This is a genomic window from Allobosea sp. 05T433 (genome assembly GCF_056396065.1).
The window spans coordinates 57,672-114,220 of record NZ_JBFTKS010000006.1 but is presented as its reverse complement, the minus strand read 5'-3'; the positions used below and the strand labels follow the sequence as shown (position 1 = coordinate 114,220).

Below are 56,549 nucleotides of genomic sequence, written 5' to 3'. Positions count from 1 at the left end.
CCTTGGGATCGAGCTGGTGGCAGGCGAAGCAGTTGCCGCCGGCAATAGTGTCCGGTGGATCGGAGAACTGACCGCCGCGGCCGTTATTGGCGACCTTGTAGCCTTCCTTCCAGTTGCCGAGGAATTTGTCGTCGGCGGGATAGCTGACCCTGGCGAGTTCGCGCTTGGTGATGGCCTCCGCATCCGCGGACGAAACCTGATTGCGATGGACGTTGCACGCCGCCAGCGATTCATCCGGCGTGATGCGCGCCTGCCATTCCGCCGGCGCCTTGCCGAAAGTGGACTTCACATAGGCCTCGATCGTCGCCTGGCTGGGCTTGGCCGGCTTGTCCTGCGCAAGGGCTGGCGCACAGAGCACGAAGCTGCCCAGGGCGAGGGAGGCGAAAGCTGATCTGATCATCGGTTCAGTCCCCTCAGCGCTTGATCGAAGGCACATTGAGTTCACCGCCGGCCGCCTGCTTGTTCAGGAAGACGGTGAGCGCGGTCAGACTATCCGAGCCAAAATCCGGCACCGGCCAGCGCTGCTGCCGATAACAGTCCCAAAGGCGGTGCTGCATCGTGCGAAGCGCGCTCTGGGAGACCCGATAGGTCGGCCAGGTCGCCATCGTCGCCTGGGCAGCGGCCCCCGGCACGGACAGGTTGGGCAGGCCCTGAAGGCGGATGCGCTTGCCTTCCTCGGCGTGGCAGGTGGCGCAGGAGAAGTCCATCACGCCGCCGCGGCGATAGAACAGCTCCTCGCCGACAGCCGCCATTTCAAGTTCCTTGGCGTGCTTGAGCTGCGGCTCGAGCTTCATGCCGTTCGACTTGTTGGCGATGAAAGCCGTCAGGTCCTCGAGATCGGATGCCTTTCCCGGAGAGGAGAAGCGTCGCGACAGCACGTCCTTGGTGTCGAGCCCCTGGACCTTGTCCATGCACCAGAGCAGGCGCTGCTCCAGATCCATGACCTTGTCGGCATCCGCGAAATGGCGCGGCAGCCGCGCATAGGCTCCCTCCAGCTTGCCGGCGCCCTCGCCGAGATCGCAACCTTCCAGCGAGACATTCTTGGGGCCGCGCTTCGTCGTCCAGATCTCTTCGCCGCGATCGACTGCGAGATAACCCGGGTTGGAGAATGGGTCCGAGAGCATCTGGCGATAGCGCTCGATCTCCTTCTCGCTATCGTCCTGCGGCGGCGATTGTGCGGTCAGATGCCCGGCCGCGAGCGTCATGGCCGCGGCAAGAACTGCCGCGCCGATCACAGTGAGCTTCATGCCCTGCCCTTTCGTTTCCCCAGCCGGCCGCTTCATGCGACCTTCATTCCCGGCTTTCTTGATTTGAAAGCCTTTACATTCACAAAAAACAATATCACGATATGTCGAAATGATGTGCGACGGACGGTCGCGTCGTCAAGAGCTAACCAGAATAATTCCAGGGAGGATGTCCGAATGGATTTTCAGCAAGCGGGGCTGTCGCGCCGTCACGCTCTCAAGGCGGGTGCCTTCGCCGCCGTGGCCAGCCTTCTCGGCGCCAAGCTCGCCTTCGCGGATGAAAAGACGGTCGCGGACGAACTGAAGAAGCTCTATGGCGACAAGCCCTTCGCCACGGGCAAGATCAAGCTCGATGTTCCCGAAATCGCCGAGAACGGCCTGGTCGTCCCGATCAATATCGAGATCGAAAGCCCGATGACGGACGCCGACTACGTCAAGGCCGTGCATGTCTATGCCGACGGCAACCCGCTTCCCGGCATCGTCAGCTACAGCTTCACGCCAGCCTGCGGCAAGGCCTCGGCCGCGACCCGCATGCGCCTCGCCCAGACCCAGAACATCGTCTGCGTCGCCGAGATGTCGAACGGCGCGCTGCATATGGCCAAGGCCAATGTGAAGGTCACGATCGGCGGTTGCGGCGGCTGAGACCTGCGCGTTCCAGCCCCGACAACGACAAGATCACGGTGAGGATACCCCATGAGCACCAAGCCCACCCCGCGGGTCCGCGTTCCCGCCAAGGCCGCCGCAGGCGAGATGATCGAGATCAAGACGCTGATCTCGCACGAGATGGAATCCGGCCAGCGCAAGGACGCCAAGGGCGAGACGATTCCGCGTAAGATCATCAACAAGTTCAGCGCGAGCTTCAACGGCAAGCCGGTTTTCTCCGCCGATTGGCATCCCGCGATTTCGGCCAACCCGTACCAGTCCTTCTTCTTCAAGGCGACGGAATCGGGTGAATTCACCTTCACCTGGAAGGATGATGACGGTTCCGAATACACCGCCAAGAACAAGCTGACGGTCGGCTGATGTCTCGCCGGCCGCGACCCGGCCGGTTGCTCGCATCGAACGGACAAGCGGGGCGAAACGTCCCCGCATGAGGGCGGCTGCGCGCCGCCCAAGGGTGGATCATGATCTCACGGCGCGATTTTCTTCAGGCAACATCGGCTGCTGCGGCCATCACGCTGGCTTCCGGATTGGGCCCGCTCGGCCGCGCAGCCGCGCAGCAGCGCCTGTCCCAGGCCGACATCCTGCGCTTCGACCCGCTCGGCACCGTGACGCTTCTCTACGTCACCGATATCCACGCCCAGCTCGTGCCGCTGCATTTCCGCGAACCCTCGATCAATCTCGGCGTCGGCGAGGCCAAGGGTCAGCCGCCGCACCTGACCGACGCGGAGTTCCGGGAGCATTTCAAGATCGCCACGGGCTCGGCCGACGCCTTTGCCCTGACCTCCGACGACTTCACCTCGCTTGCCCGTCAGTACGGCCGGATGGGCGGGCTCGACCGCATCGCGACGCTGGTCAAGGCGATCCGCGCCGAACGCGGAGACGATAAGGTTCTGCTGCTCGATGGCGGCGACACCTGGCAGGGCAGCTGGAGTTCGCTCCAGACCAGGGGCCAGGACATGGTCGACGTCATGTCGGCCCTGAAGACCGATGCCATGGTCGGCCATTGGGAGTTCACGCTCGGCGCCGAGCGCGTCAAGGAGATCGCGGAGAGCGCATCCTTTGCATTCCTCGCCCAGAACATTCGCGACAAGGAGTGGAACGAACCCGTCTTCAAGCCGCGCAAGGTCTTCGAAAAGGGCGGCGTCAAGGTTGCGGTGATTGGCCAGGCGCTGCCGCGTACCGCCATCGCCAATCCGCGCTGGATGTTCCCTGACTGGGAGTTCGGCATCCGCGAGGAGGAGATCCAGAAACAGGTCGAGGAGGCCCGTGCCGAGGGCGCAGCCATCGTCGTGCTGCTCTCGCATGACGGTTTCGACGTCGATAGGAAACTGGCCGCGCGGGTCAAGGGCCTCGACATCATCCTGACCGCCCACACCCATGACGCGATGCCCGGTGTGGTGCGCGTCGGCAATACCGCCCTCGTCGCCAGCGGCTCGCATGGCAAGTTCCTGTCGCGGCTCGACATCGCGGTGAAGGACGGCAAGGTCGCCGATATCCGCTTCAAGCTGATGCCGGTCTTCTCCGAAGCGATCACCCCCGATACCGAAATGGCGGCGCTGGTCAGGAAGCTCCGCGAGCCCTTCGCCGCCGACCTCGCCCGCGAGATCGGACGGACCGAGTCGCTGCTCTACCGGCGCGGCAACTTCAACGGCACCTTCGACGACCTGATCTGCGACGCCATGATGAGCCAGCGCGACGCCGAGATCGCACTCTCCCCCGGCTTCCGCTGGGGCGGGACGCTGCTTCCCGGCGAGCCGATCACCTGGGAGGCGATCACCAACGCGACCGCGATCACCTATCCCAACTGCTACCGCATGGAGATGACCGGCGCCCAGCTCAAGGAGATCCTCGAGGACGTCGCCGACAATATCTTCCACCCCGATCCCTATTTCCAGGGCGGCGGCGACATGGTCCGCATCGGCGGCATGGGCTACGCCATCGATATCGGCAAGCCGATGGGCAGCCGCATCTCCGGGCTGACGCATCTGAAATCCGGCAAGCCGATCGATGCGTCCCGGAAATACGTCGTCGCCGGCTGGGCCAGCGTCAACGAGGGCACGCAAGGGCCGCCGATCTGGGACGTGGTCCGCGACCATGTCGCCCGCACCAAGACCGTTTCGATCACGCCAAACGACGCCGTCAAGGTGACCGGCGCCTGACCCGCGCCATCCTCCCTGAACCCTCCCAATCCAGAGGAATCTGCCGCCATGACCTCCCCCCGCAACCGCGAAAGCCTGAGCAGGCGCCGCTTCCTCGGCGCGGCCGGAATGGCTGGCGCGGGGCTGGCCGCCTCGGCTACCGGTGCCCGCGCCGGGGCTCCCGACCCGCTGATCACCGACGTCCAGGACTGGAACCGCTATCTCGGCGAAGGCGTCGACAAGCGGCCCTACGGAATGCCCTCGCGCCATGAGAAACATGTCATGCGCCGGGACGTCTCCTGGCTGACGGCATCCCCGGAATCCTCGGTCAACTTCACGCCACTCCATGAACTCGACGGCATCATCACGCCGTCCGGCCTGTGCTTCGAGCGCCATCACGGCGGCATCGCCGATATCGAGCCGGCCAATCACCGCCTGATGATCCACGGCCTGGTCGAAAAGCCGCTGGTCTTCACCATGGAGGACATCCGGCGTATGCCGCGGCAGAACCGCGTTTACTTCCTCGAATGCGCCGCCAATTCCGGCATGGAATGGCGCGGCGCGCAGCTCAATGGCTGCCAGTTCACCCACGGCATGGTCCATAACGTCATGTATACGGGCGTGCCGCTGAAGGCCCTGCTCGAAGAAGCGGGTGTGAAGTCGACCGCCAAATGGCTGATGCTGGAAGGTGCGGATTCCTCCGGCATGAACCGTTCGCTCCCGCTCGAGAAGGCGCTGGGTGACGTGCTCATCGCCTTCGCCATGAACGGCGAGGCGCTGCGGCCCGAGCAGGGCTATCCGCTGCGCGCCGTCATCCCCGGCTGGGAAGGCAATCTCTGGGTCAAGTGGCTGCGCCGCATCGAAGTCGGCGACAAACCCTGGATGGCGCGCGAGGAAACCTCGAAATATACCGACCTTCTTGCGGATGGCCGCTCGCGCCGCTTCACCTTCATCATGGACGCCAAATCCGTGGTGACCAATCCCTCGCCGCAGGCGCCGCTGAAGCACAAGGGGCGCAATGTGCTGTCCGGGCTGGCCTGGTCGGGACGCGGCACGATCAAGCGTGTCGACGTCACGCTCGACGGCGGCAAGAACTGGCAGAGTGCCCGCATCGACGGCCCCGTTCTCGATAAGTCGCTGACCCGCTTCTATGTCGATTTCGACTGGGCCGGCCAGGAACTGCTGATCCAGTCCCGCGCCATGGATTCCACCGGCTATGTCCAGCCGACCAAGGACGAGCTGCGCAAGGTGCGCGGCGTCAATTCCATCTACCACAATAACGGCATTCAGACCTGGCTCGTCCGGGCGAATGGGGAGACCGAGAATGTCGAGATCGCCTAAGCTCGCCCTGCTTGCGGGTTTCGCGGCGCTCGCCGTCGTCGCAGCCGGCCCGTTGATCGCGCAACCTCAGAAGCAGGCCCAGCCCAAGCCCGTGCCGCATGCCGCCGGCCAGCCCGCGCACGCGAAACTCAATCTCGGCCGCCTGGCGCTGCCGGAAGAGATCAAGGCCTGGGACATCGACGTGCGGCCCGACGGCATGGGCCTGCCGCCCGGCAAGGGCACGGTGAAGCAGGGCGACGAGATCTTCCAGACGCAATGCGCGAGCTGCCATGGCGAGTTCGGGCAGGGCAATGGCCGCTGGCCCGTGCTGGCAGGCGGCCAGGGCAGCCTGACCTCGGACCGTCCGGAGAAGACGATCGGCTCGTTCTGGCCCGATCTCTCCACCGTCTACGACTACATCCGCCGCGCCATGCCCTATGGCAATGCGCAGTCGCTCTCACCGGACGAGATCTACGCCCTGACAGCCTATCTGCTCTACCTCAACGACATCGTGAAGGACGAGGAGTTCGAGCTGTCCGATAAGAATTTCACCAGCGTCAAACTTCCGAACGCGTCGACCTTCTATGACGATGACCGCGAAACCACCGAGAAGGCGTTCTGGGGCAAGGAGCCTTGCATGAAGGACTGCAAGGCCGAGGTAAAGATCACCGGGCGGGCCGCCGTGCTGGATGTGACGCCCGATTCCAAGACCGCCCCCAAGGTGGATTGATGGGGACAGGCTGCGCCACCGCAAAGTGCGCATCCCGGGTGGCCCTGGCCGCCCTGGTCGGTTTTGCGGCGCTGATCCCCGTGATGTCCTGCGCACAGGCGGCCGGCGATCGCGCGCTCGGCGAGTATCTTTCGTCGGAATGCACCGCCTGCCACCAGACCAGCGGGCGCCATGATGGAGGAATTCCTGCCATCGTCGGCGTCCCCGTCGACCAGTTCATCGCACTGATGAACAGCTACAGGGACCGGCAGCGAGAGAACCAGGTGATGCGCACCATCGCCGGGCGCCTGAGCCAGGAAGAGGTCGAGGCGCTGGCAAGCTATTACGGCAGCCTCAAACCAGCTCCATAGACCGGAAGCCGGCGAAACCCGAGGGAGGGCCAAATGTCACATTCATTAGCGGACGCCACTCGTCGCAGCATGCTTCTCGCAGCGGCCTCCGGCCTTGCCGCAGCAGCAACACCAGCAGGGGCAGCGCCGCGTGACCTCAAGCTGACCGACCTTCAGAAGGAAGCCGATGTCGCCTGTGTCTATCATTGTGATTTCGGCGATCCGCAGCGCTTCGTTCAGATGCTGACCAACATCGCAAACCATTACTCTGCCTATGGTGCCGATCCGTTCGCCCTGCAGTTGGTCGTCGTCGCGCATGGACAGGGCGTGAAGTTCTTCCTGAACGACCTTACCGACACCAGCTGGCGCGACGAGGCCATGGTGCCCAAGATTTTCGAGCGGATCGAGGATGTCGCAAAGAACGGTCTCAAGGTTCATCTCTGCGAGATCACCTTCGATCGGCTGAAGCTCGACAAGGCCAAGGCGCGCGATGCCGCGTTTATCAGCTTCGTGCCGTCGGGCGTGGCAGCCGTGGCTGCGCTGCAGGCCAAGGGCTTTGGCTACATGAAGGTTGGATAGGCCCGCAGAAGGCCTGCCGGGATCAGGGATCACCGGGTTCACTGACGATAATGGGGAGAGAGAGATGCTGATCGATCGCCGTTCACTGGTTCTGTCCGGGCTGGCGCTCTCCGGAGCGACGACCCTTGGCGCCCCCGCAGTGCTTGGCCAGGCGAAGCCGCGCGTCGTCGTGGTCGGTGGCGGCGCGGGCGGTGCGACTGCAGCCCGCTACATCGCCAAGGACAGCAATGGCGCCATTGCGGTGACGCTGGTCGAGGAGAATGAGCGCTACCAGACCTGCTTTCACTCCAACCTCTTTATCGGCGGGTTCAAGAGCTATGACGAGCTCGTCCATGGCTATGACGCGCTGACGAAGAACAACGGCATCACGCTTGCGCGCGCCCGCGCCACCGCGATCGACCGCGACAAGAAAGAGGTCGTGCTCTCCACCGGCGAGCGCCTGCCCTATGATCGGCTCGTGCTCTCCCCTGGCATCGACCTCAAATATGATTCCGTCCCGGGCTGGTCGAAGGAGGCCGAGGAAGCGATGCCGCATGGCTGGAAGCCCGGCCGCCAGACCCGGCTGATCAAGGAGCGGCTCGATGCGGTGCCGGATGGCGGCCTGATCGTGATGATCACCCCGCCCAATCCCTATCGCTGCCCGCCAGGTCCCTATGAGCGTGCCTCGATGTTCGCCCATGTCCTGATGCAGACCGGGCGCAAGCAGGCGAAGATCGTCATCCTCGATCCGAAGGAGAGCTTCTCCAAGCAGGGCGTCTTCCAACCCGACTGGGAGAAACGCTACGGCACGATGATCGAGTGGCTCGGCCCCAAGGTGCATGACGGCATCAAGTCGGTCGATCCCAAGACCAACACCGTGGTGACCGGCTTCGAAACCTACAAGAACTGTGCCTTCGTCAATGTCATCCCGGCCCAGATGGCGGGCGCGATCGCGCGCGAGGCTGGACTTGCGCCCGCCGGCGGCTATTGCGCCATCGATCCCGCGACGATGAAGTCGGCAGCCGATCCCGCCATCTTCGTCCTCGGCGATGCCTGCATCGCTGGCGACATGCCGAAATCCGCCTTCTCGGCCAACAGCCAGGCCAAGGTCGCGGCCATGGTCATCCGCGGCGAATTGTCCGGGTCGCGCACCTTCCCGCCGCGCTACGTCAACACCTGCTGGAGCCTGGTCGACACCGACGACGCCATCAAGGTTGGCGGTCGATATGAGCCGAAAGACGGCAAAATCGCCGCTGTCGAGACCTTTGTCTCGCAGCCCGACGAGAGCGACGAGCTGCGCAAGCAGACCCAGGCCGAGAACATCGGCTGGTATGCCGGCATCACCGCCGACATGTTCACGTGATTGGCCCAGGCGCCGATTAGAAGCATTCTGAATTTCCCGCCGCGCGATTCCGTGCGGCCCGCTGCCGATGAAGGAACCATGATGAAAGCGATTGCCTGCGCCACGATCCTGATCGCTGCCGCGATCTTCGGGAATTCAGCCCAAGCCCAGGACGTCGCCGCCGGCGAGCGCTCCTGGAACAAGTGCCGCGCCTGCCACCAGCTTGGCGAAAGTGCCAAGAATACGGTGGGGCCCATCCTGAACGGTCTCTTCGGTCGGCATTCCGGCTCCGTCGAGGGCTACAGCTACTCCAACGCCAACAAGAACTCCGGCATCACCTGGGACGAGACCGTCTTCGCCGAGTACATCAAGGATCCGCGGGCCAAGATCCCCGGCACCAAGATGGTCTTCGCCGGCATCAAGAACGAACAGGAGATCAAGGATCTCACCGCCTTCCTCAAGCAGTACGACAAGGACGGCAAGAAGATGTGAGCTGAGGCCAGCCTCGATCAGGCCGGCCCACGCCTGCGCGACGACGGGATCAGCCCTGTCGTCGCGTTGCTTGTTCCGTCAGGCGTATTTTGGCATGAGCGCTCGCAAGCGTTCCGAGCCCGGAACGGATTCTCTGCTCGCAAGCCAAGGCTCCCGCCATGTCGGACACGAAGCGCCCCCGCATTGCCATCACCTACTGCACACAGTGCAACTGGCTGCTGCGATCGGCCTGGATGGCCCAGGAACTGCTCTCGACCTTCGGCCCCGATCTTGGCGAAGTCGCGCTCCTGCCGGGTACAGGCGGGACCTTCCAGATCCATTATGACGACGTGCTGATCTGGGACCGCAAGAATGATGGCGGCTTCCCCGACGTGAAGGCGCTGAAGCAGCGCGTGCGGGATCGCCTCGACCCCGGCCGCGACCTCGGCCATCTCGACCAGAGCCACGGCTGAGCGATCCTGCTCGAGCGAGCCTCACGATCCCGGCGCCCGGCCGGGTATCACCTGTCGGGCGCGCTCTTCCTCTGCCCCGCCCTACCGACCGGAGCCTGGCAAGTTGAAGCTCAGGACCGCGAGCTCTGTCCTGTTATGCGCACCGAGCTTGCGCATGACATTGCGGACATGAACCTTGACGGTGCTTTCCTTCAGGTCGAGCTCATAGGCGATCACCTTGTTCGCCTTTCCATGCTGCACGGCCTCGAGCACTGCCGCCTGCCTGGGTGTGAACATCTGCCGGGGCCCGACCGGGTCTCCCGGCTTGCCGGCGCGACGCGACAACAGACTCCCCGACGGAATGAACACTCCGCCCGAACGCACCAGGCTCATCGCGCCGCGTGCCACGTCGAGGCTAAGCGTTGTCGGGATATAGCCTTTCGCGCCGGTCGCGATGGCCTCCAGCATCTCGTCGACGTCCTCGGTATCCGAAAGCAGAACCAGCGAGACATCGCCATCCGCGGCAAGCTCCTCGATCTCCCGCTCGATCTCCTTGCGGCAGCGCGGACCGCTCACATAGCGCAAAACCACCGTTCCCGGTCTCGGCGGGCTCGACCGCTCGCGACGCCATTCCGCCAGCGACGAAAACGTCTCGACCTCGTAATCACGACTTTGAGAGAGCAGGGATGAAGCCAGGCAATCACGGATCAATTGCCTGGCTTCGATGATGACGATGGCGGCAGGCTGCTCTCGGAGACGCGAAATCTCTTCGGCTCCCGAGCGAGTCAAGGATGGCCGCCGATCGGCCATGAGCGGCAGATTCTCATGTATATTTTCGAATATCATAACAATATCCTCGAATTAAAAGCGCATCGCCCCATAATTTTGCCAGAAATAAGTCTAAAAGGAGAACTGCCGCCGCTTTCTCCATGTATTAAATTTTACATCAATTCTAAGCCGGCCAAAGAAAATTATTCGGCGAACCAAACAAATGTTACCTTTTCAGCTCACCCTCTAGGACAAAAAATCGTGAAGACCTCATCAGAGGACTGTCTCTGCCTCTGCACCATTGACGGAGAGACCAGCCATACGGCGTAGCCGCTCCATGTCGTAAATGCTGAACTGGCCGGTCGCGAAGGACATCACCCGCTCAGCCTGCAGGAATTGCATGACGCGATGCAGGTGAACCCCGGTGACTCCGCAAGCCTCCGCCAGGTGGCGTTTCCCGAGCGGCGTCTTGAAGCCCCCGTCATGCATCAGCCCCCGGATCTGCAGGCGATCGTGCAACGTCACGACGAAATGGGCGAGCGCACGAGACGTCCGCCCCGCACCGAGCGCGGTCAGCGAATCCACGAGGCGGCGGCGCCCGGCAACCGCAGCACGCGTGATACTCCGCATGAAGCTCTCGTGCCGGAACATCTCGTCGACTCTCGCAGCAGCGAAACTGCACAGCATGACGGGGGTCAGGGCAATGATGGTGCTCTCTGAGGGGCCCGCCATCACCGTATCGAGACCGATCAGATCCCCGGGGAGGAGGATGGCGACGAGCTGACGCTCGCCGGACCCCAGAGCCCGGTACTCTGCAGCCCAACCGGAGAACAGCGTGAACAGGCCCGGCCGCGCGCCTCGTTCCAGGATCACGCTACCGGCTTCCGCAAACCTTTGCCCCTGCTTGAACTCTTCCAGGGTCGTAGCATCCGCATCCGACACGCCATGGAGCGCGGGGATCTGCCGCAACGGGCATGTCAGGCACCACACGCGTTCCCGCGCGACGCCCGCATGGTTCGATGCCACGGCCGACTGGATGCGATGCATAACCCCCCTCCGCCAAGGCCGCGCGATGGCCCGAAGGGTTAACTTATGTTAACCGCCAATCCCCGATAAGCTGCATTTGTCGGACCCAGTTTCAAACGTTTCATTGTACTTTGGCGCCCCAAAGGACTCCCCCACCGGGAAACTGCGCGTGGTGACGATCAATGGCTTCACGCATCGGCCGCGTGGACGTGCCGCTCCTCGCAGCACCGGATAAGAGCGGAAGCGACCCGCGCCAGCTGGGGTGCGACAAGTTCCGGGAAGATCGGCAGCGAGAGAAAACGCCGCGCCAGCCGCTCCGAGACTGGAAAGTCGCCGGGCACGTAACCCAACCCGGCATAGGCCGGCTGCAGATGAACCGGGCGGGGATAGTGGATGCCGGTCGAAACCCCCGCCTTGGCGAGTCCCGTCCGCAGCCTGTCCCGCTCTTCGCTCTGGATCGCGTAGACATGAAAGACGTGTTCCGCACGCCGGGCCGGAGCCGGAAGCTGCAGCTCAGTGTCGCCCAGCAGCCGCTCATAGGCCGAAGCGATCCGTCTGCGCTTCTGTGTCCAGCCATCGAGATAGGGCAGCTTGACCTGCAGCGCCACGGCCTGGATCGCGTCGAGGCGCAGATTGAAGCCGGGCCTGACGTGATTGGATCGTCCCTCCTGCCCCCAGTCGCGCAAGCTGCGCAGCAGCTGAGCGGCCTTGGAATCGTGAGTGACCACCGCGCCCCCCTCGCCGCAGGCCCCGAGATTCTTGCCGGGATAGAAGCTGAAGCAGCCATATGAGCCGAAGGCGCCTGCCCGCATGCCATCGCGCTCCGCGCCATGGGCCTGGGAAGCATCCTCGATCACGGTGATGCCGTAGCGATTGGCGATGGCGCCGATCGCCGCCATATCGGCAAGCCTGCCATGGAGATGGACGGGCACGACGGCACGGGTCGCCGGCGTGATGGCAGCCTCGAAGGCTTCCGGCGACATCGTGAAGCTGGTGGGATCGACATCGACCAGAACCGCCTTCGCTCCCGCATAGTGGATCGCGGCCACCGTTGCGACGAAGGTCATTGGTACCGTGATCACCTCGTCCCCGGGCTCGACACCGGCCGCGAGCAGGGCCAGGTGCAGGGCTGCTGTGCCGCTGCTCACGGCCACGGCTTCCCCGACACCGCAATATTCAGCGAACGCGCGCTCGAAGGCCGCGACCGGTTCGCCCAGGACATAGTTGCCGCTGCGCAGGACGGAGAGGACGGCCGCCTCAAGCGGCTCCTGCACCGTCTTGAACTGAGCCTTGAGATCGAGAAATGGGATCATGAGGTTTCCCCCAGTACGGTTTCAAACAACCTGGGCGCAGTGGCGTTGGCTCCGGCATGGCCGATGACGCTGGCCGGGACCCCGGCGACCACCGCGCGGGCCGGCACATCACGCATCACGACTGCGCCGCAGCTGACCACGGCGTAGCTTCCAATCTCGACCCCACAGCCAATGGTGGCATTCGAGCCGATCGACGCCCCTCGGCGCACGACCGTGGCGTCCTGGGCCCATGCCTGCGCCTCTCGCGATCCCCCCGGCCTGACCGCGCGCGGCATGCGGTCATTGGTGAACATCACGCCATGGGCGATCATGACCTCATCCTCGAGCACCACCCCCTCACAGATGAAGGAATGCGAGGATATCTTGCAGCGCCGGCCGATGCGGCTGCCGCGCTGGATCTCGACGAAGGGGCCGATCCGTGTGCCCGAGCCGATCGCACAGCCATAGAGATTGACGAGATCGGGGTGGCTGACGACGACATCATCACCGAAGTCCACATCGATGATGGGCATGGCGCTCCCCTTCCCTGCTCCGGCAGAACGCTAGCGTGCAAAAGCGGAACCGGAACGATGGGAATAGGGCGCGCCTCGTTCGGATGAAGCCTATAGGCGGATCGCCCGGAGCAGTAGGCTCCCTACACCTTCCGACGAATTGCTTCTCCTCCCGTGGCAGCAGGACCTTGCAGGCCGCGCCACCAAGGTCTGCCGCACCCCCGCCCGACGCAGCGCCTGACAATCGCCGGGGAAGACCGGAGGCGCGGCCTTGCGCACTGCCGCGGGCAGGATCCTCTCGATTTTTATTCGTGAATGAGCGGCCCGGCTGGCCGTCGCAGGGCAGATGCGCGCTCTCGCTCAGTGGACCGTTATCGCCAGCGCTCGACCCTGTTGGACAGAGGGGCCTCCGCTTCGGCAGATCGGCCCTTCCGGTTCAGTGAACGTATAGGTGACGGCGACGCATGATCCGGTCGAAGGCAGCGGCGCTCCGACGCGACCGGGTCGCCGCTCTCATGGTCGCCCGGCATCCAGGAAGCTGCGGACCAGAGCGACGGTCGCCGCAGGATTCTCCTCCATGATCCAATGTCCGCTACCGGGCACAACCGCGCCCTGGACGTTCTCGCCTGCGAACTTCATGACCGCAGCCATGCCCAGTCCGAAGGATTTCTCCCCCCCGATCGCCAGCACAGGGATCGTCAGCTTGCCCTTTGCCAGGAAGGCCTTGTTGTCGACAGCATCCTGATCGAAGGCGGCGAACTGGGCAAAGCCCGCGCGCATCGCCCCCGGCCTGGCGTAGAGCGCCGCATAATGCTCTCGCGCAGCTTCGCTGAACCGGCTGGGGGTCGCCGAGAATTCATTCCAGAAGCGATCGAGATAGATGCGCTCGCGGCCGGCGACGAGCCGCTCCATGTCGGGGCCGCCGAAGCGAAAGTGCCAGAGCAGCGGATTCTTCAGGATCTCCTCCCAGGGGCCGACGCCCGGCAAGGGGGCATCGATCAGCACGAACTTCGTCACGCGATCGCGATACCCGGCGGCAAGCGCAAATCCGACCATGTTGCCGATGTCATGGGTCACCAGCTCCGCCCGGTCCACCTTCAGGGCATCGAGGACGCCGGCAATGTCGGCGGCCTGGTTCTTCTTGTCGAAGCCCTTTTCGGGGATGGCCGAAAGGCCCATGCCACGCAGGTCGGGAACGATCACGGTCCGGTCCCGCGCGAGATCGGCCGCCATCTCGCCCCACATGTCGCCGGTTTCACCATAGCCGTGCAGCAGGACGACCGCCGGCCCCTGTCCGCCGACCCGTACGTGCAACGTCGTACCGTTGGTCGGGATCTCCTGCGTGCGGAAACCCGCCGGAAACGGAACAATCTGAGCCAACGCGGGGGCAGCGAAAAGAAGGGCGCCGGTAGCGGCGGCCAGGAAGCGAAGCATCGCGATCTCTCCTCATGTCCGGCCGGGCACTCCAGGGCACGGCCTTGCTCTCGACGAGATGATGGCGCTGCGCCATTGTCTGGAGTAGCCGCCAGAAAGCGAAACTGGTTTCCGGAAATAGCGAACAATGATGAAGCTCGACGGAGTCGCGGCATTCGTGATGGTCGCGGAAGCCGGATCGATCACCGCTGCGGCCCAGCGCATGGGACTGGCCAAATCCGTGGTCAGCGAACGGCTGGCGGAGCTGGAACGGCTGGTGGGCACGCGACTTGTGCAGCGAACCACCCGCAAGCTGTCGCTGACCGAAGGCGGCACCGCCTTCCTGGAGCGCGGCAGGCGCTTGTTGCGCGAGGCCGAGGAGGCCGTGGCAGAACTCGCCGAACGGCGAAGCGAGCTGGTCGGACCACTGCGGATCTCCGGACCCGTCAGCTTCGGGGTCCTGCATCTCGGCCCGGCGATCTTTTCCTTCCTGGCGACCAACCCCAAGATCGAGCTGGCACTGGAGCTGGAGGATCGCTTCGTCGATGCGGCGGCGGATGGCTACGATGCCGTCATCCGCCATGGCCCAATCCATGACACGCGACTTGTCGCGCGGCACATTGCGAGCAGCCGCCGCGTCCTCGTCGCCTCGCCTGCCTATCTGGATGCCTGTGGCAGACCGGGGACGCTGATCGAACTCAGGCAGCATCGCGCGATCCTCTACATGAACCGGGACTCGGACTGGCGGTTTCACAGCGAGAGCGGCGCAGTCGTGGTGCGAGCGCAGCCGGCCGTGCGCGTCAATAACGGGCTGATGATGCGCGACGCCGCCCTGGCAGGGCTTGGCATCACCTTGCTGCCGACCTTTGTCGTCCATGAGCAGGTCGCCCGCGGCGACCTGCAGATCGTCGATGTCGGGATCGAGGCCGAAGGCGCTGAAGTCCACGTCGCCCATCCCCGCGACCGCGCAGCCTCCGTCAAGGTACGCGCCTTGACGGAACATCTGCGCCAGAGTTTCGGGAATCCGCCCTATTGGGAGACAGCGGTCGCCCAGGCCTCGCCGATGTCGTGAACACGACACATTCTCGGCACCGCACTGCGCCGCCGAGGCATTGGATGCATCTGCGCTCAGACCGAGCGGCTGTAGCTGCGCCCCGGCTGAGCGAGATAGGCATCGAAGACCGAGGCCACCTTGCGGACAAGCAGGCGCGAATCCTCCGGCATCAGCACGCGACTGCCGTCGAAGTGAATGACCCCGTCCTGCGCCAGCGCCTTCAGTCGCGGGAAGGATGGCGCCAGATCCTCCGGGTTCGCCTTGTGCTTGGCGCAGACGGCGCCGATATCGACCGTGAGATCGCACATCAGGCGTTCGATCAGCTCGGCACGCAGCCGGTCGTCAGTACTGAGCCGGAAGCCTTTCGCCGTGGCCAACGCCCCGCTCAGCACACGCTCGGCATAGCGGCCGATGACGACCTCGTTCTGGACATATCCGCCGGGAAGGCGGCCGATCGCCGAGGCGCCGAAGCCGATCAGCGCCTCGGCGCCGTCAGTGGTGTAGCCTTGGAAATTGCGACGCAGCACGCCCTCTGCCCCTGCCTGCCCCATGCTATCGTCCGGCAGGGCAAAATGATCGAGGCCGATGCGGACATAGCCGGCGGCGACCAGCGCCTCGGCCATTGCCTCAGCCTGTTCGTGACGTTCCAACCCGTCAGGCAAATCCGCCTCGTCGATCCTGCGCTGATGTTTCTTGAAGCCGGGCACATGAGCATAGCCGAAGACCGAGAGGCGGTCCGGCCGCAACGCGACGCAGCGCTCGACGGTCTCGATGCAAGATCGGACCGTCTGCTTCGGCAGGCCGTAGATCAGGTCGAAATTCAAGCCGCTGATGCCGGCAGCTCTGAGCCCGGCGACGACGCTTGCCGTCTGCTCGACGCTCTGGATGCGGTTGATCGCCTCCTGCACCACCGGATCGAAGCTCTGGACTCCGAGGCTCGCCCGATTGACGCCGGATGCAGCCAAGGCCTCTGTCACCGCCCTTGTCAGCCTGCGGGGGTCGATCTCGACGGCGATCTCGGCCGAGGGGGCGATGACAAAGCGCTCCCGCAACAGCGCAACCAGACGAAGGAAATCGTCCGGCGCGATGATCGTCGGCGTACCACCGCCAAAATGGACATGCTGGACCTGGAGCGGCGCAGCGAGCCGATCGGCAACGAGCGCGATCTCGCGGCGCAGGACTGCGAGATAATCGACGATCGGCTGGTCGCGCAGGGCAACACTGGTGTGGCAGCCGCAATACCAGCACATCGAGCGGCAGAACGGGATGTGGAGATAGAGCGAGGCCTTCGTTCCGGGCCTCAGCGCCCGCAGCCAATCGCCATAACTTTCCGCACCGATCTCGCCCGTGAAATGTGGCGCAGTCGGGTAGCTGGTATAGCGCGGCAGGCGCTCGTCGAAATACCGCGCCCGGACATTGGTCATGACACGTATCCCTGTCTTGCCAGAGTCGATTTCAATGGCATGTGTCTAGCGCGCCCCGGCGAACGATCCTTGATCCAGGACAAATGCCGCCCCGATCGATGGGGCGTGCTACCGACTTGAGAGGATTGGGCTCTGGCGCGACCGCCATGGCTCCCAACGCAGTTCCGCCCATCGCTCAGAGCTCTTGCCAAGCACGGGCTCCTCTTCTGGAATACGCCACGCGCCGCCTGCGCTGTCGTCGCAGGTTGCTGCCGAGGCAAGCCCTCCGGGGTGCCGCGGCAGTTGCGTGCACGAAAATGGGGAACAGACCACACATGACGAAAACGCGGTTCGATATCTGGCTCGACCAGCATCACGCTGAGTTCACGGCGATCCGGCGCGACATCCATGCCCATCCGGAGCTCGGCCTGGAAGAACACCGCACGGCCGCGCTGGTCGCGGGCAAACTCCGGGAATGGGGCGTCGAGGTGACCGAAGGCGTCGGCGGAACCGGCGTAGTCGGTGTCATCCGTGGCCGCCGGCCGGGCCAGGGCGCGATCGGACTGCGCGCCGACATGGACGCGCTTGCGCTCATCGAGGAGACAGGGCTGCCCTATGCCTCGCAGAATCCGGGCCGCATGCATGCCTGCGGCCATGACGGGCACACGACCATGCTGCTCGGCGCGGCGCGCTACCTCGCCGAGAACCCCGATTTCGCCGGCAGCGTGAATCTGATCTTCCAGCCGGCGGAGGAAGGGCGCGGCGGAGCGCTCGCCATGCTGAAGGACGGGCTATTCGCGCGCTTCCCCTGCGATGCGATCTACGGGCTGCATAACTCACCAGGCATGCTGGCCTCGTCCTTCGGCACGTGCAACGGCCCGATGCTGGCTGCGGCCGATAGCTGGCAGGTGATCTTCCGCGGAGTCGGTGGGCATGGCGGCTCGCAGCCTCACCTCTCGACCGACATCACCTATGCCCAGGCCCATTTCGTGCTCGGATTGCAGGGCATCATCGGGCGCAATGTCGCGCCGCTCGACACCGCCGTGATCAGCGTCGGCTATGTCCATGCCGGCTCGGCGGAAGCCAGCAATGTCATCCCGGCAGAGCTCGTCATCGGCGGTACGGCGCGCACCTACGCGCCGGAAATCCGCGATCTGGTCGAGCGACGGATTGCTGAACTTGCCGCGGCAACCGCGCAAGCCTGGGGCTGCACCGCGGAGGCCTCCTATCGGCGCGGACCGAGCGCCTTGCGGAACCAGCCGGATCAGGTCGCAGTCGCAGTGGCCGCCGCGTCCGCTTCGGTCGGCGCCGCCAATGTCAATGGGGCGATCCGGCCGGGAACCGGGGCCGAGGATTTCGCCGAAATGATGCAGATCAAGCCGGGCGCCTTCATGCGCATCGGCAATGGCGTCGAGGCGGACGGCTCCTTCAAGGGACTTCACACGCCGCTCTTCGACTTCAACGACGAGATCATTCCCGACGGCATTCGCTACTGGGTGAACATCGTCAGCGAAGAGCTTGGCGAGGATCTGCGGGCAGCCGCGGCCTGAGGCTACCTGCACCACTATCCCGCGCCGCCGGAAGCGGCGCGGGACCATACTCTGCTGTCGAAGGGGCGCAGGTCTTGCCGTTACGGTTACAGGCAACAGTTCCAGGCGCGCAAAACTGCGCCACGCTGGCAGTATGCCCTGCAGATGCGGGCCCTCAGTGCTTCGGCCGGAGGCTGCCATGGAGCAGGCGAAAAAGCGTGGATTAACGAGGCTCTTGCTGCGCTGGCCAGAACGGCGCGCGCAGCTGCGGGAAAAATTCGCCCGCGACCCCGGCTTTGCAGAGCTGTGCGAGGCTTATGAGGCAGCCTGCGAGGCCGAGTCCTATTGGACGAAATCGACACTGCCTGTGGGCCCGGCGCGAGCCAGGGAATACGACGCCCTCGTCTCCGCGACAGAACAAGATATCTTGATCCGGCTAGGTCTTTCTTAAGGGAGCCGACCCGGATTCTGGCGGAATTCATCGAATACTGCCTTGATCCATGCTGGCTCGCAGGGCATCATTGGGCTTTCAAGAGCTAATTACGGGCTTTCTTCAGTCCTAGCTGTCGAGGCGAGTGATGGGCGGGCGCATTGCAAGGCTGCATGACGGGAATCCTCCTCCCCAACTCGTCCTTGCAGCGTTGGACACTCTGCTGGCGCACGAGGCCTTGCGCCTTTCCGAGCGCAACCGGCGCTTCCTCTCTTTTGTCGTCACGCAAACCGTTGCGGGCCATTCCGACCGTATCAAGGCCTACTCGATCGGCGTCGATGTCTTCGGCCGCGACGACAGTTTCGACCCTGGCACCGACCCGATCGTGCGGATCGAGGCGACACGCCTGCGCTCGGCGCTGGCAACCTATTACGAGACGGCGGGAGCAAGCGCTCCCGTCAGAATCGCGATGCCACCCGGCAGCTACGTTCCATCCTTTACGTGGCGGCCGTCAGGGAATGGATCCACGAGACCGGCTTTCGCTACCGAGCCAGCGAGGATCGCGTCCGCCGGCGCCAGCCTGCCGACAATCATCATCAAGAACCTGACGGACCGCGCGGCCCGGCTTGCGGCAGTTCATGGCGACCTGCTTATCGAAACCATCATGAAGCGGCTCGTCACAGCCGGCTTCAGACTGTTCGCGATGCCGTCTGCCGAGCGCAGAGCTGCCGCGATCGCGATCAGCAAACTCCTCCTGCACCCCGACGAGACTTACGCGCTCGACATCGCGGTCCATCCGATGTCGACCTGCCAGCGCTTTTCCTGGTGCGCCACCGATCTGCGCAGCGGAGAGATCATCTGCTCCGACTTCGTCGATGAGACCGAACGCGACGTGCCTTGTGCGAGCACCATCGACATGATCGCTGCGCAGGCAGTCCAATCGGTGTCAAAGGCTCTCGCCGGCTGAACTGGTCGCCCGCCGCTCTCTTAGCTTACCGTAACTGTTACAGGCTTAAGCCCTTGCCGCCCCCATGCGACCGTCGCCCGGCGCGCATGGGCCGCGTCCGGCGGCTGTCGGGCTGGCCCGGAGCGTCGATCCGGCACCGGGACTGATTCATGGAACGCCACAAGTTCATGGCCGCCGCAGCCCTGGCACTGACGCTAGGGTTATCCGGCGGAGCAGCGAAGGCCCAGACTGCGCCTCCCGCCAAACCCAATATCCTTGTCATTTTCGGGGATGACGTCGGCCAGGCCAACATCAGCGCCTATACGCATGGGGTGGTCGGTTACAAGACGCCGAACATCGACCGCCTCGCCCGGGAAGGCATGATGTTCACGGACTACTACGCCGAGAACAGCTGCACGGCGGGGAGATCCTCCTTCATCACCGGGCAGACGCCGCTGCGCACCGGGCTTTCGAAGGTTGGTATCCCCGGCGCCCCGGTAGGTCTGCAGAAAGGCGATATTACCATCGCCCAGGCCCTCAAGCCGCTCGGCTACGCCACGGGTCAATTTGGCAAGAACCACCTTGGCGACAAGGACGAGTACCTGCCGACCAATCATGGCTTCGATGAATTCTTCGGCAACCTCTATCATTTGAACGCTGAGGAAGAGCCGGAACGGCCCAACTGGCCGAAGGATGATCCGACATTCGTCAAACTGATGTCGCCGCGGGGCGTTCTGAGGACCTCCGCCGATGGCAAGATCGAAGATACGGGCCCACTGACGCGCAAGCGCATGGAAACTGTCGACGACGAGACTACGGGTTCCGCGATCGACTTCATGCAGAGGCAGGTACGCGCCAACAAGCCGTTCTTCACCTGGATGAATTTCACTCGCATGCATGTTTTCACGCATGTGCGGCCGGAGTTTCGCGGCAAGAGCGGCATGGCGGGTAACGAATACGCCGACGGCATGTGGGAGATGGACCAGAATGTCGGCAAGCTGCTGAAGACGCTGGACGATCTCGGCATTGCCAACAACACCATCGTCGTCTTCACGACCGATAATGGCCCCAACGCCTTCACCTGGCCGGATGCAGCGACGACACCGTTCCGCTCGGAAAAGGATACGAACTGGGAAGGCGCGTTCCGCGTGCCGGCCATGATCCGCTGGCCGGGCCAGGTCAAGCCGGGCGAAATCGCCACTGGCATCGTCTCGGGCCTCGACTGGTTCCCGACGCTGCTCGCTGCGGCTGGTGACACGGCCGTGAAGGATCGCCTCCTCAAGGGCTGGCAGCCGCAGGGCAACCCGACGACCTTCCGCAACCATCTCGATGGTTTCAACCAGATCGACTACCTCACGGGCAAATCCGACAAGAGCGCACGCAACGAGTTCTACTATTTCAACGACGATGGCGCCCTCGTCGCGATGCGCTTCGACAACTGGAAACTCGTCTTCGAAAAGCAGGAGCAGCCTGGCCAGATGGATGTCTGGGCGAATCCCTTCACTCCTTTGCGCCTGCCCAAGATGTTCAATCTGCGCATGGACCCCTACGAGCATGCAGAGATCTCCGGCAGCGGGTACGATCAGTGGCGGACCGAGAACGCCTATCTCGCCGCCCAGGGGGTGATGAAAGCCACGCAATTCCTCGAGAGCTTCGTGGAATATCCCCCGAGCCAGCGGCCCGCGAGCTTCGGCGTCGATCAGGTCCGCAAACAGGTGGACAGGAAGATCGACGAGTCGTTCAGGAAGCGTGGTCTGGAGTGAGCCTGTAACTCAGGTATGGTGCCAGCCGGCGTCGCGAGGCGCCGGCTGGTCTCCTTCAAATGGGCCTTAAGCTGAAAGCCGGCATGAGCGTGGGGACAGAAGCGTCGAGGCGACGTCGCGGCGCTGGGGCGATCCGGGATCGCGCCACGCCGGTTGTCCGTGCTGCGCTCACCCTGCCAGCCGGCTTGCTGTTCCTCTCAGGTACGGCCGCGCTGATCCTCCAGGTGATCTGGATCAGGCAGCTCTCGACCGTGGTCGGGGTCGAGGTCTATGCCGTGACGACCGGCGTCAGCGCCTTCTTCGCCGGCCTCGCGATCGGCGGCCTGATCTTTGGACCGATTGCCGACCGCAACCTTCAGCCCTTGCGTCTCTACGCCGCTCTCGAAGGTGGCGTCGCCATCCTCGCCATGGCTGCGACCATCGGCCTGTCGCAGGCAGCTCCGCTCTTTGCCCGCCTCGAATTGACGACACCGCCGCTCGCCTGGGCGATGGTGTTTGCGCTCGTCGGCTTGCCCGCCGTGCTGATGGGCGGCACGCTGCCGGCACTGACGCGTTTCGCCGCCACCCGGCGCGACGATGTCAGTCAGGTCGGCGGCCGGCTCTATGCGGCCAATACAGCGGGCGCCATCACCGGTGCACTGCTCGCCTCGTTCCTTGTCATTCCCGCGGTCGGCATGCGCGGCTCGGCGCTCGTGGCCGCCGCAATCTGCCTGGTTGCGGCCCTCGCGGCGCTTGCAACGAACGCTAAGGCAGGTGTCGCAAGCGTCGACGCGGTCAAGCCGACCGATAGCGGCTTCTCGCCTTCGGCCGCGCTGGCCATCGCCCTCTACTCGGTCGCAGGCGGCATCGCGCTGGGTTACGAGGTGGTGTGGTCGCAGACGATCGTGCCCTTCATGAGCACGCGCAGCTTCGCCTTCTCCGTCCTGCTCGCAACCTATCTCACCGGGCTCGCGCTGGGGGCTGCCATTTTCGCGCGCTGGGCCGATCGCGTCACGAAGCCATGGAGTGTCTTCGGCCTGCTCATCGCAGGGGCCGGCCTGTCGGCCGCTCTGGCCATCGCCGTGCTCGGCCCCTGGCTGAGCCAGCTCCAGGGCCTGGTCGAGGCAGCAGTGCTGAATCTGACGGGCAGCGCCTTTGCCGGCATGTCCGCCCGATTTGCCGTCGCCGCGATCTGCGTCGTCCTTCCCAGTACCCTGTTCCTAGGCGCGGCCTTTCCAGCGGCGTTGCGCCTGATCGTCGCCCCCCGGCATATCGGCCGCGGTGTCGGCATGATCGTCGCGTTGAATACCCTCGGCGGCATTCTTGGCACGGCCATCACCGGCTTCGTCCTCATTCCGGCGCTCGGGCTCGTCCAGACCCTCGCAGTGCTCGCCGTTGCCGCCGCGCTGGTGGGAGCCGTCGCTGCCTTGCGCGAACGGCGCGCCGGCTCAAAGGCTTGGATCGCGGCGCTCGCCATCAGCGCCGCCACATGCGCGACCGCCATCCTCCTGCCATCCGATCGCCTCGCCACGCTGATGCCCGGCGCCCGCGGCGCGAGCCTTACCTTCTATGACGAGGGCCTGGGCGGCACGGTCGCCGTCGTCGAGCGGAGCTCGGGCCGAAACCGCTTCCGCCGTCTCTACATCCAGGGCGTCTCCAATTCCGGCGATGCGATGCCATCCCTGCGCTACATGCGGATGCAGGCATTGCTGCCGCTGATCATTCACAACCGCGAGCCGAAATCGGCTTTGGTGATCGGCTTCGGTACCGGCATCACGGCGGGAGCCTTGCTGACCTATCCCGGCCTCGACCGGCGCGTCGTTGCCGAATTGCTGCCGAGCGTCATCCGCGCGGCGCCGAATTTCGAGGGTAGCTTCCGGGCCGCAACCGACCCGCGTCTCGAGATCCGCCTGCGCGATGGACGCCGCGAGCTCCTGCGCAACCCGGATCGCTACGACCTGATCACGCTCGAACCGCCGCCACCCTCTGCTGCGGGCGTCGCCAACCTGTATTCGAGCGATTTCTATGCTCTGGCTCAATCGCGCCTTGCCGAGGGGGGCCTCGTCGCGCAGTGGCTGCCCCTGCCGACCCAGAACGACGAAGACACGCGGTCTCTGGTGCGCAGCTTCCTCGACGTCTTCCCGCACGCCACCCTCTGGACCACTGAGCTGCACGAGATGCTGCTGATCGGCTCGCAAGAACCGGTTTCGCTGGATCTGCAGAGGATCGCCGGCCGCTTCGCACAGCCGGAGGTGGCAAAGGCTCTGAGTGATGTCGGCATCGATTCCCCTGCGGCTCTCCTCGCGACCTTCGTCACCGATCGGCAGGGGCTGGAGCGCTATGCAAGCGCTGCTCGCCCCGTGACGGATGACGATCCGCGCATCGAATATGCAGGCTGGGTGCGGCGGCTCGAACTGGCGCGGACCTTGCCCATTCTCCTGGAGATGCAGGGAGAACCGCCGGTCATCGGCGCCGACGATGCATTCCGGGCCGATCTTGCAAATGAGCGCAGCAGACTCGTGACATTCTACGATGCCGGCCTTGCCGCTTATGTCGGCGACCGGGCGCGCTGGGCGCGGCAGATGCGGCGCGTGATCCAGGCCGATCCCACCAACCCCTATTATAACTGGTTCACAGGGGGCCCTCGCGAATGAGCGAGCGCGGAAGCGTTCTGCGGGATGCCCGCCCCCGGAAGCCCGACATTGAGAAGGAGAACCCGGTGCTGAACGTTCGAGCTGCCCTGGCCGCGTTGTTCCTGGTCTCATCCTGGGCGTGGAATGGCGCCGTCCTCGCCCAATCCGACCCTCTGCCATCCTGGAACGACGGCAAGGCAAAGACCGCCATCGTCGAATTCGTCAGAAGGGTAACGCAGGAGGGCGGCCCCAATTACGTCAAGCCGGCGGAGCGCATCGCCACCTTCGACAATGACGGCACGCTCTGGGCCGAGCAGCCGGTCTATTTCCAGCTTCAGTTCGCCTTCGACGAGGTGAAGCGGCTCGCTCCCCTGTATCCGGAGTGGAAGAGCAAGGAACCCTACAGGTCGGTCCTGGCCGGCGACATGAAGGGGCTGGCGGCCTCCGGAGAAAAGGGCCTCCTGCAGATCATGGCGGCTGCCCATTCCGGGATAACGACACGGGAATTCGAGCGATTGGTCGTCAGCTGGCTCAACACCGCGCGGCACCCGACGAAGAAGCGCCCCTATACCGAGATGGTCTACCAGCCGCAGCTGGAGCTGCTGACCTATCTGCGCGCCAACGGCTTCAAGACCTTCATCGTCTCGGGCGGTGGCGTCGAATTCATGCGCGTCTTCGCCGACAAGGTTTATGGCATCCCGCCCGAACAGGTGGTCGGCTCCGCCGGTGCAGTGACATTCAGGCTGAGCCCGAGCGGCAAGCCCGAACTGTTCAAGGACGCCAAGGTCGAGTTCATCGATGACGGTCCCGGAAAGCCTGTCGGGATCAACCGCTTCATCGGCCGGCGACCGATCCTGGCCTTCGGCAATTCCGACGGCGACCTGCAGATGCTGCAATATACGACGGCCGGCGATGGGCCACGCCTGGCCCTCATCATCCATCACACCGATGCCGAGCGCGAATGGGCCTATGACCGCAAGTCGCCTATCGGTAAGCTCGACAAGGCTCTCGATGAGGGCCAAGCCAACGGCTGGACCATTGTCGACATGAAGTCGGACTGGAAGGCTGTCTTTCCGCCGGAGCCGTAGCGATGAACAAGGAAGACGTGGTCAAGCGCTTCAGGATCACGGACGGCGACAAGTTTCGGCTTTCCGACGTCGACCCCGCCGATGTTTGCGGTTTCGACAGTGAGAAGGACGACGCCAAGGAGTTGCTGGCAGCCGGGGTCAAGCGTCTGCACGCGCTGCAGGAGCGGCTCTACGCCGAAGGGCGCTGGTCGCTCCTCGTCATCTTCCAGGCGATGGATGCGGCCGGCAAGGACGGCACGATCGAGCACGTCATGTCGGGCATCAACCCGCAAGGCTGCGAGGTGACGTCCTTCAAGGCTCCAAGCACCATTGAGCTGCGGCACGATTTCCTGTGGCGCACCACCTGCGCACTGCCGGAACGCGGTCATATCGGGATCTTCAACCGTTCCTATTATGAAGAGGTCCTGGTCGCGCGGGTCCATCGCTCGGTCCTCGAAGCGCAGAACCTCCCGCCCAAGCTGATCACAGACGATATCTGGCGCGAGCGTTTCGAGAGCATGCGCGATTTCGAGCAGCACCTTTCGCGCAACGGCGTCGCGATCCTGAAATTCTTCCTCCATGTCTCGAAGGACGAACAGCGGCGCCGTCTCCTCGCCCGGATCGACGAACCGGACAAGAACTGGAAATTCGACTCAAGGGATCTGGCCGAGCGCGGTCATTGGGACGAGTATATGGGTGCCTATGAGGATGCGATCCGGGGCACCGCGACGAAGAGCGCGCCCTGGTACGTCATTCCCGCAGATCACAAATGGTTCACGCGGCTCGCCGTGGCGGCAGCCATTGGCGAAAAGCTCGAACAGCTCGACCCACAGTTTCCGACGGTCGACGACGACATGCGCAAGGCCATGGCACAGGCGCGCAAGGTATTGGCGAGCGAGGAGCGGTCCGAGCGCGCCAAGGCGGATTGAACAGCAGCGGAGGCCCGACGACCATGACGGATGGCGCGGTACTGGACAGGATCGACACGTTGAGCGGCATGATCCGCATTCCCGGCGGAACCTTCCGCATGGGCTCGGACAAGCACTATCCGGAGGAGGCGCCGAGCCATCGCGTCACGGTCGATGGTTTCTGGATCGACGCGACTCCGGTCACCAATGCGCAGTTTCGCGCCTTCGTCGAAGCAACCGGCTACGTCACCTTCGCCGAGATCCCGCCGGACCCAAAGGACTATCCCGGCGCCCTGCCCCATATGCTGCGAGCAGGCTCGCTGATGTTCAACCCGCCGACCCATGCGGTCGACCTGCGCGACTGGTCGCAATGGTGGAAATTCCAGTTCGGCGCGACCTGGCGCAAACCCTATGGGTCGGGGTCGTCGATCAAGGGGCTCGACGACCACCCGGTCGTGCATGTCGCCTATCGCGATGCCGAAGCCTATGCAGCCTGGGCCGGAAAGGCCGTGCCGACCGAGGCCGAATGGGAATTCGCCGCACGTGGCGGGCTTGAGGATGTCGAGTTCGCCTGGGGCGACGAGTTGACGCCTGGCGGACGTCATATGGCCAACACCTGGCAGGGCAATTTCCCCCACGAGAATACGCGGGAAGACGGGTTTGCGCGCACCTCTCCTGTCAGCGCCTTTCCCGCCAACGGCTATGGCGTCCACGACATGATCGGCAATGTCTGGGAGTGGACAACGGATTTCTGGTCGACACGCCATCAAGGCGATGCACCCAAGGCCTGCTGCGTGCCGCAAAATCCCCGCGGCGGCCCCGAGGCCAACAGTTATGATCCGCGTCAGCCTGCGATCCGCATTCCGCGCAGGGTCCTGAAGGGCGGCTCGCATCTCTGCGCACCAAGCTATTGCCGGCGCTATCGCCCGGCCGCCCGCCATGCCGAACCGGTGGATACCTCGACGAGCCATGTCGGCTTCCGTTGCGTGGTCCGGACCGAGCCCATCCCCCCGACCTGAATGCAGCTGTAACGGTTACGTTGCTGACTAGAGCGCCGCTTCGTTCAGAATTCCGGCGAAAGCCCCATTCGCATTCCGGAGGGAACAGGCTGATGAGCGACGGCAGGGGATCGGCGGCTCGGGATGCGGTCGTCGATCTGCAGAAGCGGATCAACCAGGACATCATCGGCCAGGAACGCGTCGTCGAACGGCTCGTCGTCGCACTGCTTGCCAATGGCAATGTCCTGCTCGAGGGCCTGCCGGGCCTCGCCAAGACCCGCGCCATCAAGAGCCTTTCGAATAATCTCGAATCCGACTTCAGCCGCATTCAGTTCACGCCGGACCTTCTCCCCTCGGACGTCACCGGCGGCGAGATCCTGCGCGGCGACGGTCAGTTCGAGTTCCGCAAGGGCCCGATCTTCGGCAATCTTGTCCTGGCTGACGAGATCAATCGCGCCCCGCCCAAGGTCCAGTCGGCGCTCCTCGAAGCGATGGAGGAACGGCATGTGACGGTCGCCGGCAAGCGCTACGACCTGCCCGACCTCTTCATGGTACTCGCGACCCAGAACCCGATCGAGCAGGAGGGAACCTATCCTCTCCCGGAAGCGCAGATGGACCGCTTCCTCATGCATATCCGGATCGACTACCCCACCGATGCCGATGAGGTGAAGGTGATGCGGCTCGTTCGCGGGGAAGCTGCTGAGCCGACGGGTGCTGCCGCGCAGCCTCCGCCGAAGATCCCGCAGAAGCTGATCTTCGAGGCGCGCTCCGAGATCGACCGGGTGACGACGAAAGCGGTCGTCGAGACCTATATGGTCGCCCTTGTCGCCGCGACGCGCAGGCCCGCCGAATTCGGCGACAAGCTGAAGAACTGGATCGCAGTCGGGGCAAGCCCGCGCGGCTCGCTCGCACTCGATCGCTGCTCGCGCGTCTATGCCTGGCTCAACGGACGCGATTATGTCACGCCCGAAGATGTCCAGGCGATTGTCCATGACTGCCTGCGCCATCGCCTGTCGCTCAGCTACGAGGCCGGCGCCGACGGCGTGAATGCGGACGGTGTGCTGGACGAGATCATGAAACTGGTTGCGGTCGCGGCCTAGGGCGGAGCGGCTCATGGCGTTGATGCGGGAAAGACAGGGAGCAGGCAGCGCCGTTCCGGAAACTGGCGCGCGCGTCTTTGTCTCGCTCGATGACCTGCTGCGGCTGAAGCACCGTGCAAAGGGTTTCAGCTTTCTGCCTCGCCAGCCGGTTCACAGCCTGCTTGCCGGCCGGCATGCCTCACGCCTGCGGGGACGCGGCCTGAACTTTGAGGAGTTGCGCCACTATTTCGAGGGGGACGATACCCGTTCGATCGACTGGCTGGCGACGGCTCGTCTCGGCTCTCCTCATGTCCGCGTCTATTCGGAAGAGCGCGATCGGCCGGTCCTTTTGATCATCGACCAGCGCAGCACGATGTTCTTCGGCAGCCAGCGGGCGATGAAGTCAGTCGCAGCCGCCGAAGCCGCGGCACTCAGTGCCTGGCGCGTCACCTCCCTCGGCGATCGCATCGGCGCGGTCGTCTTTGGCGATCGGCAGATCGTCGACATCAAGCCGCAGGGGCGTGATATCGGCGTGATCCGCGTGCTTTCGGAAGTGGTGAAGCAAAATCACGCCCTGGGCCAGCCAGAACCGACGTCGGCGGCGGCCCAGCTCAATGAAGCCCTTCGCCATGCGGTCCGCATGGCGACGCATGACTGGCTGGTCTGCCTGATCTCCGATGCGGCCGGCGAGGATGAGGAAACGGCGCAGCTGATCACCCGCCTTTGTGCTCACAACGATGTTCTGGCCGTCTACGTTCACGATCCGCTCGAGCGTGACCTGCCGGATGTCGGCCCCGCCGTTTTCAGCTCCAGTCTTGGCCAGATCGAAATCGATTCTTCCTCTCAGGATCTGCGTAGCCGGTTCGCGCGCGAGCATGCAGACTGGCGCGCACGACTGGCGGATCTCTCCCGCCATCGGGCGATCCCGATTCTTCCGATCTCGACAAGCCTCGATGTTGCGGCACAGTTCCGCGAACTCATTGGCAGACGCAGCGAACGCCGGGCCGCGGCAGCGCAAGGGCGGCCGCTGCGATGAGCGACGATCCCGGGAGCCTGGCCAATCTTCGCGACCTGGTGCTGCCTCCGGACATTCCGTTCTGGCCGCCCGCGCCGGGTCTCTGGATCGTCGCGGCAACGTGCCTCGCGATGCTCGCGGTTCCGGCCTGGCGCGCGGTCCAACGCTACCGCGCCGCCGCCTATCGTCGCGCGGCGATCGCCGAACTGGAGACCATATCGGCTGGGATAGAGCAGAACGATCCCGACGACGTCGCCCGCATCTCCGCGGTGATGAAGCGCGTCGCCATGGTCGAATACGGCCGCGACAAAATTGCCTCGCTCAGCGGCCCCGCTTGGGCCGATTTCGTTGCACACGAGGCAGGCACGGGCTTCGATCCGGCCACGATACATCGGCTGCTCACCGAGGCCTTCGATGGAAGGACCAAGCCGGATCCGTCTGAACTACGGCTTCTCATCGGGCATGCCGAGCTATGGGTCCGCGCCCACCGCACGCCTACCGTCGCGGAGGCCTGACCATGCTGACCTTCGCCTATCCCTGGCTGGCCCTGATCACCCCCCTGCCGATAGCGGTCTGGCTGCTTCTGCCCGCCCATGCGAGCAATCGGACAGGCTTGCGCGTTCCGTTCTTCGGTCGTCTTGCGGCGCTCAGCGGTCAAACCCCGCATCTCGGAGGAGTGATTGCGCCACGTCGCACTCTTCCCTTGTTCGTCCTGATTCTCTGCTGGCTGCTGGCTGTGGCGGCGCTCGCGCGCCCGCAATGGATCGAACCTCCGTTGCATCAGGACCGTCCTACCAGGGACCTGCTGCTTCTGGTCGACCTGTCCGGGTCGATGGACACGAAGGACTTCGTCGACGCATCGGGCAAGACCGTCGACCGACTGACGGCGGTCAAGCAGGTGCTCGACGAATTCCTGTCGCGACGCAAAGGCGACCGGGTCGGCGTCGTCGTCTTTGGCGATGCGCCATTCGTCCTCGTGCCGTTTACGACCGATCTCGAACTGAGCCGCGCGTTGCTGCGCGACACCGTCGTCGGAATGGCCGGTCCGCGCACGGCCTTCGGTGACGCGATCGGCCTCGGCATCGGGCTCTTCGACCGCAGTACCGTCAAGGCGAAGACGATCATTGCGCTGACCGACGGCAACGACACCGCCAGCAAGGTCCCCCCCGTAGAGGCCGCAGGTGTCGCGAGGGACCGGGGCATCGTCATCCATACAGTCGCCGTCGGCGATCCCACGGCGGCCGGTGAAGACAAGCTTGACGAGGGCGCTCTCAAGGAGGTCGCCAGTACGACGAAGGGAGGCTTCTTCCGCGCGCTCGACCGATCCCAACTCGCCGAGATCTACCAGCGGCTCGACGAGATCGAGACCCGCAAGATCGATACGGTGAGTTTTCGCCCGAAGCGCGATATTTATTGGATGCCCTTGGCCGCGGGCCTGAGCCTGTCGCTGCTGCTGCAGGCGCTGCGAATGCTGCGGCGCCGATACCTGCGTGCTGCGCTTCGGATCAACGATCTCGCGATCTCGAAGGGGGCGCCATGATCGAAACCCTTTCCGCATTCCACTTCCAGCGCCCACTTTGGCTGTTCGCCTTCCTTCCGGCGCTTGTCCTGGTGCTGCTTGAATACCGGGCCGCTGATACAGCCGGCCGGTGGCGCCGCATCATCGATCCCGAGTTGCTGAAATATCTTCTGGTCGACAATGGCCCCGTGTCACGCATCACCCCCAATGCCGTGCTCTTGGCGGCCTGGACGCTCGCAACCATCGCCGTCGCCGGTCCGGCCTGGCAGCGCGAACCCTCGCCCTTCGCCGATGCGAAGCCGCCGGTCATCATTGTCCTCAAGGTCACTCCGTCGATGATGACGGAAGATCTCGCCCCGACCAGGCTGGACCGGGCTCGCCAAAAGCTCTCCGACCTGCTGAGCCTCCGCGAGGGGGCAGCAACCGGTCTCATCGCCTATTCCGGCTCGAGCCATCTTGTCCTGCCACCAACCCAGGACAGCACGGTGGTGCTGGATCTCGCCAAGGCCCTGTCGCCCGCGATCATGCCCAAGGAGGGCGACGACCTTGCCAATGCACTCGCCTTGGCGCAGCGGGTACTGGCCGGCAACGGGCATGGCGGCTCGATCCTGGTGATGGCCGACACGGTCGCGAGTGATCAGCTTGCCCGACTGGGCGAGACCGCCGCAGTAGCCGCGACCACCATCCTGTCTCTACTACCGGCCAATCTGGATGCAGCCAGCACCGGAGAGGCAGCCCGCGCGCTTCGCGCGACCGTCGTCGCGACCACGCCGGATCAGGTGGACATCACCGCGATTGAGCGCAGGCTCGATCGCGTCGGGCGCACCGCCGACGTCGCTGGCGAAGGACAGCATTGGCAGGAGGCAGGATACTGGCTGACGCCCCTCTTTGCCCTGCTCGCGCTGCTCTGGTTCCGCCGTGGATGGGTGCTGACATGACCCGGCCGATCGTCAAAATGTGTGCCCCCTATGCGCTCATCGCGGCCGTCGCCGTCCTCCTGCTAGCGCTCCTCGCCCAACGCATCGGCTGGCCCAACCTGTTCCTGACTCCGGACCAGCGCGGCCGCATCCTGCTCGATAATGGCCGACCTGCCGACGCAGCCAATGCCTTTCGCAATCCGATCTGGCGGGGCGTTGCCCTCTTCCGCGCGGGAGATTTCAAGAGTGCAGCGCAGGCCTTTGCCGCGGTCGACAGCGCCGAGAGCGCCTATGACCAGGGCAATGCCCTCATCATGCTCGGCCAGTACGATGACGCCATGCAGCGCTACGACCGGGCGCTGACCTTTCGGCCCGGCTGGCCGGAGGCCGTTACCAACCGCGAGATCGCCCGCATCCGCGGCGAGCGCAAGAAGGCGGAAGGCGGGGTCAATGACAACACCGAGTCCAAGCCCGATGAAATCGTCTTCGACAAGACGAAGAAGGGCGGCGAGGACACGACAATCGAGGACCCCGCCCAGGCGATGTCCGATGAGGCCGTGCGCTCGCTCTGGCTCAAAAGGGTTCAGACCCGGCCCGCGGATTTCCTGCGCGTGAAGTTCTCCTACCAGCTTCAATCGCCCGCCTCAGGGACGCAGCCATGATGCGCCATGTGGCGGCTGTCGTCGTTGCGCTCGCGATGGCTATGGCCCCGGCACTGGCGCAAGCCCCCGCTGCGACGCCGCTGGTTCGGACGACGATCGCACCCTCGGAAGGTATCGTGATCGGCCAGCCGGTGCAGCTGCATGTCGAGGTGCTGTTTCCCAGCGAGATGCCACGGCCGCCGCTGGTCAAACTCGCGGAGGCTCCAGGAGCCCAGACCCTGCGTTTCGAAACTCAGGCGATCACGATTCGGGATCGCATCGGCGATCAGGATTATGTCGGTCAGAGATTCGAGTTCGTGATTTTCCCAAGGCGCGGCGGCGATATCCAGGTGCCGGCAGCCGATGTCACCCTTCTCGACCGAGCCGGCGATCCCGTCGGATCGGCCAAGGGACAACAGATACATTTCTCGGTCACCGTTCCACCGGGTATCGACCCTTCCGGTCCGGTTCTTGCCGCATCCGACGTCCGCGTCAGCGAGACCTGGTCTCCCGATCCGGTGTCGTCTTCCTTCAGGGCCGGGAGTGCGATCACTCGCGCAATCCAGCGCAAGGCCACGGGCGTGCCGGCGCTCGGCATGGTCGATTTTCGCTTTACCGCGCCCGAGGGCGTGCGTGTCTATGTCGATCCGCCGGTCGTCGACGACAAGGTCGATCGCGGCTCCGTCGAGGGCTCTCGAACCGACAAGGCCACCTATGTCTTCGAGAAGCCTGGCAGCTATGTTCTGCCGGGTCTCTCGCAGCCCTGGTGGGATACCGACGGCAGGCAAGCCCGGACGGAGACGGTGGCCGGGGTCACGTTGAAAGTCGCCGCGACGGCGGCCGCCCCGGCACAGCAGCCGCCCTGGCGCAACGCCATTGCGAACTGGCGCAAATTCGTCATTCCGGTGCTCGGCGCCGCGCTGGTCCTGCTCGCATGCGCCATGCTCTGGCCCTGGCTGAGCTCCCGATGGCGCAGGCGCGAGCAGAGACATCTCGCCTCGGAGACCTTTGCCCGAAAAACTCTGCGCCGGATTGCCAGCACCGGGGATGCTCCGGCGAGCTATCGTGCGCTCGCGACATGGCTGGAGCGATTGCCCCCAGACGGCAAGGACGCCGCGCGACGGGACAGCCGCTTGCAATCGTTGATCACGCAGCTCGAGCACGCCCTGTTCGGAACGGGCGGCAGTTGGTCAAAACAGAACGGAGCGGAGTTGGCAGAACTGGTCGCACACTTCCCTACGCTCAAGAAGGGCGGCCTCGTCCACGTCTCGCCACCCCTCCCTCCGCTCAATCCGCCCCCTCCGTCGCGGCGCCCTGCGTCTCAAGAGAGTGCATGACTGCGCAATGTAGTGCCGATCATGCCAGCGCCCAGCGTCTCATCGGAAATATCTCGCGGCGGCTGGGCTCCACGCAACCGCACGACAATTCGCCCCGACGGTTCGGAGCCATCGCTCCCATGTGAAATTTCCATGCGATTTCAAAGCGAAGACTGACATGCAGCATCCCCTCAAGGCCCGGTTCCAGCACACGGTCGCCCTCATTGCGACGGTGACCCTCCTTCTCCCGCCGCCCACCATCGCCCTGGCCCAAACCCCGCGAACGGCAGCCGCCTCGACAACCGCGCCGCAGGCAAGCCCGACCCAGTCCTGGCCGCGCACCGTCGCGGATGCCGCGGAGGACATCACCATCTATCAACCGCAGATCGAGAGCTGGCGGGGAGATATCCTCGAAGCCCGCTCGGCCGTGTCGATCCAGCGTCCCGGCAGCCAGGCGCCGACGCTGGGCGTGATCTGGATGAAGGCGAGAACCTCGGTCGACAAGGAAAGCGATCTCGTCTCGCTGGATGGCATCGAGCTCACCAGGGCGAATTTTCCCTCGGACACCGCCAATTCCAACGCCTATCTGACGACGTTGCGCGAGCATGTCCCCGGTGGCCTGCGCACGATCTCGCTATCTCGCCTGCAGGCCAGTCTTGCCGTCTCCGAGGCCGAGACCGACCAGACGCAGGCTGTGCGCAACGAGCCCCCCAAAATCGTCTACAGCGAAACACCGGCCCTGCTCGTCCTGATCGACGGCAAGCCCCAGCTACGCCAGGTTGCCGGCAGCAAGCTGCTGCGCGTGATCAACACACCCGCCCTGATCCTGTTCGACGAGGCTGCCGGCGTCTACTACCTGCGCGCGCTGAAGACGTGGTGGAATGGCAAGGCGCCTGAAGGTCCCTGGGCCGTGGCGCCACAGCCTCCGGCCAGTCTGGCCGGCGCGTTGAAGGCAGCCGGGACCCAGGTCAATCTGATGGACACGCCGCCAGTGGACATCGAGGCAGCAGTTGCAGGCCGGGCGATCCCGACCCTGCATGTCAGCCTCGGACCGGCGGAGCTGATCCAGACGGCGGGTCATCCGGAATATCTGCCGATTCCGGATACGCAGCTGCTCTATATCAAGAACACCAGCAGCCATGTCGTCATCGACGTCGCCAGCCAGGAGAACTATGTCCTGATCTCCGGGCGCTGGTTCAGCTCCAAATCGCTTTCCAACGGCCCTTGGAGCTTCGTTGCGGGCGACAAGCTGCCAGCGGATTTCGTCAAGATCCACGACAGCCACCCGAAGGGCGCCGTGCTGGCCTCGGTGAGCGGCACGGTCCAGGCCCAAGACTTCGGTAACGGGGCCGTCTCAGTCAACTGGATTTTGGCGCAGATCATCGTTCGGCCGCTCTGATCGCGCGGTCGCGTGGCGATCCACATTGGCCGACACCGTCCAGCCTGGCTGGCTACGCGGCCTCGCCCTGAGATCTCCCCGGGTTCATGCTTCGGTCCGTGGTCAGCGCGACGGCTGCCAACATGATGCTGGTCCAATACGGCGTCCGATGTGCCTATCTCATAGGCGCGCTCGACCGAGGTCGGCGACAGTCCTGACCACGGCATCAATCGGAACCGCGTCCCGGTGGGGACCTCGAAGGCCTGCGCTCAGGCAGGCATCAACGGCAGCTTGCGACCACGCGAACGGCGGTCAGGCCGACATGGCGGCCGGGGGAACGTCGGATTGGAACACCGTGCCATCACTCCACATCCGGTGCAGAATAGACCCTATCCGCCGCGCCAGCGCGACCATTGCACGCTTCGTACCCCTGCGCTTCGCCACCTGTGCCGCCCAGCTTCTCAGCCATGATGAGCGCCCACGGTTCATCATGACGGTGGCCGCCTGGCAAAGTGCTCTTCGGAGATTTGCGTCACCGGCGCGGGTGATGCCGCCCGAGACGTCGCGCTCGCCGGATTGGTTGCGCGATGGCGTCAGGCCGACCCAGGGTCCCACTTTTTTCGATGAAGAGAACCGCGTCGGATCATCAACCGCGGATCGGAAGGTCAAGCCGACGACAGCGCCGATGCCGGGCATCGTCATCAGGAGGCGGCAGATGGGGTCTTCCTGCGCAAGGAGCCGGACCTGTCGCTCGAGCCCGGCGAGTTCGTGGCGCAAGCTGGCGCGCGCCCGGAGCATGGGCGCTGTTGCGGCCTCCAGCATGGCATTGCCTTCGGCAAGTTCACGAATGCGGACGTCGAAGCGACCGCGGGAGATCGCGCCTACCTTCAAGCCGAAGTTCCTCAGCAGACCCCGCAGCGACGGTTCCAGCGCGATCATCCCCTGCTGAATCGCCTTGCGGGCGCCCAGAAGGGCGCGGACTTCCTGCGCCGAGATGGATTTGCAGTGCACCGGGCGGAACCATCCGAGGTGAAGCAGCCGAGCAATCCCCTCGGCGTCACGACGATCGGTTTTGATCGGCATTGCCTTGAGCGCGCCCTTCACCTGGCGGGTCTCCATCAAAACCACATCCAGTCCGACGTCAGTGAGCCCGCGATGCAGCCACTGCGACAAAGGGCCGGCCTCCAGCCCTATCGTTGCAACCGTTCCGCCCAACGCCAGCACATATCCCGCCACGGCCTCTGGGTCACTGGCGACCTGCGCTTCCTTCACGATCTTGCCGTGCTCGGTGATGGCGCAGACCGCAGTCTTCGCCAATGACACATCCAATCCGATGAACAGCCACATCCCGTAATCCTCCACCTTCAGGGTCGGTACGGGAACGGCGACAGCTTGCCCTTCTAGACGCAAGTGGCAATGGGCAGCGCGCGACGCAGGCCCCGTTACAGCATCTCCCTGATCGACAATCAGATCCCGCAGACCGCGACGGTCGACCGCAAGAAGGCGAAGGTGAGCGTTCGCTATGACGGGAAGCCAGACCTGAAACCGATCGAAGGCACCAGCCTCGAATATGTCGCCAATGCCGCGATACCGGTGATCAAGGCCGGCAGTTCCTATTATGCAGTCCAGAACGGTGTCTGGTTCGTCGCGAACAGCGCGGCCGGCCCCTGGACTGTCGCGACCGAAGTCCCGGCAGCGATCTACGCTATTCCGCCGAGTTCGCCCCTGCATTTCGTGACCTATGTCAGGGTCTACAGTTCCACCCCCGAGACCGTCTATGTCGGATATACCCCGGGCTATTACGGCACGGTCACCGCACCGGGCGGCGTCGTCGTCTACGGCACCGGCTATGTCTATCCGGCCTGGATCGGATCGGCCTGGTATCCGGCACCTCTGACCTATGGATATGGCACGGCTTTCGCCTGGGGCGCGGTGTCCGGGTTCACCCTGGGGGCCATTGCCGGCGCGGCCTGGGCCGGTGGCGCCTGGGGCTGGGGCGGCGGCTGGGGTTGGGGCCACAACAATGTGGTGATCAACAACTTCAATACGTTCAACCAGTTCAACTTCAACCACGCCAACATCTACAACCGCTGGACGAACAACTCGGTGCATAGCCGCATCGACACCCGCATCGCCAACCGGGKCGGGCTCACGCCCGGCCAGCGCGCCAATCTCGGCAACGCACGCGCCAATCTGAATGCGCAGGGCGGCCTGGGCGAGCGAGCTGGCAATCTGCGCCTGAATGACGGGAACATCCGTCAGAACGCCGGCTCGCCCGCAACCACCCACGCGCGAATGACCACTACGCGGGTCGCAACGGTGAGGTCTTCCGCCGCGGGAGCAATGGCTGGGAGCAGCATCAGAACGGTCGCTGGGCCAATGCCGGTGGCGGAGAGATCCGTAATCTCGACCGTGAGCAGATCGGCCGGTTCCATGGCGAGCGGATGGAAAACTTCCGAGGAGGCGGTGGATTCGCGGAGGCTGGCGGTTTCCGTGGCGGTGGCGGCTTCCACGGCGGCGGCTTCACCGGCGGCGGTGGGTTCCATGGCGGAGGAGGTTTCCGTGGCGGCGGATTCCATGGTGGTTTCCGTCGCTAGCGGAGACGCTGGTGCGGCCACGGCCGGCCGCATCCGGCCATTGCGCCTTCACCGCATCGCCCCCGGTCCCGTTCGCGGCAAGCTGTTTGCTTGTCGCGTCCGGCATGGCAGGTTGCCATCCGCCGGACAGGGAGATGCGACGCGATGGAGCTGAAGTGGCTGGAGGACTTTGTGAGCCTCTCGACAACCTTGAGTTTCTCGCGCTCGGCCCGTGAGCGCAACGTCACGCAATCTGCCCTGAGCCGCCGCATCCGGCAGCTCGAGAGCTGGCTCGGCCTGTCCTTGTTCGACCGCAGCAGCTACCCGATCGGCATCACGGAGGAGGGCAAAATCTTCCTGCCGCGGGCGCGTGAGATCCTGAAGCTGGTCCAGACCTCGCGACAGGAGGCGCGCCAGCAGCATGAAGACACGGCCGAAGTGCTGGTCTTCGCCACGCTCAACACCTTGTCCCTGACCTATTTCCCCGGCTTCATCAGGCGCATCGAGGAGCGGCTTGGGTCGGTGAAGACCCGTTTCTGCGACCAGTATTCGTCCTATGACGGCAATGTCGCGGTCCTGAACCAGGGCGAATGCGATTTCCTGCTGACCTATGCGCATGAGACCGTGCCGCTGCTGCTCGATCCCGCTCGTTTCATCTATCGCCGCCTTGGCTCCGAGCGCGCGATCCCGGTCTCGATCGCCGGCGCCGATGGCAGGCCGGTGCATGCTCTCCGCCCCACAGGAGAGCCCGTCCGAATGCTCAGCTACGGCAGCTGCTCGTTCTTTGCCCGTCGTCTGGCCAAGCTCTTCGCCGATCGGCCCGCCCCTCACGTCACCGTCTACGAGAACCCGATGTCGGTCGGCCTCAAGGCGATGGTTTTGGCTGGGCGCGGCATGGCCTGGATCCCGGAAAGCCTTATTACCGAGGAGCTGCGCAGCGGCGTGCTCGTGCCGGCGGCCGATCCCTCCTGGGAGCTGACCGCCGAAATCCGCCTCTACCGTGCCGCATCGCCAAGCCGGCACGGTGCCGAGCTTTTCTGGGCCGCCGTCGATGAGAACATGCCCCTGAGTGCGCCGGACGCACCTGTGCGCCCGATGCCGGGCAGGCTCTCCTATGCGCGGCCCGTCGCGACCAATGCGGGGGACAGGAAGTTGAGATTGGCTGCTGCGTCGATGCCGGCGAGCTGATCATAGAGCGTCGCGATCTCGGCCTCGTTCATCGTGGCCGCACAGCAATCGAGGAATTTTGACTCGCGATCCATGTCGTCGAAGGGGTCCGCAATCGAGCCCTTTGCCTCCGAGCGTTCGACGGTCAGCGTTCGCCCGTCCGCAAGCCGCACGGTCACACGATGCGGCAGGCGCCCGGCAGCGGCCTCCTCGCTCTTGTCATAGGCCCTCATGACCGTGCGCGGCAGAAGTTCGCGCACGGCCTGGCGCTGCACCGCCTCGGGCGTGAAATCGGCCAGCGACAAGCGGTCCTGCAGGAGCGCGAGCGCGACGCAGTAATGCATCGAGAAACGGGCCTGCATCTCGTCTTCCGGGTCGGGATAGGCGAGGTTACGCGCATTCGCGATACCGACCAGCGTCTCCACCGCAAGCACGTCCCCGCTCGTGAAGCCATGTTCGGCCTTCAGCCCGAGGATCGCGTCCACCGTGTAATGCGTGGAGCCGCAGCAGGGATGGCGCTTGGGGATGAGGCCCTCGCTCTCGATGACATGCGGCTCGGCAATGGCTATCCCGGCCCATCCCGCCGCGCTCGCGTCGCCGAACAGTTCGGCCACCCCCATCGGGCATTCCAGAATGTCGAGACGACCTGTCATGCCAGCCGCCGCAAGCGCAGCCGCGTCAACGGCATTGCGGGCGGCAAGCCCCGCATGCAGCGGCTTTGCCGGGGTCCCGAACTGCCCCTTGGGCCCGGCCGCCATGCTTGCCGCTACGCTCATGGCGCGCGCGATGCCCGCCGCATCGAGTCCCATCAGCCAGGCCGTGCCTGCTGCAGTTCCGATAGCCCCCACCGTCGAGGTCGCGTGCCACCCGAGCGTGTAATGCGCCGGATTGATGCCTCGCCCGACTATCGCCTGCGCCTCGAGCCCGACGAGATAGGCGTCCACGAAGCTGCGCCCGTTCGCGGCTCGACCATGCGCGACGGCAAGCAGGGCCGGCACGAGCACGGCCGAAGCATGGGTGATGCCCGGCCGGAAATTGTCGTCGTAATCGAGAGCATGCGCCGCCGTGCCGTTCACCAGGGCGGCGACGGCTTCCGATGCCCTGCCGCCACCAATGACGGCGGCTGCACCGGACGGCCCGATGCTGGCGGCGAAAGCCGCACGCACCGACTGCGTCGCCTGATCGTCGGCGCCGGCAATCATGCAGCCGATCGTATCGGCGATCGCATGACGCGCACGCGTCCGCGCCAGAGGAGCGAACCCAGGTCCGGACCGGCTCCAGGCCGCAATGCGTTCGATGGCACTCGACATAGGCTCTCCAGATCTGCGACGAGTACGACGAGAAGGGCCAGCGCGTCCGTCAGCCCACGCGCGCGTTGAGGATGAGGCGCAGCAGGCGCCCGAAGGCGAAGCGGTTGACCTCCTCGCCCTTCTTGTCGGTGTTGACGCGGTGCACGATCACCAGGTCGAGCGAGGGAATGACGAGGCAGTACTGCCCGCCGACGCCCTGGGCGCTGTAGCTGCCATCCGGCAGCACGACGCCCGGAAAACCAGCACCGGACCGCGACACCCACCACATATAGCCATAGCCGCCACGCGGGCCTGCATCCGAGAGCGGCAGGACACTGGTCGCCACCCAGTTGGCCGGCACCACCTGCCGGCTGCGCCAGCGGCCTCGCCGCAGGAACATCAGGCCGAAGCGGGCGAGATCGCGCGTCGACATCCGGAACGGATAGGCCGGGTGCACGGAGCAGTCGTCCGGCTCGATCCAGCCGTCGCGACGTTCCTCGTCGAAGCGGAAATCCTGCATGCCGAGCGGCCCGGCGATGCGCCCCTGGAAGTCATCATGGATGCCGGCACCGGTGAGCGCGCCGAAGATCGTGCCGAGAGCGTTGAAGTCCCAGTTGTTATAGGACCAGAAGGCGCCCGGCGCGTGCGAATGGCGCGGCTCCTTGATCGACTTCATCCAGGCCGATTCATACCCGGCCGGGTGAAAGATGCCCGAGCGCGCAGTTAGCAGGTCGTAGATCGTGGCCGCCTTCTCGCGTTCGCTCAGGCCGTCCTTGTCGTCGACTCCGAGCTGCGCCAGGCTGCGCGACAGGTCGATCGTGCCTTCGTCCTCATGGATACCGATGAGAGCGCTGAGGAAGCTCTTGCGGATCGAATGGCACTGGTAACGATGGGCGAGATCGCCGCGGCTCGCGACAACCCGGCCGCCCTGCACGATCATCAGCGTCGCAGTCGCGATCGTGTCGGCATAGCTCCAGACGCGGTCGAGGCCATCCGCGGACCAGCCCGCATCAGCGGGGTTTACCGCACTCCAGTCCTCATTCGGCCAGGCCGCATCCGCAACCTGTCCGTCCCCCGAAACGTCTTTGCGCATGGAAAAATCGCCTCCCCTGAGGATTGCAGTCACGAGGCCGGCCGGTACCCCGTGCTCGCCTCCAGGAATTCCCGCGTGTAAGGCTCGGCGGCGCGGCCGGCGCGCACGTCCTCGGCGCTCATCTCCTCGATGATGCGTCCTTCGCTCATCATGCCGACGCGCTCGCACAGATGCGTCACCACCGCGAGGTCGTGACTGACCATCAGATAGGTCAGGTCGCGGGCACGCCGGAGCTGCTTCAGCAGGTTGAGGATTTCGGCCTGGACCGAAACATCGAGCGCCGAGGTCGGCTCGTCGAGGAGCAGCAGTTCGGGCTCGATGATGAGTGCGCGTGCGATCGCGACGCGCTGGCGCTGGCCGCCCGAAAGCTCATGCGGGAAGCGATAGCGGAACGACGGCCCGAGCCCGACGGCCGATAGGATTTCGTCGATGCGCTCCTGATGCCGGTCGAACCCGTGAATCCGGAGAGGCTCGGCCAGGACGTATTGCACCATCTTGCGCGGATGAAGCGAGGCATAGGGGTCCTGGAAGACCATCTGCACCCGACGAAAAAAGCTCTTGTCGCGCTGGCGCGGCACCACCGTGTCGCGGAACCTGATCGTGCCCTCGTAATCGCGGTTGAGCCCGACGAGCGCACGCAGGATCGTCGACTTGCCGCAGCCGGACTCGCCGATCAGCCCGAAGGCTTCGCCGTGCCCGAGCGTGAAGGAGACATCGTCGACCGCGGTCATCGCGGCTGCGCCGCTGCCGAAGATGATGTTGAGATGGCTGACTGCGAGGGCGGTCTGCTGCGCAGCCCCAGAAGCGTTCGTGGCCGGAGCACTCATGTCGCCACTCCGCTGCGGATCGTCGGACCGTCGAGCCAGGCCGGGTCGCGGCTCGGGACCTGGAGCATGTCGGTGGCGCGGTCGAGCCGCGGCAGGCTGTCGAGCAGCGCGCGCGTATAGGGGTGGCGCGCATTGCGCAGGTCGCGCGCGGCGATGTCCTCCATGATCCGGCCGGCATACATGACCAACACGCGGTCGCAGAAATCGGCGACGAGGTTGAGGTCATGGCTGATGAACATCAGGCCCGCGCCACGCCGCGTGACGAGCTCGTCGAGAATGGTCAGGACCTGCCTTCGCACCGTCACGTCGAGGGCCGAAGTCGGCTCGTCGGCAATGATCAGGTCCGGCTCGGGAATGAGCATCATGGCAATCATGATGCGCTGCCCCATGCCGCCCGAAACCTCGTGCGGGAAGAGCTGGTAGACGCGGTCGGGATCGCGGATCTTCACCGCCTCGAGCATGGCCAGCGCCCGCGCTTCGGCCTCGCGCCGGCCGACCTTGTGATGCAGGCGGTAGGCTTCGGTGATCTGCTGGCCGACCCGCATCAGCGGGTTGAGCGAGAATTTCGGGTCCTGCAGGATCATCGAGATGCGGTTGCCTCGAATGCTCCGCATCTGCCGCTCGCTGGCGGCGAGCAGGTCGATGCCGTCGAAGGAGAGCCGCCTGGCGTCGATATGTGCGGCCTTCGGCGTCAGCTTCAGCACCGTGCGCCCGGTGAGCGACTTGCCCGAACCGGACTCGCCGACGATACCGACCTTCTCCCGGCCGACGTTGAACGAGATGCCCCGGACCGCCTGGGTGGTGCGATGAGCCCCCTTGAAGGACACGAAGAGGTCCTCGACCTCGAGCAGCGGCTTAGCCATGACGCGGATCCAGGATATCGCGCAGGCCATCCCCGAAGAGGTTGAAGGCGAGGCTGGTGATCAGGATGGCGGTACCGGGAATGGCCGCAATCCAGCCATTGGTCAAAATGAACTCCCGGCCGGAAGCCAGCATGGCGCCCCATTCCGGGCTCGGCGGCTGCGCACCGAGGCCGAGGAAACCGAGCCCCGCAGCGGTGAGGATGATCGCTGCCATGTTGAGCGTGAGGCGCACCACGACAGAGGGAATGCACATCGGCACGACATGGCCAAGGATGATGCGCAACGGCGAGGCTCCCTGCAGCCGCACGGCGGCAATATAGTCCGACTTGCGGATCGACAGGGTTTCCGCGCGGGCAAGCCGGGCGATCGGTGGCCAGGCGGCGAGCGCAATCGCGATGATGGCGTTCTCGATGCCCGGGCCGAGCGCGGCGACGAAGGCGAGCGCCAGCACCAGGCTCGGGAAGGCCAGGAAGACATCGACCACGCGCATCAGCACGATATCGACCCAGCCGCCGAGATAACCGGAGGTGGTGCCGATGATCAAACCGAGCGGCGCGACGATGATCGCCGTCAGCAAGGCAATGTAGAGCGTGATGCGGGCGCCGAAGACGAGCCGGCTGAAGATATCGCGGCCGAGTTCGTCCGTGCCGAGCCAATGCGCCGCCGACGGCCGCATCAGCCGCTTGCCGAGATCCTGGGCATAGATGTCATGCGTCGCGATCAGCGGCGCAAACAAGGCCGCCAGCACGATGAGTACGATGACGGCCAGCCCGAACAGCGCCGACGGGTTGGCCTTGAGCCGCCACCATTTCAGGGACAGCTGCTGCATACGCGCCTGGAATGGCGAGGCCGGAACGGGAGCCGTAAGCCAGGCCTTGAGGCCTGTGCCGGACGTTTCAAGAGGGGGAGCGGACATGGCGTGCCTTCACCGGGTGCGCGGGTCGAAGACCCGGTAGAGCAGGTCGCAGAGCAGATTGAGCGTGACGAAGATGACGCCGACGAGCAGCGTGCAGCCGACCACGGCATTCATGTCGCCCGCGAGCAGGGCATTGGTCAGGTAGCGGCCGAAACCGGGCCAGGCGAAGACCGTCTCCGTGAGCACCGCCCCTTCCAGCAGGAAGGCGTAGGAGAGCGCCACGACGGTCACGACCTGCACGGCGATATTGCGAAAGGCATGGCCCCAAACGGTGCGCGACCAGGACAGCCCCTTGACCCGCGCCGTCACCACATATTCCTGGCTCAGCTGCTCGATCATGAAGCTGCGCGTCATGCGGCTGATATAGGCGAACGCGCCGAAGGCCAGGATCGAGGCCGGCAGGATGATGTGCGAGAAGGCGTTGCCGAACATCTCCCAGTTGCCCGCCATGGCACTGTCGATGAGCAGGAAGCCGGTCACATGCTCGAGGTCGAACTCATAGGTGAAGTCGATGCGCCCCGGCCCCGCCACCCAGCCGAGCGTGGCGTAGAACAGGACGAGCCCCATCAGGCCGAGCCAGAAATTGGGGGCGGAATAACCGATCAGCCCGACGACGCGTGACAGCTGGTCGATCCACGTATCGCGGTACATGGCGGCGAGCACGCCCATCGGAATGCCGAGCCCCGTACCGATGATGATCGCCACGCTGGCGAGCTCGATCGTCGCCGGGAAGACGCGGGCGATGTCTTCCATCACCGGTTTCCCGGTGGTCAGCGCCGTCCCGAAATCGAGATGCAGGATGCCCCAGACATAGCGCGCGAACTGCACCCAGAGCGGCTGGTCGAGACCGAGCTGCCGGTACATCGCGTCATAGGCTTCCTGGGTCGCGTTGTCGCCGAGCACCGCGGCAACGGGATCAAGCGGCAGCAGGCGACCGATGAAGAAGGTGAGCGCCGCGAGCCCGAACAGGGTCACGGCAACGGAAATGATGGTCCTTCCGGTTGCCCAGACCCAGGACGGAAGACCCTTCCGCCCTGGACTCGCAAACCGACGGGAGCCGACCTCGGCGACTTCGGACACCAGCCAGCCTTACTTGCTGGTTCGGGCGTAGTAGGTCTTGAAGCCGGTCCAGCTCCAGTCCTTCAGGTCCTTGCGGACACCCGCGATGTTGTACATCTGGAACATGAAGGCCATCGGCCCCTTGGCCATGACGTCCTTCTGAATCTCGGCGTAGAGCGCGTCGCGCTTGGCCGTGTCGGCTTCCAGCAAGGCTTCGTCGATCTTGGCGTTGAGCGCCAGGTCCTGATACGACGAACGCCAGCTCGGATATTGCGTCTGCTTCGCCTCGGCCCGGTTGTCGGGATTGAAGACGAGGCGCGAGGCATTCCCATGCGCATCCGGCACGCCGGTCTGCCAGGCCAGCATCGCCGACTGGAATTCGCGGCCGCGAACCTTGCTGAACAGCTGGGCATTGGCCATCCGCTCGAGCGACAGCTTCACGCCGATCTTGGAGGCGTTCTGCTGCACGCTTTGGGCGATCGGCGCCGAATGCGGCAAGGTGCCGAAGATCAGGCTGGCTTCGAAACCGTTCGGATAGCCCGCCTCGGTCAGGAGCTGCTTGGCCTTGTCGAGGTCGAGCTTGAAGGGCTGGCCCTCCTTCTCGTCCAATGCGCCGACCGCTCCAAGCTGCGCGAAGCTCGCCCGCGGCACCCCGAGATAGGTCATGATCGTCTTGCCGAGACCGTCATAGTCGATCAGGTAGCGCATCGCGAGGCGCACCTTCTCCTTGGAGAAGGGGCCGTCCGCAACGTTGAAGTTCCAGAAGAACAGCTGCGGCCGCAGAACCTTGAGGATCGAGACATCCTTCGAGGCTTCGAGGTCCTTGACGTCCTCGGGCGTCAGGTCACGCGCGACGTCGACGTCGCCCTGCCCCAGCAGCAGGCGCTGGGTGCCGGCTTCCGCGACATGCCGGATCAGCACGCGCTTCAGCGCCGGAGCCTTGCCCCAATAGCCCTCGTTCGCCTCGAGCACGATGGACTCGCCCGCGTTCCAGCGCGTCAGCTTGTAGGGGCCGACGCAGGCCGTGCGGGTGCCGAGATACTTATTGCCGAGATCACCATTCTGCTCATTGGCCATGATGGTCTTCATGTCCATCACGGCAGCGACGCGGTTGGCGGCGATCGCCTGCAGGATCAGCGTCGTCGGATAGGCCTTGTCGAGCTTGAACACGACCGTATTGGCATCCGGCGCCACGATGCGCTGATCGACCGTGTCCTTGGTGAAGCCGTATTCGGTCAGGGTCGCGGCATTGCCGAAATTGAGTTTGACCACGCGGCGCAGCGACCAGAGGACATCCTCAGCGGTCACCGGATTGCCGGACGGGAACTTGGCGCCCTTGCGCAGGTGGAAGGTGATCTCCTTGCGATCCGGCGAGACGTCCCAGCGCTCGGCGAAGAGCGGGACAACCTTGCGCTCGTCGGCCGGGTCGAAATCGACCAGCGTGTCGCAGGTGTTCTGCAGGATCTCGTTGGTCACGACCTCGCCGACCTGGGCCGGATCGAAAGTGCTGATCGCGTCGATATTCCACGCCATCACCAGGGCGTTCTTCGGCGTGGCGGCGCCGGCCGTCGTGGCAGCAGCGCAAACGGCCGCCGCAGCGGCGACGCTGGAGAGAAGATACCGCGCGGCGCGAGGCGCGCGCGTCTCCGTCGACTGGTCTTGCTTGGCCATGGTCAGTTCCCGCTCTCGTGATTGTTCTTGGTCAAGACTTGCTGTGGTCGCTAGGCCTGCGCTGTGTCTCCCGCGCAGGCCCGGCTGAAAGGCTCAGGCGGCTTCGGGCCGCGGCTGGATCGGCGGCTTCACCTCGGCCGGGATCGGGCAGATATAGGGCGTCCTGGTCGTCCGCTCCTGGTGATCCTTCTTGGCGCGCGCCAGCAGCGTCTCGTCGCTCATCACGTCGACGGCCGTACCGGCCATGATCTTGGCGGCATGAACCATGCCCTTATGCGCGGCCGGGGCCTTGCCTTGCGCCGTGATCTGCCAGGAATGGCCGGGCGTGCCGATGGCATGCGTCGCGACGCGTGCCTGGATGGTCGGCACCTTCCAGCTGACATCCGCGACGTCGGTCGAGCCGACCATCGGCACGCCTCTGGCATCCCTGGGGATCACGAAATCGCAGAGCGGGGTGTTCTCGCGCGGCGCGACGCCGGTGCGGCGATAGTCGTTCAGGATGTCGGCCTCGCTCAGCGTCGCCTGGATCTGGGCGGCGTAGGCGCGGTCGGCATCGTCGAACGGCACGGGCCCGAGGCGCTGGATGTTCTGGAACATCGCCTCTTCGAGCGGCGTATTGCCGAGCATGTTGGAAACCGCGCTCATGATCGAGATCGAGACCTTGGTCTCGGTCATCAGCGCCGCCCCCTCGGCGACTTTCTTGACCCGTTCATTGAGCTCCAGCATGCCCGCGAGATCGCGGGCGCGGATCGCATAACGTACCTTTGCCGAAGCCTGCACGACGTTCGGCGCGATACCCCCGGAATCGAGCATGGCATAGTGGATGCGGGCATCCGACGGCATGTGTTCGCGCATGTAGTTGACGCCGACATTCATCAGCTCGACGGCATCGAGTGCGCTGCGTCCCAGATGCGGCGCCGCCGCCGCGTGCGAGGCGCGGCCGGTGAAGTGGAAGTCCATGCGCGTATTGGCGAGCGACAGCGCCTCGTCGACCCGCGTCATCGACGCCGGGTGCCAGGTGATGGCGACATCGACATCGTCGAAGGCGCCGGCACGCACCATGAAGGCCTTCGCTGCGCCACCCTCTTCCGCCGGGCAGCCGAAATAGCGCACCCGCCCGGGGCGCCCCGTCTCGGCAAGCCAGTCCTTGAGCGCGGTCGCGGCCAGCAGCGCGGCCGAGCCGAGCATGTTGTGGCCGCAGCCATGGCCATGTCCGCCACCCTCGACCGGGCGCGGCTCGGCGATATTCGCCTCCTGGCTCAGGCCGGGCAACGCATCATATTCGCCGAGGAAGGCGATCACCGGGCCGCCCTCGCCCGCTTCGCCCATCACCGCAGTCGGAATGCCGGCGACATTCTCGGTCACGCGGAAGCCCTGTTCCTTCAGCATCGCCGTATGCTCGGCGGCCGAGCGGTACTCGGTATAGGCGATCTCGGGCATGCCCCAGACCCGGTCGCTCAGCGCCTCGAAGGGCTGCCGCTTGGCATCGACCAATTGCCAGATCGTCTCTGAATTACGCATGGCGTCCTCTCGTATTCCAGATGCTGTCACAGATGCTTACGCAGAAAGCGTGCGACGGCCCCGAAGACCGTGCGCCGGTTCTCGATCCGGGCGAAGCCATGGCCCTCATGCGGGATGCGGACATACTCGACCGGATGGCCGCGGCCGCGCAGCACCGAATAGATCATCTCGCTCTCGCCGGGAGGCACACGCGGATCGTCGAGCCCCTGCGCGATAAACAGCGGCGCGCGAATATGGCCTGCCTTGTGGATCGGCGAGAAGCGGATCAGGTCGTCCCGATCGGCAACGAGATCGCCATATTCGACCGCGCGCAGATACTTGCGCCACGGCCCCGTGGTTTCGAGCATCGTCAGGAAATTGGCGATGCCGTAGAACTCGACGCCGACCTTCCACAATTCGGGTTGTTCGGTCAGCGCGGCGAGCACCATGAAGCCGCCATAGGAACGCCCATAGACCGCGACGCGCTCGTCATCGACCTCCGGTTGTTCGCGCAGCCACAACCGCACCGCCTTGAGGTCCGCGACACTGTCCATGCGCAGATGCTTGTCGTCGAGATGCTGGTAGGCGCGGCCATAGCCGGTCGAGCCACGCACATTGGGGGCGACGACCATGATGCCTTGGCTCAGGAAGAACTGCAGGTCGGCCCGGAAGATCGGCGTCCACTGCGCTTCCGGTCCGCCATGCACCACGACCACGGCCGGATAGCCGCCCGCCGGAGCCTTGCTCCGCGGCCGGTAGACGAAGAAGGGCACTTCGAGACCGTCGAAGCTCGCGGCGCGCTCGACGCTCGGCTCGACAAAGCTGCTTGAATCGAGACCTGCCTTGGATGCATCCGTCAGCCGCGTTGCCGTGCGGGTAGCCACATCGAAGCGCCAGATATCCGGAGACGAGGTCGCACCATCGAGCGGGAACACGAGGCCGCTGCCGTCGGGAACCCAGGCCACCGAGCCGATGGTCCCGCGCGGCAAGCCGGCGACCTCGAACTCCTCGGCCGTCGCGAGATCACGAATGAAAACGCGGTTCCAGCCTTCCTCGTTCGCCACATAGGCGAGGCGGCCCTGGTCAGGCGCGAGCGCGATCGCCTCGATATCCTGCTTCTCCCGCTCGACGATCCAGGTGACGCGCCCCTCGGCCAGTGCACAGAAGGCGACACCGAGATGCTCGCGCCCCTGATCGGACACGAAGAAGAAGCCGCTGCCATCCTTCTTCATGCGGCTGACGACATAGCGCGCGCGGCCCTCATGCGGCAGCAATGGCGTGAGGCTGCCAGTCTCGAGATCGAGGCGATGCAGGTCCTGATCGCTCATCGAACGCGTGGCGTTGGCGACGAGCAGCGACTTGCCATCGGGGAAGAAGGCGACCGCCTCACGATAGCCGGAGCCTTGATGGACGCGCTTGGCGGTGCGCGTAGCGAGTTCCATGACGTAGACGTCCATATGCTCGCAATCGCGGGCATTGGAGGTGAATGCGATGCGTTGTCCGTCCGGCGCCCAGGCGCCCCAGGCATGCACGACCGTCGGATCGTCGGTAAGCGGCTCAGGCACTCCGGAGGCGCCCGGCACCAACCAGAGTTGGTGCCGCTCGTCGCCACCGCAATCCATCGTGAAGAGGAGGTCGCGGCCCTTGGGGTTGAAGGAGATCGCGCCGATCGGCTCCGGCATATCGGTCAGGCGCCAGGGCGCTCCGCCCGCGAGCGGCCGCAGCCAGATCTGGTGCGTGCCACTCTCGTCGCTGAGATAGGCCAGCAATTCGCCGTCGGGCGCGATGGCGGGGCTCTTTGCGCTCCGGACCTCGAGATAGGGCTCGATGCCGATGCGAATCTGGTTTGCGGCCTCGTACATGGGCTCTCCCTCAGGCCGCCTGGGCCAGCATCACATCGCGCAACCGGTCCGTTGCCTCGCGCAGGGCTTGCGACAACGCCGGCGCACTCGGCGTCGCTGCGTGGTTCGCTTCGGTCACGATCGTGAACCGGGCTTCGGGCCAGGCCTTTTTCAGCTGCCAGGCCGTGCTCATCGGCGTCACCGTATCGTAGCGCCCCTGCACGATCTCGGCCGGCAAATGGCGGATGCGACCGATGTCGCTCAGCAATTGGCCGGAGGGAAGGAAGGCCCCGTTCATGCAGTAATGCGTGAAGATCCGGGAGATCGCGAGCGCGGCGTCGGTGTCGGTCAGCGTCGCGACATGGTCCGGGTCGGGCAGGAACGTCTGGGTCTGCGCCGAAAAGGTCCTGAGGCTGACCGCCGCTGCAGCACGCAACCCGGCATCGTCGCTGGTCAGGCGCTTGTAATAGGCCAAGAGCAGATCATGACGCTCCGCCGCCGGCACGAATTCGGCAAAAGCCTCCCAATGATCCGGGAAGATCATACGCGAGCCCTGGAACCACCAGTCGATCTCCGAGCGCTGCGCCATGAAGATGCCATGCAGACGGAAGCCGAGACAGCGCTCGGGATGGCTCTGGCCGTAGGCGAGCCCAAGACAGCTGCCCCAGGACCCGCCGGTGACGAGCCAGCGCTCGATGCCAAGATGGCTGCGGATACGCTCCAGATCGGCGATCAGGTCCTGCGTCGTGTTGCCGTCGAGTTCCGCATGCGGGGTCGATTTCCCGGCACCGCGCTGGTCGAAGGTCACGATATTGAAGACGGCAGGGTCGAAGGTCCGGCGCTGGGCCGGCTTGGTGCCGCCGCCCGGACCGCCATGCAGAAAAACGACCGGAATGCCGTCCGGATTGCCGCTGGTCTCAACATGGAGTTCATGCGCGCCCCCCACCGCAAGCCGAAAAGCGCGGTAAGGCTCAAGCGCGGGGTAAAGAACGTCATCGTAGGCCGACACGCCTTGCTCCAACGAAAAACGCGCTGAAGCCAGCGCTCAACCATCTCGATGACCTAACGATGCCACGCTCGGCCCGATGCTGGCTAATGCAATTTGGGTTCGATGTTATGCGCCTGTGGAATAGTTTTGCAGCATACCCGTCCCCGACCTCCTGTTGCCTTGGGCGCCGCGGCCAGCCGCGCGGGCAGGCTCTTATTTCCGCTGAGGCAAAGGCCCTCGCCATGTCCCCAGCAGCATATCGAGAAAGCGCTCCGCAGCCGGAGCAAGGCGAACGCCGCGGCGACGCACCACGCCAATGGTCCGCGAGACCTCCGGATCGCGGATCGGGCGCGTCACGATGATGGGATGCTCTCCGGTCGGCGTTGCAAGGCGCGGCAAAACCGAGATGCCAAGCCCGGCTTCGACCAGCCCCAGCGAGGTCGACAGATGCGTGACTTCGAAGGACCAGTCCAGCCGCACGCCGACCCGTACCAGGGCCGCGTCGAGGATGGCGCGATTGCCGCTCGCCCGGCTGACGGTGACCAGTGGATGCCCTTCGAGATCGGCCCAGCCGAGCGATGGCTTGCTCGCCAGGATATGGTCGCGCCGGCAGGCGAGGACGAACGGGTCTTCGAGCAGCGGCTCGAAGCTCAGATCGGGATCGGAGCCGCCGAGCAGATTGATGCCGAATTCGACCTCGCCGCGCGCCACGCTCTCCAGGCCATCATTGGCCGAGAGGTCGAGGATCCGGAACCGAATATTGGGATACTGCTCCGAGAAGCGCGCGATCACCGAGGGCAGGAAGTAAAACGCGGCCGTCGGCACACAGGCGAGCGCGATCTGCCCTGCTCGCCTCGTGCCAAGATCGCGCATCGCGAAGATCGATGAATCGAACTCGTCCAGCATGCGCCGCACCAGCGGCAGCATCTCGCGCCCGACCATGGTCAGCGCCACGCGCCGCGTCGTGCGTTCGAGCAGGGCCGCGCCGACCGCTGCCTCGAGCCGCTGGATGCGCCGGCTCAGCGCCGGCTGCGACATGTTGAGGGCCTCTGCGGCGCGGTGGAACCCCTCCAGTTCAACCACCGCGATGAACGCGCGCAGATCAAGCGCTTCGAAATTGATGCTCATGGCGCATCAATAACACCGATCTCTGCATTTCACAGAGGTTTCACGATCTGGGATGAGAGCCCGTCACTCACCGCTGGACGCCGCCCTTGCCCGATCCGCTCAAGCCCACTCATGCACGTGCCCTGCGCATTCCCTGCGTGCTGATGCGCGGCGGCACATCCCGCGGCCCGTTCTTCCTGGAAACCGATCTGCCGGCTGACCCGGAGGCGCGCGACCGCGTGCTGCTCGCAGCAATGGGGTCGCCTCACACGCTGCAACTCGACGGGATCGGGGGCGGCAATTCGCTGACCAGCAAGGTCGCCATCGTCGGCAACGCGTCACGCCCGGATGCCGATATCGATTACCTCTTCGCCCAGGTCGCAGTCGACCGGGCTCATGTCGATCTCGGTCCGAACTGCGGCAACATGCTCTCCGCCATCGGCCCCTTCGCCATCGAGGCCGGCCTCGTGCCGGCATGCGATGGTGAGACGATGGTTCGGATCTACAACCGCAATACCGCCTCGCTGATCGAGGCGGTGGTGCAGACCCCCGGCAAACGTGTCGAGTATGACGGCACAACCGCGATCGACGGCGTTTCAGGCACTGCAGCCCCGATCAAGCTGACCTTCCTCGAAGCCGTCGGTTCCAAGACCGGCTCCCTGCTGCCGACCGGCAAGCCGCGCGAGTTGATCGATGGTGTGCCGGTCACGTTGATCGACTATGCCACGCCGATGCTGCTCGTCCGCGCTACCGATTTCGGCCTTGCCGGTGACGAGATGCCGGCGGAGCTCGACGCGAATACGGCCCTGCTGGCGCGGCTGGAGGAGATACGGCGCGAGGCGGGCAGGCGCATGGGTCTTGGCGACGTCGCCGGCCGGGTCATTCCCAAGATCGGACTGCTTTCGACGGCCCGCCAGGGCGGCAGCCTGACCTCACGCTATTTCACGCCGGACCGCTGCCATCGCAGCCATGCCGTCACCGGCGCACTCTGCATCGCCGTCGCCAGTCAGGTCGCCGGCAGCGTTGCGCAAGAGGTAGGTCTCGCGGACGCCGCCTCGCTGGTGACGATCGAACATCCGAGCGGCCGTATCCAGGTCGACCTCGCTCTCGACGCATCTGGCCAGGTTGCCAGAGCCAGCCTGGTGCGCACCGCGCGCCGTATCTTTGAAGGCCATGTCATCGTCCCCGCCAGCGCGATTGGCGCGCTGCCAGAAGGGACTGCAATCGGAGGAAATTCCCATCATGACACCGACGCGTCGCCACTTCTGCAGCCTGCTGACGACTGCAGCCGCCAGCGCCTGTCTGCCTGAGCTGGCATTCGCTCAGGCAGCATTTCCCGAGCGGCCGATGCGCCTGCTGGTGCCTTACGCGGCCGGCGGCGGAACGGACGCGATCGCGCGTCTGGTCGCCCAGGGCGTTGGAGAAAAGCTCGGCCAGTCACTGGTCGTGGAGAATAACGGATCGGCCGGCGGCAACCTGATCACCGCACAGGCCGCCACCTCTCCCGCGGATGGCTACACGGTGCTGATGGCCAATCAGGGCCCGATGGTGGTCAACCCGCACCTGTTCAAGAACGTCAAGGTCGATCCGCTGACGGCCTTCGACCCGATCACCCTGATTTCCGCAGCTCCGCTGGTCGTCGTCGTGGCGCAGAATTCGCCCCACAAGACGATCAAGGACCTGATCAGCTTCGGCGAGAAGAATCCGGGCAAACTGACCTACGGCTCTGCCGGCAACGGTTCGGCCAGCCACCTGGCCACCGTTCTGCTGGCGCAGATGGCGCAGTTCACAGCCGTGCACGTGCCCTATCGTGGCGCAGGCCCGGCCCTGACCGACCTCCTCGCCGGCCAGTCCGATTTCATGATCACCACCGTGCCGTCGGTTCTCGGGCTGATCGAAGGCAGCAAGGTGCGCGCGCTGGCGGTGACCGGCAAGGAGCGGGCCAAGCTCTTCCCGGAGGTGCCCTCGGTCGCAGAAAGCGGCTGGGCCGGTTACGAGGCGACAGCCTGGTATGGTTTCGTCGTGCCGAAGGGGACGCCGAAGGATGTCGCTGCAAAGCTCCGCACCGCCACGGTGGAGGCCATCAACGACGCGACCATCCGCGAACGGCTGAAGAACGAAGGCGCCGAGCCGATCGGCAATACGCCGGCCGAGTTCGCTGCGATGATGGAAGCGGAGTCGAAGCGCTGGGCCGGCATCATCAAGCAGGCCCAGATCGCGGTAAACTAGGCCCGAGACGGGCCAATCCATACAAAGACCTGCGTCACGGCCCGCCAGCGGCAGGCCGTGACGCAGCGTACTTATCCAGCCTGAGCGATTCCGGGCCTAGCTCTCGCCTCTTTGCGGCAGGCGAGGCAGCAGGATCGTAAGCAGCCCCAGCAGCGGCAGGTAGGAGCAGACGCGGTAGACGAAGGCGATACCGTGCGTATCGGCGAAGTTGCCAAGCAGGGCCGCTCCAAGTCCACCCGCGCCAAAGGCAAAGCCGAAAAACACGCCGGCGATCAGGCCGACACGGCCGGGCACGAGTTCCTGTGCGAAGACGACAATCGCAGAGAATGCCGAGGCGAAGATCAAGCCGATCACGACGCTCAGCACGCCGGTCCAGAACAGGCTCGCATAAGGCAGCAGCAGCGCGAACGGGATCACACCCAGGATCGAGAACCAGATCACGAAACGCGCTCCGAACCGGTCCCCGATCGGCCCACCCAGAAAGGTCCCGACTGCGGCTGCACCGAGGAAGAGAAACAGCATCAGCTGCGCATCGCGCATGCCGAGCTGGAACTGGTCGATCACGTAAAAGGTGAAATAGCTCGAGATGCTGGCCATGTAGACATTCTTGGTCGCGGTCAGCAGCACGAGGATGAGGAACGCCAGTGCGACGCGCCCCTGCGGCAACGGCAGCGTGCGACTGACGGCAGGACGGCTGGCATTCTGGCGGCGATGACCGGCATACCAGGCCCCGACCCAGCCGAGCACGATCATGCCCAGCATCGCTATGGCCGAGAACCACGCCACACTGCCCTGGCCGAATGGCAACACCACGAAGGCCGCGAGCAGCGGTCCGATGGCCGAGCCCATATTGCCGCCAACCTGGAAAAGCGATTGCGCCAGGCCGTGGCGGCCGCCGGAGGCAAGGCGAGCCACCCGTGACGCCTCCGGGTGGAAGATTGCGGAACCGAAGCCGATCAGGCTCGCCGCCATGAGCAGCATCGCAAAGCTATGCGCATTGCCCAGCAGGATCAGTCCGGCGCAGGTGCAGGCCATCCCGGCCGGCAGCGAATAGGGCATCGGCCAACGATCGGTCACCATCCCGACGACCGGCTGCAGCAGCGAGGCCGTGACCTGGAAGGTCATGGTCAGCAGTCCGATCTGGACGAAATCGAGAGCGTAGTTTGCCTTGAACAGCGGGTAGAGCGAGGCAAGAAGCGATTGCATCACATCGTTGAGCAGGTGGCAGAAGCTCACCGCCAGCAGGATCGATGTCGTCGTCTTCTCGAAACGGGACCTGGTCCCGGGGAACGCTGCAACCATCTCAATTCGTCTCCAGCGCGGGCCGCAAACACCGGCTTATCGCCGCCATGCCTCTTTACAGAGCGCCTCCTTGACCTGCATTCGTGTTTCGGTCGAATTCTTTTGCGTTTGGGCCAAAGATGAGAAAACTGCCGCAGCATCTGCTCGAGGCGCGCGACGAGGCTCACCGCCGTAACCTCGGATGGATTGCCTATGCCGAGGCCGACATCCTGGTGCACAGCAACGAGGATCCGGCGGGCTACACCATCCCTCTCCACAGCCACCAGCGCATCCAGTTGCTCTGCGTCTTCTCCGGCGTGGTGGCAGTCGCGACCGAGCGCGGCCGCTGGATGATTCCGCAAGGCCACGCGCTGCTGATCCCTCACCATCTCGAGCATTCCGTGGAAATGCTGAGCGATGTCAGCATGCGATCGGTCTATCTTCTGCCCCGGGAGGGCGTCCTGGCCGATCCCGAGCCGGTGGTGCTCGAGGTAACGGATCTTGCGCGCAGCCTCATCATCGAAGCGATCCGCCTGCGCGAGGCGCCCGCCGGAAGCCGCAAGCTCACATTGAGCCTTCAGCTCCTGATGGAAGAGATCGCCTCCCTCGAATCCCGTCCTCTCGGCCTTCCCTTCCCGGCCGACAGGAGACTCGCGGCGCTATGCCGGGCCTATATGGCAGCGCCGTCGGCGAATGCCCGGCTCGACACCTGGGCGGAAGCGCTTGCGATGAGCCGCCGAACTTTCACACGCTTCTTCCTCAGGGAGACGGGCGTCAGCTTCGCGACCTGGCGGCAACAGGCCAGCCTGTTCGCCTGTCTGCCGAAACTCGCGGAAGGCGCGCCGGTGACGCAGATCGCCATGCTGGCGGGCTACGAGAACGTCGCCGCCTTCACCACGATGTTCCGCCGCCTGCTTGGGACCTCGCCGCGCAGCTACATGAAGGCCTCGATCACCGGCTAGGCCCGCGCCGGCTCGCCAGGGCCGCTATGTCCGGTTTCCTTCCGGCAGTGGCGACCTCCAGGACGAGCTGGTGTCGATCCGGGTCGTGGCGAAGCGCTCGCGGAGCCACTTGGCTGCCGGACCGCATGGCCGCTGCTTGTGCCAGATCATCTCGAGCGCGATCGGCCAATCCGCGTCGTCGAATTGAAGATCCGGCGTGATCAGACCGGGGGCGGCCGGCGAATTCGCGATGACATGGTCGGACACGAAGGCCCAGCCGATGCCGTGCTTCACCATTTCCAGAATGACCCAGTGGCTTTCCACCCACCAGACCTCGGCGGCAACGCGCAGGCGCCGCTTCTCCGGCC

At 64.9% G+C, this 56,549-nt stretch carries 53 protein-coding genes and 1 pseudogene (2 of these 54 cut by a window edge); 32 read left to right on the top strand and 22 right to left on the bottom strand.

All coding sequences use genetic code 11. The features are described from left to right. A protein-coding gene (gene soxX, locus AC1DGP_RS10230) for a sulfur oxidation c-type cytochrome SoxX (RefSeq protein WP_441506960.1) crosses the window boundary here: on the bottom strand, positions 1 to 400 show its 5' portion. The gene continues 224 nt to the left of window position 1, outside the view; the window shows 400 of its 624 coding nt (coding positions 1-400); the start codon lies at positions 398 to 400; the stop codon falls past the left edge of the window. A 13-nt stretch (positions 401 to 413) separates the two neighbouring features. Next, positions 414 to 1,205 (bottom strand): sulfur oxidation c-type cytochrome SoxA, encoded by a 792-nt coding sequence (soxA, locus tag AC1DGP_RS10225; RefSeq protein ID WP_476832145.1) that lies wholly within the window; start codon positions 1,203 to 1,205, stop codon positions 414 to 416. Between the two features lie 216 nt (positions 1,206 to 1,421). On the opposite strand from soxA, the gene soxY reads away from it, so the two are divergent. From soxY to AC1DGP_RS10175, 10 genes are all read left to right on the top strand, one after another. Then, positions 1,422 to 1,886, top strand: coding sequence for a thiosulfate oxidation carrier protein SoxY (gene soxY, locus AC1DGP_RS10220; RefSeq protein ID WP_441506959.1), 465 nt, complete (start codon positions 1,422 to 1,424; stop codon positions 1,884 to 1,886). A gap of 51 nt (positions 1,887 to 1,937) precedes the next feature. Continuing rightward, the gene (gene soxZ / locus AC1DGP_RS10215; RefSeq protein WP_043238560.1) at positions 1,938 to 2,267 is read left to right on the top strand and encodes a thiosulfate oxidation carrier complex protein SoxZ; all 330 of its coding nucleotides are present in this window, start codon (positions 1,938 to 1,940) and stop codon (positions 2,265 to 2,267) included. Positions 2,268 to 2,368: 101 nt separating this feature from the next. Beyond that, positions 2,369 to 4,066, top strand: a complete 1,698-nt coding sequence (gene soxB / locus AC1DGP_RS10210; protein WP_441488153.1) for a thiosulfohydrolase SoxB — start codon at positions 2,369 to 2,371, stop codon at positions 4,064 to 4,066. A gap of 48 nt (positions 4,067 to 4,114) precedes the next feature. Then, the gene (soxC, locus tag AC1DGP_RS10205) at positions 4,115 to 5,386 is read left to right on the top strand and encodes a sulfite dehydrogenase (protein ID WP_441506958.1); all 1,272 of its coding nucleotides are present in this window, start codon (positions 4,115 to 4,117) and stop codon (positions 5,384 to 5,386) included. Continuing rightward, complete coding sequence (locus AC1DGP_RS10200; protein ID WP_441506957.1) at positions 5,370 to 6,095, top strand: c-type cytochrome; 726 nt, start codon at positions 5,370 to 5,372, stop codon at positions 6,093 to 6,095. Before soxC ends, AC1DGP_RS10200 begins: the two co-directional genes overlap by 17 nt. 38 nt (positions 6,096 to 6,133) lie before the next feature. After that, the gene (locus AC1DGP_RS10195) at positions 6,134 to 6,445 is read left to right on the top strand and encodes a c-type cytochrome (RefSeq protein WP_441488150.1); all 312 of its coding nucleotides are present in this window, start codon (positions 6,134 to 6,136) and stop codon (positions 6,443 to 6,445) included. 33 nt (positions 6,446 to 6,478) lie between these two features. Next, positions 6,479 to 7,003, top strand: a complete 525-nt coding sequence (locus AC1DGP_RS10190) for a DsrE family protein (protein ID WP_441506956.1) — start codon at positions 6,479 to 6,481, stop codon at positions 7,001 to 7,003. 64 nt (positions 7,004 to 7,067) lie between these two features. Further along, on the top strand, positions 7,068 to 8,345 hold the full coding sequence (locus AC1DGP_RS10185) for an FCSD flavin-binding domain-containing protein (RefSeq protein ID WP_441488148.1): 1,278 nt from the start codon (positions 7,068 to 7,070) through the stop codon (positions 8,343 to 8,345). A 78-nt stretch (positions 8,346 to 8,423) separates the two neighbouring features. Then, on the top strand, positions 8,424 to 8,816 hold the full coding sequence (locus tag AC1DGP_RS10180; RefSeq protein WP_441506955.1) for a c-type cytochrome: 393 nt from the start codon (positions 8,424 to 8,426) through the stop codon (positions 8,814 to 8,816). 158 nt (positions 8,817 to 8,974) lie between these two features. Beyond that, positions 8,975 to 9,268 carry an Rdx family protein gene (locus AC1DGP_RS10175; RefSeq protein ID WP_043238576.1) on the top strand — a complete coding sequence of 98 codons (294 nt, stop codon included), beginning with the start codon at positions 8,975 to 8,977 and terminating at the stop codon, positions 9,266 to 9,268. 81 nt (positions 9,269 to 9,349) lie between these two features. On the opposite strand, the gene AC1DGP_RS10170 is transcribed toward AC1DGP_RS10175, so the two are convergent. From AC1DGP_RS10170 to AC1DGP_RS10150, 5 genes are all read right to left on the bottom strand, one after another. Further along, positions 9,350 to 10,036 (bottom strand): helix-turn-helix transcriptional regulator, encoded by a 687-nt coding sequence (locus AC1DGP_RS10170; protein WP_441506954.1) that lies wholly within the window; start codon positions 10,034 to 10,036, stop codon positions 9,350 to 9,352. 252 nt (positions 10,037 to 10,288) lie between these two features. After that, positions 10,289 to 11,062 carry a Crp/Fnr family transcriptional regulator gene (locus AC1DGP_RS10165; RefSeq protein WP_441488145.1) on the bottom strand — a complete coding sequence of 258 codons (774 nt, stop codon included), beginning with the start codon at positions 11,060 to 11,062 and terminating at the stop codon, positions 10,289 to 10,291. 167 nt (positions 11,063 to 11,229) lie between these two features. Then, positions 11,230 to 12,354, bottom strand: coding sequence for a DegT/DnrJ/EryC1/StrS family aminotransferase (locus AC1DGP_RS10160; protein ID WP_441506953.1), 1,125 nt, complete (start codon positions 12,352 to 12,354; stop codon positions 11,230 to 11,232). Continuing rightward, positions 12,351 to 12,866 (bottom strand): acyltransferase, encoded by a 516-nt coding sequence (locus tag AC1DGP_RS10155; protein WP_441506952.1) that lies wholly within the window; start codon positions 12,864 to 12,866, stop codon positions 12,351 to 12,353. The genes AC1DGP_RS10160 and AC1DGP_RS10155 overlap by 4 nt, the downstream gene beginning before the upstream one ends. Positions 12,867 to 13,358: 492 nt before the next feature. Beyond that, positions 13,359 to 14,279, bottom strand: coding sequence for an alpha/beta fold hydrolase (locus AC1DGP_RS10150; protein WP_441488142.1), 921 nt, complete (start codon positions 14,277 to 14,279; stop codon positions 13,359 to 13,361). Between the two features lie 127 nt (positions 14,280 to 14,406). Here AC1DGP_RS10150 and AC1DGP_RS10145 point away from each other — a divergent pair, with 127 nt between their 5' ends. Then, on the top strand, positions 14,407 to 15,330 hold the full coding sequence (locus AC1DGP_RS10145) for a LysR family transcriptional regulator (RefSeq protein ID WP_441488141.1): 924 nt from the start codon (positions 14,407 to 14,409) through the stop codon (positions 15,328 to 15,330). A gap of 56 nt (positions 15,331 to 15,386) precedes the next feature. Here AC1DGP_RS10145 and hemN read toward each other — a convergent pair whose 3' ends face one another. Further along, positions 15,387 to 16,736: an oxygen-independent coproporphyrinogen III oxidase gene (gene hemN, locus AC1DGP_RS10140; RefSeq protein WP_441506950.1), complete on the bottom strand. Its 1,350-nt coding sequence runs from the start codon at positions 16,734 to 16,736 to the stop codon at positions 15,387 to 15,389. Positions 16,737 to 17,050: 314 nt separating this feature from the next. Between hemN and AC1DGP_RS10135 the strand changes: the two genes are divergently transcribed. The 16 genes from AC1DGP_RS10135 to AC1DGP_RS10060 all read left to right on the top strand — a co-directional run bounded on the left by AC1DGP_RS10135 (position 17,051) and on the right by AC1DGP_RS10060 (position 34,854). Further along, complete coding sequence (locus tag AC1DGP_RS10135) at positions 17,051 to 18,265, top strand: amidohydrolase (protein ID WP_441506949.1); 1,215 nt, start codon at positions 17,051 to 17,053, stop codon at positions 18,263 to 18,265. 178 nt (positions 18,266 to 18,443) lie between these two features. Continuing rightward, on the top strand, positions 18,444 to 18,695 hold the full coding sequence (locus AC1DGP_RS10130) for a hypothetical protein (protein WP_441506948.1): 252 nt from the start codon (positions 18,444 to 18,446) through the stop codon (positions 18,693 to 18,695). A gap of 127 nt (positions 18,696 to 18,822) precedes the next feature. Further along, entirely contained in the window at positions 18,823 to 19,641 is an 819-nt protein-coding gene (locus AC1DGP_RS10125; RefSeq protein WP_441506947.1) for a hypothetical protein, read from the top strand. Positions 19,642 to 19,790: 149 nt separating this feature from the next. After that, positions 19,791 to 21,383 (top strand): arylsulfatase, encoded by a 1,593-nt coding sequence (locus tag AC1DGP_RS10120; protein ID WP_441488136.1) that lies wholly within the window; start codon positions 19,791 to 19,793, stop codon positions 21,381 to 21,383. Between the two features lie 83 nt (positions 21,384 to 21,466). Next, positions 21,467 to 24,016 carry a fused MFS/spermidine synthase gene (locus AC1DGP_RS10115; RefSeq protein WP_441506946.1) on the top strand — a complete coding sequence of 850 codons (2,550 nt, stop codon included), beginning with the start codon at positions 21,467 to 21,469 and terminating at the stop codon, positions 24,014 to 24,016. A 68-nt stretch (positions 24,017 to 24,084) separates the two neighbouring features. Then, the gene (locus AC1DGP_RS10110) at positions 24,085 to 25,083 is read left to right on the top strand and encodes an HAD family hydrolase (RefSeq protein WP_441507036.1); all 999 of its coding nucleotides are present in this window, start codon (positions 24,085 to 24,087) and stop codon (positions 25,081 to 25,083) included. A gap of 2 nt (positions 25,084 to 25,085) precedes the next feature. After that, entirely contained in the window at positions 25,086 to 25,991 is a 906-nt protein-coding gene (locus AC1DGP_RS10105; protein ID WP_441488134.1) for a polyphosphate kinase 2 family protein, read from the top strand. Between the two features lie 23 nt (positions 25,992 to 26,014). Continuing rightward, positions 26,015 to 26,989, top strand: a complete 975-nt coding sequence (locus tag AC1DGP_RS10100) for a formylglycine-generating enzyme family protein (protein ID WP_441488133.1) — start codon at positions 26,015 to 26,017, stop codon at positions 26,987 to 26,989. Positions 26,990 to 27,081: 92 nt separating this feature from the next. Further along, a complete protein-coding gene (locus AC1DGP_RS10095; protein WP_441506945.1) occupies positions 27,082 to 28,068 on the top strand; it encodes an AAA family ATPase in 987 nt (328 codons plus the stop codon). Between the two features lie 13 nt (positions 28,069 to 28,081). Continuing rightward, positions 28,082 to 29,083 carry a DUF58 domain-containing protein gene (locus tag AC1DGP_RS10090; protein WP_441506944.1) on the top strand — a complete coding sequence of 334 codons (1,002 nt, stop codon included), beginning with the start codon at positions 28,082 to 28,084 and terminating at the stop codon, positions 29,081 to 29,083. Beyond that, positions 29,080 to 29,577, top strand: coding sequence for a DUF4381 domain-containing protein (locus AC1DGP_RS10085; protein ID WP_476832070.1), 498 nt, complete (start codon positions 29,080 to 29,082; stop codon positions 29,575 to 29,577). The genes AC1DGP_RS10090 and AC1DGP_RS10085 overlap by 4 nt, the downstream gene beginning before the upstream one ends. Positions 29,578 to 29,579: 2 nt before the next feature. Next, positions 29,580 to 30,602, top strand: a complete 1,023-nt coding sequence (locus AC1DGP_RS10080; RefSeq protein ID WP_441506942.1) for a VWA domain-containing protein — start codon at positions 29,580 to 29,582, stop codon at positions 30,600 to 30,602. Next, positions 30,599 to 31,519: a VWA domain-containing protein gene (locus AC1DGP_RS10075; RefSeq protein ID WP_441506941.1), complete on the top strand. Its 921-nt coding sequence runs from the start codon at positions 30,599 to 30,601 to the stop codon at positions 31,517 to 31,519. Before AC1DGP_RS10080 ends, AC1DGP_RS10075 begins: the two co-directional genes overlap by 4 nt. Next, positions 31,516 to 32,160, top strand: a complete 645-nt coding sequence (locus AC1DGP_RS10070; RefSeq protein ID WP_441488127.1) for a tetratricopeptide repeat protein — start codon at positions 31,516 to 31,518, stop codon at positions 32,158 to 32,160. Before AC1DGP_RS10075 ends, AC1DGP_RS10070 begins: the two co-directional genes overlap by 4 nt. Then, complete coding sequence (locus tag AC1DGP_RS10065; protein WP_476832069.1) at positions 32,157 to 33,476, top strand: BatD family protein; 1,320 nt, start codon at positions 32,157 to 32,159, stop codon at positions 33,474 to 33,476. The genes AC1DGP_RS10070 and AC1DGP_RS10065 overlap by 4 nt, the downstream gene beginning before the upstream one ends. A gap of 157 nt (positions 33,477 to 33,633) precedes the next feature. Next, complete coding sequence (locus AC1DGP_RS10060) at positions 33,634 to 34,854, top strand: hypothetical protein (RefSeq protein WP_476832068.1); 1,221 nt, start codon at positions 33,634 to 33,636, stop codon at positions 34,852 to 34,854. Positions 34,855 to 35,145: 291 nt separating this feature from the next. Here AC1DGP_RS10060 and AC1DGP_RS10055 read toward each other — a convergent pair whose 3' ends face one another. Beyond that, positions 35,146 to 36,180, bottom strand: coding sequence for an IS110 family RNA-guided transposase (locus AC1DGP_RS10055; protein ID WP_476832067.1), 1,035 nt, complete (start codon positions 36,178 to 36,180; stop codon positions 35,146 to 35,148). 69 nt (positions 36,181 to 36,249) lie between these two features. Between AC1DGP_RS10055 and AC1DGP_RS10050 the strand changes: the two genes are divergently transcribed. Then, positions 36,250 to 37,584 carry a hypothetical protein gene (locus AC1DGP_RS10050; RefSeq protein WP_476832066.1) on the top strand — a complete coding sequence of 445 codons (1,335 nt, stop codon included), beginning with the start codon at positions 36,250 to 36,252 and terminating at the stop codon, positions 37,582 to 37,584. Positions 37,585 to 37,601: 17 nt separating this feature from the next. Next, on the top strand, positions 37,602 to 38,597 hold the full coding sequence (locus AC1DGP_RS10045) for a LysR family transcriptional regulator (protein WP_441504497.1): 996 nt from the start codon (positions 37,602 to 37,604) through the stop codon (positions 38,595 to 38,597). Here AC1DGP_RS10045 and AC1DGP_RS10040 read toward each other — a convergent pair. The 11 genes and pseudogenes from AC1DGP_RS10040 to AC1DGP_RS09990 all read right to left on the bottom strand — a co-directional run bounded on the left by AC1DGP_RS10040 (position 38,522) and on the right by AC1DGP_RS09990 (position 51,751). Further along, on the bottom strand, positions 38,522 to 39,886 hold the full coding sequence (locus tag AC1DGP_RS10040; protein WP_441504496.1) for an MmgE/PrpD family protein: 1,365 nt from the start codon (positions 39,884 to 39,886) through the stop codon (positions 38,522 to 38,524). The two genes, AC1DGP_RS10045 and AC1DGP_RS10040, sit on opposite strands and share 76 nt — an antisense overlap. Before the next feature lie 49 nt (positions 39,887 to 39,935). Next, positions 39,936 to 40,958 carry a serine hydrolase domain-containing protein gene (locus AC1DGP_RS10035; protein ID WP_441488122.1) on the bottom strand — a complete coding sequence of 341 codons (1,023 nt, stop codon included), beginning with the start codon at positions 40,956 to 40,958 and terminating at the stop codon, positions 39,936 to 39,938. Between the two features lie 29 nt (positions 40,959 to 40,987). Continuing rightward, positions 40,988 to 41,785, bottom strand: coding sequence for an ABC transporter ATP-binding protein (locus AC1DGP_RS10030; RefSeq protein WP_441488121.1), 798 nt, complete (start codon positions 41,783 to 41,785; stop codon positions 40,988 to 40,990). Then, a pseudogene (locus AC1DGP_RS10025) lies at positions 41,782 to 42,570 on the bottom strand (ABC transporter ATP-binding protein); the annotation flags it as partial. The gene AC1DGP_RS10030 and the pseudogene AC1DGP_RS10025, both read right to left, overlap by 4 nt. A gap of 70 nt (positions 42,571 to 42,640) precedes the next feature. Then, entirely contained in the window at positions 42,641 to 43,564 is a 924-nt protein-coding gene (locus tag AC1DGP_RS10020; protein WP_441504495.1) for an ABC transporter permease, read from the bottom strand. 9 nt (positions 43,565 to 43,573) lie between these two features. Beyond that, complete coding sequence (locus AC1DGP_RS10015) at positions 43,574 to 44,647, bottom strand: ABC transporter permease (protein ID WP_441504516.1); 1,074 nt, start codon at positions 44,645 to 44,647, stop codon at positions 43,574 to 43,576. Between the two features lie 6 nt (positions 44,648 to 44,653). Then, complete coding sequence (locus AC1DGP_RS10010) at positions 44,654 to 46,294, bottom strand: ABC transporter substrate-binding protein (RefSeq protein ID WP_441488118.1); 1,641 nt, start codon at positions 46,292 to 46,294, stop codon at positions 44,654 to 44,656. Positions 46,295 to 46,387: 93 nt separating this feature from the next. Beyond that, entirely contained in the window at positions 46,388 to 47,815 is a 1,428-nt protein-coding gene (locus AC1DGP_RS10005) for a M20 family metallopeptidase (RefSeq protein WP_476832065.1), read from the bottom strand. 26 nt (positions 47,816 to 47,841) lie between these two features. After that, positions 47,842 to 49,656, bottom strand: a complete 1,815-nt coding sequence (locus tag AC1DGP_RS10000) for a S9 family peptidase (protein ID WP_441504493.1) — start codon at positions 49,654 to 49,656, stop codon at positions 47,842 to 47,844. A gap of 10 nt (positions 49,657 to 49,666) precedes the next feature. After that, positions 49,667 to 50,644, bottom strand: coding sequence for a prolyl aminopeptidase (pip, locus tag AC1DGP_RS09995; RefSeq protein ID WP_441504492.1), 978 nt, complete (start codon positions 50,642 to 50,644; stop codon positions 49,667 to 49,669). A 192-nt stretch (positions 50,645 to 50,836) separates the two neighbouring features. After that, entirely contained in the window at positions 50,837 to 51,751 is a 915-nt protein-coding gene (locus AC1DGP_RS09990) for a LysR family transcriptional regulator (protein ID WP_476775636.1), read from the bottom strand. 86 nt (positions 51,752 to 51,837) lie between these two features. Between AC1DGP_RS09990 and AC1DGP_RS09985 the strand changes: the two genes are divergently transcribed. Then, positions 51,838 to 53,040, top strand: a complete 1,203-nt coding sequence (locus tag AC1DGP_RS09985; RefSeq protein WP_476770900.1) for a 4-oxalomesaconate tautomerase — start codon at positions 51,838 to 51,840, stop codon at positions 53,038 to 53,040. Beyond that, positions 52,973 to 53,959: a Bug family tripartite tricarboxylate transporter substrate binding protein gene (locus tag AC1DGP_RS09980; protein WP_441504489.1), complete on the top strand. Its 987-nt coding sequence runs from the start codon at positions 52,973 to 52,975 to the stop codon at positions 53,957 to 53,959. The genes AC1DGP_RS09985 and AC1DGP_RS09980 overlap by 68 nt, the downstream gene beginning before the upstream one ends. 96 nt (positions 53,960 to 54,055) lie before the next feature. Here the strand turns inward: AC1DGP_RS09980 and AC1DGP_RS09975 are convergent, their stop codons facing one another. Then, entirely contained in the window at positions 54,056 to 55,261 is a 1,206-nt protein-coding gene (locus AC1DGP_RS09975) for an MFS transporter (RefSeq protein WP_441488111.1), read from the bottom strand. A gap of 119 nt (positions 55,262 to 55,380) precedes the next feature. Between AC1DGP_RS09975 and AC1DGP_RS09970 the strand changes: the two genes are divergently transcribed. Beyond that, positions 55,381 to 56,202 (top strand): AraC family transcriptional regulator, encoded by an 822-nt coding sequence (locus AC1DGP_RS09970; protein ID WP_441504488.1) that lies wholly within the window; start codon positions 55,381 to 55,383, stop codon positions 56,200 to 56,202. Positions 56,203 to 56,226: 24 nt separating this feature from the next. Here the strand turns inward: AC1DGP_RS09970 and AC1DGP_RS09965 are convergent, their stop codons facing one another. Next, positions 56,227 to 56,549 carry the final stretch of a LysR family transcriptional regulator gene (locus AC1DGP_RS09965; RefSeq protein WP_441488109.1) on the bottom strand. It continues 604 nt past the right edge of the window, so the window shows 323 of its 927 coding nt (coding positions 605-927); the start codon falls outside the window, past its right edge; the stop codon is at positions 56,227 to 56,229.

What these genes read in the sequence shown, in the direction of transcription:
- soxA (WP_476832145.1), bottom strand. Translation starts at nt 1,205, where the DNA reads ATGACGCTCGCGGCCGGGCATCTGACCGCACAATCGCCGCCGCAGGAC.
- soxY (WP_441506959.1), top strand. Translation starts at nt 1,422, where the DNA reads ATGGATTTTCAGCAAGCGGGGCTGTCGCGCCGTCACGCTCTCAAGGCG.
- soxZ (WP_043238560.1), top strand. Translation starts at nt 1,938, where the DNA reads ATGAGCACCAAGCCCACCCCGCGGGTCCGCGTTCCCGCCAAGGCCGCC.
- soxB (WP_441488153.1), top strand. Translation starts at nt 2,369, where the DNA reads ATGATCTCACGGCGCGATTTTCTTCAGGCAACATCGGCTGCTGCGGCC.
- soxC (WP_441506958.1), top strand. Translation starts at nt 4,115, where the DNA reads ATGACCTCCCCCCGCAACCGCGAAAGCCTGAGCAGGCGCCGCTTCCTC.
- AC1DGP_RS10200 (WP_441506957.1), top strand. Translation starts at nt 5,370, where the DNA reads ATGTCGAGATCGCCTAAGCTCGCCCTGCTTGCGGGTTTCGCGGCGCTC.
- AC1DGP_RS10190 (WP_441506956.1), top strand. Translation starts at nt 6,479, where the DNA reads ATGTCACATTCATTAGCGGACGCCACTCGTCGCAGCATGCTTCTCGCA.
- AC1DGP_RS10185 (WP_441488148.1), top strand. Translation starts at nt 7,068, where the DNA reads ATGCTGATCGATCGCCGTTCACTGGTTCTGTCCGGGCTGGCGCTCTCC.
- AC1DGP_RS10180 (WP_441506955.1), top strand. Translation starts at nt 8,424, where the DNA reads ATGATGAAAGCGATTGCCTGCGCCACGATCCTGATCGCTGCCGCGATC.
- AC1DGP_RS10175 (WP_043238576.1), top strand. Translation starts at nt 8,975, where the DNA reads ATGTCGGACACGAAGCGCCCCCGCATTGCCATCACCTACTGCACACAG.
- AC1DGP_RS10165 (WP_441488145.1), bottom strand. Translation starts at nt 11,062, where the DNA reads ATGCATCGCATCCAGTCGGCCGTGGCATCGAACCATGCGGGCGTCGCG.
- AC1DGP_RS10160 (WP_441506953.1), bottom strand. Translation starts at nt 12,354, where the DNA reads ATGATCCCATTTCTCGATCTCAAGGCTCAGTTCAAGACGGTGCAGGAG.
- AC1DGP_RS10155 (WP_441506952.1), bottom strand. Translation starts at nt 12,866, where the DNA reads ATGCCCATCATCGATGTGGACTTCGGTGATGATGTCGTCGTCAGCCAC.
- AC1DGP_RS10150 (WP_441488142.1), bottom strand. Translation starts at nt 14,279, where the DNA reads ATGCTTCGCTTCCTGGCCGCCGCTACCGGCGCCCTTCTTTTCGCTGCC.
- AC1DGP_RS10145 (WP_441488141.1), top strand. Translation starts at nt 14,407, where the DNA reads ATGATGAAGCTCGACGGAGTCGCGGCATTCGTGATGGTCGCGGAAGCC.
- hemN (WP_441506950.1), bottom strand. Translation starts at nt 16,736, where the DNA reads ATGACCAATGTCCGGGCGCGGTATTTCGACGAGCGCCTGCCGCGCTAT.
- AC1DGP_RS10135 (WP_441506949.1), top strand. Translation starts at nt 17,051, where the DNA reads ATGACGAAAACGCGGTTCGATATCTGGCTCGACCAGCATCACGCTGAG.
- AC1DGP_RS10130 (WP_441506948.1), top strand. Translation starts at nt 18,444, where the DNA reads ATGGAGCAGGCGAAAAAGCGTGGATTAACGAGGCTCTTGCTGCGCTGG.
- AC1DGP_RS10125 (WP_441506947.1), top strand. Translation starts at nt 18,823, where the DNA reads ATGGGCGGGCGCATTGCAAGGCTGCATGACGGGAATCCTCCTCCCCAA.
- AC1DGP_RS10120 (WP_441488136.1), top strand. Translation starts at nt 19,791, where the DNA reads ATGGAACGCCACAAGTTCATGGCCGCCGCAGCCCTGGCACTGACGCTA.
- AC1DGP_RS10115 (WP_441506946.1), top strand. Translation starts at nt 21,467, where the DNA reads ATGAGCGTGGGGACAGAAGCGTCGAGGCGACGTCGCGGCGCTGGGGCG.
- AC1DGP_RS10105 (WP_441488134.1), top strand. Translation starts at nt 25,086, where the DNA reads ATGAACAAGGAAGACGTGGTCAAGCGCTTCAGGATCACGGACGGCGAC.
- AC1DGP_RS10100 (WP_441488133.1), top strand. Translation starts at nt 26,015, where the DNA reads ATGACGGATGGCGCGGTACTGGACAGGATCGACACGTTGAGCGGCATG.
- AC1DGP_RS10095 (WP_441506945.1), top strand. Translation starts at nt 27,082, where the DNA reads ATGAGCGACGGCAGGGGATCGGCGGCTCGGGATGCGGTCGTCGATCTG.
- AC1DGP_RS10090 (WP_441506944.1), top strand. Translation starts at nt 28,082, where the DNA reads ATGGCGTTGATGCGGGAAAGACAGGGAGCAGGCAGCGCCGTTCCGGAA.
- AC1DGP_RS10085 (WP_476832070.1), top strand. Translation starts at nt 29,080, where the DNA reads ATGAGCGACGATCCCGGGAGCCTGGCCAATCTTCGCGACCTGGTGCTG.
- AC1DGP_RS10080 (WP_441506942.1), top strand. Translation starts at nt 29,580, where the DNA reads ATGCTGACCTTCGCCTATCCCTGGCTGGCCCTGATCACCCCCCTGCCG.
- AC1DGP_RS10075 (WP_441506941.1), top strand. Translation starts at nt 30,599, where the DNA reads ATGATCGAAACCCTTTCCGCATTCCACTTCCAGCGCCCACTTTGGCTG.
- AC1DGP_RS10070 (WP_441488127.1), top strand. Translation starts at nt 31,516, where the DNA reads ATGACCCGGCCGATCGTCAAAATGTGTGCCCCCTATGCGCTCATCGCG.
- AC1DGP_RS10065 (WP_476832069.1), top strand. Translation starts at nt 32,157, where the DNA reads ATGATGCGCCATGTGGCGGCTGTCGTCGTTGCGCTCGCGATGGCTATG.
- AC1DGP_RS10060 (WP_476832068.1), top strand. Translation starts at nt 33,634, where the DNA reads ATGCAGCATCCCCTCAAGGCCCGGTTCCAGCACACGGTCGCCCTCATT.
- AC1DGP_RS10055 (WP_476832067.1), bottom strand. Translation starts at nt 36,180, where the DNA reads ATGTGGCTGTTCATCGGATTGGATGTGTCATTGGCGAAGACTGCGGTC.
- AC1DGP_RS10040 (WP_441504496.1), bottom strand. Translation starts at nt 39,886, where the DNA reads ATGTCGAGTGCCATCGAACGCATTGCGGCCTGGAGCCGGTCCGGACCT.
- AC1DGP_RS10035 (WP_441488122.1), bottom strand. Translation starts at nt 40,958, where the DNA reads ATGCGCAAAGACGTTTCGGGGGACGGACAGGTTGCGGATGCGGCCTGG.
- AC1DGP_RS10030 (WP_441488121.1), bottom strand. Translation starts at nt 41,785, where the DNA reads ATGAGTGCTCCGGCCACGAACGCTTCTGGGGCTGCGCAGCAGACCGCC.
- AC1DGP_RS10020 (WP_441504495.1), bottom strand. Translation starts at nt 43,564, where the DNA reads ATGTCCGCTCCCCCTCTTGAAACGTCCGGCACAGGCCTCAAGGCCTGG.
- AC1DGP_RS10010 (WP_441488118.1), bottom strand. Translation starts at nt 46,294, where the DNA reads ATGGCCAAGCAAGACCAGTCGACGGAGACGCGCGCGCCTCGCGCCGCG.
- AC1DGP_RS10005 (WP_476832065.1), bottom strand. Translation starts at nt 47,815, where the DNA reads ATGCGTAATTCAGAGACGATCTGGCAATTGGTCGATGCCAAGCGGCAG.
- AC1DGP_RS10000 (WP_441504493.1), bottom strand. Translation starts at nt 49,656, where the DNA reads ATGTACGAGGCCGCAAACCAGATTCGCATCGGCATCGAGCCCTATCTC.
- AC1DGP_RS09990 (WP_476775636.1), bottom strand. Translation starts at nt 51,751, where the DNA reads ATGAGCATCAATTTCGAAGCGCTTGATCTGCGCGCGTTCATCGCGGTG.
- AC1DGP_RS09980 (WP_441504489.1), top strand. Translation starts at nt 52,973, where the DNA reads ATGACACCGACGCGTCGCCACTTCTGCAGCCTGCTGACGACTGCAGCC.
- AC1DGP_RS09975 (WP_441488111.1), bottom strand. Translation starts at nt 55,261, where the DNA reads ATGGTTGCAGCGTTCCCCGGGACCAGGTCCCGTTTCGAGAAGACGACG.
- AC1DGP_RS09970 (WP_441504488.1), top strand. Translation starts at nt 55,381, where the DNA reads ATGAGAAAACTGCCGCAGCATCTGCTCGAGGCGCGCGACGAGGCTCAC.